Source organism: Stenotrophomonas beteli (assembly GCF_001431665.1).
Lineage (GTDB): Bacteria > Pseudomonadota > Gammaproteobacteria > Xanthomonadales > Xanthomonadaceae > Stenotrophomonas > Stenotrophomonas beteli.
Window position 1 is genome coordinate 1 of record NZ_LLXV01000053.1, and the last position, 57,671, is coordinate 57,671.

The window sequence follows — 57,671 nt, forward strand, 5'->3', positions numbered from 1 at the left end:
GGAGTTATCAACCTGGGGCATTCCGGCTGGGACATCGGGGGGTTGTTTAGTTGGGCGGGGCGGCGCCCGGCACCCGCAGAGGCCAGATCACAAGCAACTGGGGGTTTCTTGCGGGAGGGCGGGGTGGGTCCGGTGGGAGGGGACGCCGTGAACCCATCCCTGGGGGCTTGGTCGCCGCATCCATGCGGCTCACACCCCTGCCACCGGACCCACCCCGCCCTCGACAGACTTCCGCGATCTGCCGGAATCTGCTGCTGATGGTGGGTGCCGACCGTTGGTCGGCACGGACCCTGACCCCGGTTCTGCTCTGGTAGGTGTCGACCTTGGTCGACACGGTCCCTGCTGCCGATCAACCGCGCTGGCGCACAGCCTCGAACAGGCTGACGCCAGCGGCGACGGAGACATTCAGGCTCTCGATCTCGCCCGGCATCGGGATCTTGACCAGGCCATCGCAGTTCTCGCGGGTCAGGCGGCGCAGGCCATCGGCTTCGCCGCCCAGCACCAGCGCGATGTTGCCCTTCAGGTCCAGCTGGTACAGCGAGGCAGTGGCTTCACCGGCCAGGCCGTAGATCCACACGCCCTGCTTCTGCAGGTCCTTCAGGCAGCGCGAGAGGTTGGTCACCGCCACCACCGGGATGAGATCGGCGGCACCGGCCGAGGTCTTGCGCACGGTGGCATTGACCGTGGCCGACTTGTCCTTCGGAATGATCACCGCAGTGGCGCCGGCGGCGGCGGCCGACCGCAGGCAGGCACCCAGGTTGTGCGGATCCTGCACCTCGTCCAGCACCAGCAGCAGGGCCTTGCCCTCAGCGGCGGTGACCAGGCCTTTCAGCTCGTTCTCGCTGTAGGTGCGGGCGGCCGCATAACGCGCGGCCACGCCCTGGTGGCGCACCGAACCGCCCACGCCGTCCAGCGCCTGTGCGTTGACCTTGCGCACATCGATGCCCTTGCGGCGGGCATTTTCCTCGATCTCGGTCAGGCGCGGGTTCTTCGCACCGGCCTCGACCAGCACTTCGCGGACGTTCTCGGCGTCGTTCTCGATGGAGGAGGCGACGGCGTTGACGCCGACGATCCACTGGCTGTTCTTGCTCATGCGGGCGGGGACCGGAAAGGGGGTGGCTATGGTAGAGCATCGGCGGCGGCCGCGCTTCAAGGCAGCCGAGCATGGGCTCGGCTCTACACAAACCTCAACGGCTGCGCGGCGGCCAGTGCGGGGTGTCGTGGTCGGGGTGCTGGTGGGACACGATCGTGGCCAGGAAATCCAGCGCGGCGATGTCATCCTCGGTACGTCGCGCCGGCAGGCTGGCCAGGCTGTCGACGAACGGCAGCTTGCGCTCTACCCCGTACTGGATCGTCGGCGGCAGCCGCTCGGGCTGGTCGAAAGCGCCCGCCGCCACCGCCATGCCGTCCGGGGCTTCGTAGGTCAACGGCGTGCCGCAGTCGGCGCAGAAGCCACGGCGCACGACGTTGGACGACTGGAAATAGCGCGGCTGGCCGCGGGTCCAGCTGAACTGCACCCCGCGCACCGAGACCAGCGGTGCGTAATAGGCGCCGAACGCCTTCTGGCACATCCGGCAATGGCAGATCGAGCTGTCGGCCAGCTCGCCGCGCGCCTGGAAGCGGATCGCGCCGCACTGGCAGCCGCCGCTGTACTCGGGTTGGCCCTGCATCTGCGGTCCTCCGTAACGTCGTGCCAACCAAGGTTGGCACCTACCGGGTGAGGTTGGCACCTACCAGGCCAGGTGGGTGCCGACCGGGTGAGATGGGTGCCGGCCGTTGGTCGGCACACCTTTCAATACTGCTTCTTGGTGCGCTTGGCCGGCTTTCCACGCTCTGGCAGCGGCGGCAGGCCATCGCCGTCGTCCTCCCCCTTGTGTTCAACCAAGCGGAAGTCGATCTTGCGCTCTTCCATGCTGGCCTTCAGCACCAGGATGCGCACGCGGTCGCCGAGCCGGTAGCTGCCGCCGCGGCGTTCGCCGGTCAGCGTCTTGCGGGTGGCGTCGAACTTGTAATAGTCCTGCGGCAACTGGGTGACATGCACCAGGCCCTGCACCTTGGATTCGTCCAGTTCCACGAACAGGCCGAAGCTGGTCACGCCACTGATCACACCGTCGAACTGGCCGCCGACGTGCTTCTCCATCCACGCCGCGCGGTAACGCTCGTCGACCTCGCGCTCGGCCTCATCGGCACGGCGCTCACGCTCGGAACACTGCAGCGCCAGCGCAGCCATCTCGCGAGCGTTGTAGGTGAACGTATCCAGCGGCTTGCCAGACAACGCGTGCTTGATCGCGCGGTGCACCAGCAGATCGGGGTAACGGCGGATCGGCGAGGTGAAGTGCGCGTAGGCCTCCAGCGCCAGGCCGAAGTGGCCGTGATTTTCCGGGCTGTAGATCGCCAGGCTCTGGCTGCGCAGCAGCACCGATTCCAGCAGCGTGGCATCGGGGCGGTCTCGGATTTTCTTCAGCAGCTTGGTGTAATCGCCCGGGCGCACCTTCGACCATGGCGGCAGGCTCAGCTTGAACTCCTTGAGGAATTCGAGCAGGTCGGCGTACTTGGTTTCCGGCGGCTTCTCGTGGATGCGGTACGGGGCCGGCACATGGCGCGACAGCAGGTACTTCGCCGCCTCCACATTGGCCGCGATCATGCATTCCTCGATCAGCTTGTGCGCGTCGTTGCGCACCAGCATGCCGGCCTGGGTCACTTCACCGCGGTTGTCCAGCACGAAGCGCACTTCGCTGCTTTCGAACTCGATGGCGCCACGCTTGGCACGCGCCTTGGACAGCACCTTGTACAGCTGGTGCAGGCGCTGCACCTGCGGCAGCAGGTCACCCATCCAGGCCTTGGTATCGGCATCGTCCTCGCCCACCGCCTTCCACACCTGGGTGTAGGTCAGGCGCGCATGCGAGTTCATCACCGCTTCGTAGAAGCGCGAATGGGTGACCAGGCCGTCGCGGTCGATCTGCATGTCGCAGACGAAGCACATGCGGTCGACCTTCGGCATCAGCGAGCAGATGCCGTTGGAGAGCGTCTCCGGCAGCATCGGTACCACGAAACCCGGGAAATACACCGAGGTGGCGCGCTTCTGCGCCTCCTCGTCCAGCGGCGTGCCGGGGCGCACGTAATTGGAGACATCGGCGATCGCCACCACCAGGCGGAAGCCTTCGGCATTCGGCTCGCAGTACACCGCGTCGTCGAAGTCCTTGGCGTCCTCACCATCGATGGTGACCAGCGGCGTGCTGCGCAGGTCCACGCGGCCGCCAATCATCGCCGGCTCGACCACCAGCGGCACCGAGGCCGCTTCGTCCAGCACCTCCTGCGGGAACTCGAACGGCAGCTCGTGGCCATGAATGGCGGTCTCCACCACCAGCGAGGCGGTCAGCTTGTCGCCGAGCACGGCGATGATGCGGCCGATCGGCGGGCGGCGGCTGTCCGGGGCCTGGGTCAGTTCGCAGACCACCAGCTGGCCGTCGCGCGCGCCCCCGGTCTGGTCCGGCGGTACCTGCACGTTGCGCTGGATGCGCTTGTCGTCGGGCACCACGTAACTGATGCCCATCTCGACGCTGAAGCGACCGATCAGGCGGGTCATGCCGCGTTCGAGCACACGGGCGATGCTGCCTTCGCGACGGCCGCGATGGTCGATGCCGGTCACCCGGGCCAGCACCTTGTCACCGTGCAGGACCTTGCGCATTTCATACGGCGGCAGGAACAGATCGTCGCCGCCCTCGACCGGGCGCAGGAAGCCGAACCCTTCCGGGTTGGCGATCACCACGCCGGTGACCAGGTTCAAGGTCTGGATCGGGGCGAAGCCGCCGCGGCGGTTCTGCACCAGCTGGCCATCGCGGACCATGGCGCCGAGCCGGCGCGACAGCGCCTCGGCCCGGTCCGGGGCGGTCAGGCCCAGGCGCGCGCCCAGTTCTTCGGCGGTCTGCGGCCCTTCACAACGCTCCAGCAGGGCCAGGATGGCCTCGCGGCTGGCGATGGGCTGTTCGTACTTCTCGGCCTCGCGGGCGGCATAGGGATCGTTGATCACCTTGCCGGTGGGCGGCAGCTTGCGGCCCGGGGCCGGGCCCGGTGCGCTGGCCTCTGCACTGCGGACCTTGCGGCCACGTGGCGGCGCACCGCCTTCATTCAATTCGGGGAACCAGCCCGGCAGCGGCTTGCCCGGCTGGGGGGTGCGGGCTGCGCCCGCCTTGGCGCCCTTCTTCGGGGCCTGGCTGCGGGACGTGCGCCCGCCCTTGCTTGGTTTCTTGGTAGTCATCGCCCCACATGGTAGCCGCTGACGGCGTGCAGAACGGGTCAGTGGCCGTCTTGAAGGCCTTGCGTGAAAAATATTCGGGAAGTCGTTGACAGCCCCCGGATTCATCTTCACAATTGCGCCTCTGGAACGCCCAGGTGGCGGAATTGGTAGACGCACTAGTTTCAGGTACTAGCGGGTAAAACCGTGGAGGTTCGAGTCCTCTCCTGGGCACCAACGAAAAAACTCCTCGCTCCGGCGGGGATTTTTTTTGCCTGTCATCCGGCGGCAGGGTCGGATCCCTTTCCACAGGAAAGGGCCCTGACCCCGGAGCAGCAAAAAGTGTTGACACCCCCGTAACAACACCCCATAATCTCGCTCCTCGACGCCCAGGTGGCGGAATTGGTAGACGCACTAGTTTCAGGTACTAGCGGGTAAAACCGTGGAGGTTCGAGTCCTCTCCTGGGCACCACGTCGAGAATGAGAAAAACCCGCGAAAGCGGGTTTTTTCATGCCCGCAATCCGGGCCTTTGTAGAGTCGAGCCATGCTCGACTTCTGTGATGATCAGTCGAGCGTGGCTCGAGTCTGCAAAAGGCGACCGCGAACGCCATCAGAACAACGGCCGCAACATCAGCTCCAGCCCGAGCAGCAGCAGGAACCCGAGGAAACAAGCGCGGAACATGCGCGCACTGATGCGCTGCCGGATCACCTGCCCCAGCCACATGCCCAACAGCGCCGGCACCACCGCCACAGCGCTCAGACCCAGTTGCTGGATGCCGAACGCACCGTGCAGCACCAGCCCGGCGGTCAGCGCGATCGTCGACACGGTGAACGCCAGGCCCAGCGCCTGCACCAGCTCCTCGCGCTGCAGCCCCAGCGATTGCAGATACGGGACGGCCGGCATCACGAACACACCGGTGGCGCCGGTGACCACACCGGACAACGCGCCGACCAGCGGCCCCAGCCAGCGTTCGCGACGCTGCGGCACACGGAACACCGGCGCGATCAGCGCGTACAGCGCATACACCACCAGCGCCATGCCCAACGCTGCACGCGACCAGGTACGGTCCACCCGCACCAGCAGCGCGGCGGAGCCGAGCGTCACCACCACCACTGCCAGCATCATCGGCCACAGGCGCCGCACGATGTGGCCCAGCGACGGGCCGGACAACAGCTGCCACGCATTGGTGACAAAGGTGGGGATGAACAGCATCGAGGCTGCCGCCACCGGCGACAGCGCGCCACCGAGCAGCCCCATCGCCACTGTCGGCAGGCCCATGCCGGTCACACCCTTGACCACGCCGGCCAGTACGAACACCACCGCTACCAGCAGGTAGAAATACGTTGTATCACTCATGCCCTCATTGGATCGCGCAGGCCTTCGGCGCACAATGCGGTCTTCCCGGCCCTGCCTTCGGCTGGCCCGAAGGCACCGGTATTGCGATGAGGGCATCACATGCGGATGGATATCGCCGACCTGCGCCTGTTCCTGGCGATTGCCGAGGCGGGCAGCATTACCGCCGGCGCGGCGCAGGCCAACCTGGCACTGGGTTCGGCGAGTGAACGCCTGCGCATGATCGAAGCCGATGCCGGCACCCCGCTGTTGAACCGGCATCCGCGTGGCGTCAGCCTGACGGAAGCCGGCGCCGCCCTCGCGCACCATGCGCGCCTGATCCTGCAGCAGCAGGCGCAGCTGCGCGGCGAACTGCAGGCGTTCGCGCACGGTGCGCGCGGCACTTTGCATCTGTATGCCAACACCGCCGCACTGACCCACTACCTGCCCGCACGCCTCGCACCGTGGCTGGCAGAACGCCCGCGCCTGCATGTGGAGCTGCTGGAACGCACCAGCCCGGAGGTCGTGCGTGCGATCCGCGCTGGCCAGGCCGAAGCCGGCATCATCAGCGACGCGATCGATGCGGCGGGCCTGCAGCAGCACGTGGTCGCCGAAGACCCGCTGGTGATGCTGCTTCCGGCCGATCATCGTTTCGCTTCGCGCCGCAGCGTGCCCTTCACCGACGTTGCCGGCGAGACCTTCGTCGCCCTGGCCGATGGCAACGCGTTGCAGACCTACATCGAAGACCAGGCCCGCGCCATCGGCCACCGCCTGGACATGCGCATCCGCATGAAAACCTTCGAAGGCGTGTGCATCATGGTCGGCCACGGCATTGGTGTCGGCATCGTGCCGCGCACCGTTGCCCGCCTGCATCGGCGCAGCACGCACACCGTTGCGGTGCCGCTCGCCGATGCGTGGGCACAACGCCGCCTGTGCGCCTGTTTTGCGCAGTGGACGCAGCTGTCACCGGCGATGCGCAGCCTGCTGCTTCACCTGGGCGTGCAGCCGCAGAAAAATGTGTGAAATGTTGTTGACACACTCCCTGCCGTACCGCACAATTCATCTCCTGAGTCGCCCAGGTGGCGGAATTGGTAGACGCACTAGTTTCAGGTACTAGCGGGTAAAACCGTGGAGGTTCGAGTCCTCTCCTGGGCACCACGACTCAAGATGATCAAACCCGCGAAAGCGGGTTTTTTCGTTTCCGGAATTCGGGAAGTCACACGCCCCCGGGATCCATCCCATGCATCGCATGGATCTACCAGAAGAAAAACCCCGCCTTGCGGCGGGGTTTATGCGTTTCAACGGCAATGATCGATCAATGCCCACCTGCCGAAGCGGCACCGGCACCCGCCCCAAACGGCGGCTTGGCCAGCCACAGGAAGGTGATGATCGCCAGGAAGATCCAGCCCAGCAGGAAGAAGATGTCGTTGAAACCCATCTGCGATGCCTGGTGGTTGATCATGGTGTTCAGTACCGCCGCACCGTGTTGCAGGTCGCCCTGCCCCATCGCGGTGACCTGGTCCTGCATGCCCGGCTGGTAGGCCGAGATGTGTTCGGTCAGGTCGGCATGGTGCACCTGGGTGCGACGCGCCCACAGCCATGTCGTCAGCGATGCCGCGAAGCTGCCGCCCAGCGTGCGCAGGAACGTGGCCAGGCCCGAGCCCGCGGCGATCTCGCGCCCATCCAGATCCGACAGCAGGATCTGCAGCACCGGCATGAAGAACAGTGCCACGCCGATGCCCATGATCAGCTGTACGCCGGCCACGTGCTGGAAGTCCACCTGCAGGTTGAAACCGGAGCGCAGGAAGCTGGTCATCGACAGGAACACGAAGGCAATGGTCGCCAGCATGCGCATGTCGAACCGCGAGGCATACTTGCCCACGAACGGGGTCATGATCACCGGCAGTACGCCGATCGGCGCGGTCGCCAACCCTGCCCAGATCGCGGTATAGCCCATGTCACGCTGCAGCCACTGCGGAATCAGCAGTGCCACGCTGAAGAACGCCGCGTAGGCCACCACCATCGCCAGCGTACCGGCGCGGAAGTTGCGGTGCCGGAACAGCTTCAGGTCGACGATCGGATCCTTGTCGGTCAGTTCCCAGATCAGGAACACGGTCAGCGCCACCACCGCCACGCAGGCCAGCACCACGATCTTCATCGATGAGAACCAGTCCTCGTCGTTGCCCAGGTCGAGCACCAGCTGCAGCGCGCCGACGCCGATCACCAGGGTGACCAGGCCGACGTAGTCCATCTTCGGTTTCTCGATCTGCTCCGGGCGCCCCTTCAACTGGTTGCCCACCACCAGCGCGGCGAAGATGCCCAGCGGTACGTTGATCAGGAAGATCCATTCCCAACTGTAGTTGTCGGTGATCCAGCCACCGAGGATCGGGCCGCAGATCGGCGCCACCACCGTGATCATCGCCAGCAGCGCCAATGCCTGCCCGCGCTTCTCACGCGGGTAGATCGAGACCAGCAGCGACTGCGTGATCGGATACATCGGGCCGGCCACGAAACCCTGCAGCGCACGCGAAACGACCAGCATGCCCATGCTCTGCGCCAGGCCGCACAGCAGCGAGGTGATGACGAAGGCCAGCGTGGCCCAGACGAACAGCTTGCGTTCGCCGAAGCGGCGGCTGAGCCAGCCGGTCAGCGGCAGCGCGATGGCGGTGCTGACCGCGAACGAGGTGATGACCCAGGTCGCCTGCTGCGAACTGGCGCCGAGATTACCGGCGATGGTCGGCAGCGAGACGTTGGCAATGGTGGTGTCGAGCACCTGCATGAACGAGGCCATCGCCAGGCCCACGGTGCACAGGGCGACACTGGGCGGCAGGAACCCGGAGGCCGCACCCGGCGCCGCCGGTGCGCCCGGAGCGCCGGGTGCGGCTGGAGCTTGTGCGGACATGGCGACCTCAGCCCACCTTCGCCTGCTGCTGCGGCAGGTTGCCCTGGATGATCGTGTGGATCACCTCGTCGGCATCATGCAGCTGCTTGGCATACACGTCGGTGTCGAACACCGTGCCCTTGGCTGGCGCGCTCGGCAGCACTTCGCCCTTCTGGTCGCGCAGGCTCACTTCGGCCTTCATCGACAGGCCGATGCGCAGCGGGTGTTCGGCCAGCTGCTTGGCATCGATGGCGATGCGCACCGGCACGCGCTGCACGATCTTGATCCAGTTGCCGCTGGCGTTCTGCGCCGGCAGCAGCGAGAAGGCCGAGCCGGTGCCCAGGCCCAGGCTCTGGATGCGGCCCTTGTACTTCACGTCACCGGCATACAGGTCCGACTTCAGCTCCACTTCCTGGCCCAGGCGCATGTGGCGCAGCTGGGTTTCCTTGAAGTTGGCCTCGACCCACATCTGCTCGGTCGGCACCACGGCCATCAGGGCATTGCCCGGCTGCACGCGCTGGCCGACCTGCACCGAACGACGGGCAACGTAGCCGGTGACCGGCGCGACGATGCCGGCGCGGGCGTTGTTGAGGAAGGCCTGGCGCAGCTGCGCGGCGGCGGCCTGCACATCCGGCTGGGTGGCGATGACGGTGTCATCGACCAGCGCGCGGTTGCGCTCGACGGTCTCGCGCGAACCGGCCACGGCCGCTTCGGCGGCGGCCAGCTCGTCACGGGCGTGGGCCAGTTCTTCGTTGGAAATGGCGCCGGTGGCAGCCAGGTCCTTGCGGCGGGCGAAGTCTTCGCGCACGCGCTTCAGGGTCACCTGGCGGGCGTTCAGGTCCGCCTGCGCGCCTTCCACGCTGCGGTACAGGCCGCGGGTCTGGCGCACGGTCTTGGCCAGGTTGGCCTCGGCCTGCTGCAGCGCCACCGACGTGTCGGACGGGTCCAGCTGCACCAGCAGCTGGCCGCGCTCCACGCGCATGCCGTCATCGGCATTGATGGCGACCACGGTACCGGCCACCAGCGGGGTGATCTGCACCTGGTTGCCCTGCACGTAGGCATCGTCGGTTTCTTCGAACCAACGGCCGAACATGAAGTACCACAGCGCCAGTGCGGCCAGCAGCAGCACGACGATCACGAACAGGCCGCGCAGCAGGTGACCGCGGCGGTTGGGGGCGGCCGGGGCCGCGGTGTCTTGGGTCTGGCTCATGGCAGGGGTCTTCAGGAATGCGAGGAATCGGAATGGGAGGCGATCGGTGCGCGGTCGGCATCAGCGGGCTGGAAACCACCGCCCAGTGCCTTGCTCAGGCGCACCGAGGTCTGGACCTGCTGCGACTGCAGGCCGGCCAGCTGCTGCTGCGACTGCAGCAGGGTGGACTGCGCGGTCAGCACGTCCAGGTAGCTGCCGATGCCGGCGCGGTAGCGCTGCTGGGCCAGGTCGAAGGCCGAGCGTGCGGTATCCACCGCCTGCTGCTGCGAGTGCGCCTGCTGCGCCAGCGAACGCACCGCGTTGACCTGGTCGGCCACGTCGCGCAGTGCGTCGAGCACGGTCTGGTTGTAGTTGGCCACCGCCAGGTCGTACTGCGCATCGGTGCTGGCCAGGTTGGCGCGCAGCTTGCCGCCTTCGAAGATCGGCAGGCTCAGCGCCGGGCCGATGTAGGCGAAGGTGGAGCTGCTCTTCAGCAGGTCACCCAGGTTCGGGGCGACCACGCCGGCCAGCGCGGTCAGGTTGAAGCTCGGGTAGAACTTGGTCTTGGCGACCTTGATCTGCTTGTTGGCCGCTTCCACGCGCCAGCGCGCGGCCACGATATCCGGGCGACGGCCAAGCAGTTCGCTGGGCAGCACGCCCGGCAGCTGCAGCGCCATCGGGCTCAACGGTTGCGGGCGCTGGATCGACAGGCCACGGTCCGGGCCCTTGCCGACCAGTGCCGCCAGTGCGGTGCGGGCCGCGTCGATGCGCTGCTGCGCGGCCTGCACCTGCTGCTGCGCGGCCGGCACGCGCGCTTCGGCCTGGCGCACCTGCAGATCGCTGTCGATGCCGGCGCGGCGACGCTGGCGGGTCAGTTCCAGCGACTTCTGCGAGCGGCTCAGCTCTTCTTCGGCTACGTCGTTGAGCTGCCATGCGTAAGCAAGATCGGCATAGGCCTGGGCAATACCGGTGGACAGGCTCAGGCGTGCGGCCTGGGCTTCGACAGTGGCGGCATGCGCGCCATCCACCGCCGCTTCCCAGGCAGCGCGCTTGCCGCCCCACAGATCGACGCCATAGCTGAAATCGAAGGCAACCTGGCTGCTGCCGCCGTAACGTCCGCCCATTTCGCTGCCGACCATCGACTCCGGCAGGCGCAGGCCGGTGTAGCCACCGGACACCGACAGGCTCGGCAGTTCGTCGGCGCGCGCGGTACCGACCTGGGCCTGGGCCTGGCGCAGGCGCGCATCGGCGGCGTCCAGGCTCGGATGACCAGCCAGCCCTTCGGCGACCAGCGCGTCCAGCTGGGCATCGCCCAACGCCTTCCACCAGTCCTGCGCCGGGAAGCCGGTGGCGCTCAGGTCGGTGTCGGCCAGGGTGCGTTCGCTGTGCAGGCTGTCCACGTCAATCACGTGTCCCTGCGGGGTGAGGCCACGGCTGCTGGCGCAGGCGGCCAGAGCCAGGGCCAGCGCTGACACCAGCAGCGCGCGCCCGGACCGGCGGAGAGGAGAATGCGGGATCGGGTTCATGGGGTCGTCAGGGAATCGCGGATTCGGGTGAGGAGGGACAGCAGCAGCGTGCGCTCGTCGGCGGAAAGATCACGCAGCGCGTAATCCATCACCGCGTCGCCGCGCAGCTTCAGCCGCGCCCACAAGGCGCGGCCTTCATCGGTCAGCACGATCTGCAGGGCGCGACGGTCCTGGGCGTGCGGTTCGCGGCGGACGCAGCCGAGGGCTTCCAGCTTGTCCAGCAGGCGGGTCACCGCGCTGGGGACCTGGTCGATGGCCTGGGCCAGTTCGTTGGCGGTGCAGGGCGCCATATGGGAAAGCACCTTCAACCCGATGTAGTGGGTGAAGCCGATACCCAGATCTTCTTCGGCCATGGACGCGTCGAGTTGCCGGACCAGGCCGTCGCGCACCTGGCGCAGCAGCAGGCCAAAGCTGGGGGGAGTGGTTGCAGGACAGATCATGGGGGAGCATTCTCTTCCAAAAAAAATATTTCTCAATGGAAATATTCGATCTGGCATCGAATGCTGTGTTGCAGCAGTGGGCTGGATCGGTGAAGGCGCCTACCTTAATGATCTGCTCAGGTGGCCCGGTAGTACAATTCAGCCAATGGATGACAGTTTTCCGCCAGCGGACATGATGAACAAGGCAGAAATCCCCCCTCCCAAGCGGCTGTTGCGGGACGACGCGCTGGACTGGTTCGAGCGCAACGACGGCCCGCCGGTGGTCGGTTTCCGCTTCGACAGCCCGCAGGGGCTGGTGCGTGAGGTGGATTGGCACCACCACCAGCGTGCCCAGCTGATCTGCGTCGAACGCGGCCTGCTGACCACCCGTACCTCACACGGTACCTGGTCGCTGGCGCCGGGTTCGGCCGGGTGGATGCCGCCGCTGGAGCCGCATACGGTCACCCTCGACGGCCCACTGCGTGGCTGGGGCATGGCGCTGGCCGCGCCGGCCTGCGCCACCCTGCCCTCCGATCCCTGCGTGCTGGGCCTGTCCAAGCTGGCCCAGGCATTGGCCGACCGCATCTGCGAGTGGCCGCTGGGCTACGACACTACGCCCGAACGCCAGCACATCATCGACGTGCTGCTGGACGAGATCCGTACCGCGCCGCGCCAGCGCATGCACCTGCCGATGCCGCATGACCGGCGCCTGCTGAAGATCGCCTCGCAGCTGCTGGCCGACCCGTCAGACGAGCGCAGCCTGGCCGAATGGGCGCACTGGGCGGGGCTGTCGCCGCGCAGCCTGACCCGCCACTTCCGCGACGAGACCACGCTCAGCTTCGCCCAGTGGCGGCAGCAGGCGCGCCTGGCCGAGGCTCTGCGCCAGCTGACCGATGGTCGCAGCGTGGCCGACATCGCCCACGCGCTGGGCTTCAGCAGCGCCAGCGCCTTCGTTACCGTGTTCCGCCGCCACTTCGGGCTGCCGCCCGGGCGCTACTTGGCGCGGGCCGGGCACGGGCTGGAAACCGGACTGGATCCGGCGCGTGGCTTGGCATCCCCGGCCGCATCCGGATAATCACAGGATTGCGAGCGGCGACCGCCGTCGCCGCCTCCCGACATAGGTAACAACGCCGCATGACCGAACTTGCCCGCCCCGTGTTCCACGGATTCGAACAACTGCCGCTGCGCGAGTACGCCGAACGCGCGTACCTGGACTACTCGATGTACGTGGTCCTGGACCGTGCCCTGCCGTTCCTCGGCGACGGCCTGAAGCCGGTGCAGCGCCGCATCATCTATTCGATGAGCGAGCTGGGCCTGAATGCCGCGTCCAAGCCGAAGAAGTCCGCGCGCACCGTCGGTGACGTCATCGGCAAGTACCACCCGCACGGCGACAGCGCGTGCTACGAGGCGCTGGTGCTGATGGCACAGCCGTTCTCGTACCGCTACCCGCTGATCGAGGGCCAGGGCAACTTCGGCTCCAGCGACGACCCGAAGTCGTTCGCGGCGATGCGTTACACCGAATCCAAGCTGACCCCGATCGCCGAAGTGCTGCTGGGCGAGCTGGGCCAGGGCACCACCGACTGGGCACCGAACTTCGACGGCACCCTGCAGGAACCGACCTGGATGCCGGCGCGGCTGCCGCACCTGCTGCTCAACGGCACCACCGGCATCGCCGTGGGCATGGCCACCGACGTGCCGCCGCACAATCTCAACGAGATCGTCAGCGCGCTGCTGCACCTGCTGGACAACCCCGATGCCAGCGTACGCGACCTGTGCGAGCACGTGCAGGGCCCGGACTACCCCTCCAGCGCCGAGATCATCACCGCCGCCAACGATCTGCGGACCATGTACGAGACCGGCAACGGCAGCGTGCGTGCGCGTGCGACCTTCACCAAGGAAGCCAACAACATCGTGATCACGGCGCTGCCGTTCCAGGTGTCGCCGTCGAAGGTGATCGAGCAGATCGCCGCGCAGATGCGCGCCAAGAAGCTGCCGTGGCTGGAAGACATCCGCGATGAATCCGACCACGCCAACCCGGTGCGCGTGGTGCTGGTACCGCGTTCCAACCGCGTTGATGCCGAGCAGCTGATGGGCCACCTGTTCGCGACCACGGACCTGGAGCGCAGCTACCGCGTCAACCTCAACGTGATCGGGCTGGACGGCCGTCCGCAGGTGAAGAACCTGAAGATGCTGCTCAGCGAATGGCTGACCTTCCGCAGCAACACCGTCACCCGTCGCCTGCAGCACCGCCTGCAGAAGGTCGAGCGCCGCCTGCACCTGTTGGAAGGCCTGCTGGTCGCCTTCCTCAACCTGGACGAGGTGATCCACATCATCCGTACCGAGGACGAACCGAAGGCCGCGCTGATGGCGCGCTTCGGCCTGTCCGAGGAACAGGCCGAGTACATCCTGGAAACCAAGCTGAAGCAGCTGGCCCGCCTGGAGGAGATGAAGATCCGCGGCGAGCAGGACGAGCTGGCCAAGGAACGCGAGAAGATCCTCGGCATCCTCGACAGCAAGGCCAAGCTGAAGAAGCTGATCCGCGACGAACTGACCGCCGACGCCAAGAAGTTCGGCGACGCACGCCGTTCGCCGCTGGTGCAGCGCCAGGCCGCGCAGGCGATCGACGAGACGGAGCTGGTGCCGAGCGAGCCGATGACCGTGGTGCTGTCGGAAAAGGGCTGGATCCGTGCCGCCAAGGGCCATGACGTCGACGCGTCCGCGCTGTCCTACCGCGATGGCGACGCACTGCAGGGGTCGGTGCGCGCACGCAGCACCCAGCAGGTCGCGTTCCTCGACAGCGAAGGCCGCGCCTACTCGACGCCGGTGCACACCCTGCCCTCCGCGCGTGGCAATGGCGAACCGCTGACCGGCCGCTTCTCGCCGGCACCGGGCACCAGCTTCGTGACCCTGGCCAGCGCCGAGCCGGACACCCGCTTCGTGCTGGCCTCCAGCCATGGTTACGGCTTCGTCACCCGCTTCGAGAACCTGATCGGCCGCAACAAGGCCGGCAAGGCGATGCTGAACCTGTCGGCCGGCTCCTCGGTGCTGACCCCGTCGGTGGTCGCCAACGTCGCCACCGACCGCATCGTGGCGGTGACCAGTTCGGGCAACCTGCTGGCGATTGCCGCCAACGACCTGCCGGAGCTGGACAAGGGCAAGGGCAACAAGATCATCGAGATCCCGAAGGCCAAGCTCGCCACCGAACGCGTGGTCGCCATCGTGGCGATCAGCCCGGGGCAGACCCTGCAGGTACGCAGCGGCCAGCGCACCATGGGCCTGAAGTTCAACGAGCTCGACGCCTATCTCGGCGCCCGCGCCACCCGCGGCCACCTGCTGCCGCGCGGCTGGCAGAAGGTGGAAGGGCTGTCGGTGGAGTAAGAGGTACGGGGGTCGGATCCCTTTCCATGGGAAAGGGCTCTGACCCCAGGCACGAAAAAGCCGGGGCATTCCCCGGCTTTTTCGTTGTCGGCTGGCGGGCAGTGGAGCGGCTGGCTGGCGAAGGCTGGCTGGCGGTGCTCCGGTGCTGGCGGGCGACAGAACTTTTGTAGAGTCGAGCCGGGCTCGACTCGGATCCAACAGCAGCCGAGCATGGCTCGGCTCTACATGAAGCGAGGCAGCCGAGCATGGCTCGGCTCTACATGAAGCGAGGCAGCCGAGCATGGCTCGGCTCTGCAGAGAGCGGTGCCGGCTCAGTGCGCCGGGGCGCCGCTGCCGTCGATCTTGCTCAGCTGGTACAGCTCCAGGCCGATGCGCTTGATCAGGCCCAGCTGCTGCTCCAACCACCAGGCGTGGTCTTCCTCGGTGTCCTTCAGCTGGGCCAGCAGGATGTCGCGGCTCACGTAGTCGCCCTTCTCCTCGCACAGCTTCATGCCGGCGGCGAGATTGTTCCGAACGGCGTATTCAGTATCGAGATCCTTCTGCAGCATCTCCTCCACGGTCTTGCCGGGCTCGGTGGCATGCGGGCGCATGTCCGGGTCGCCGCCCAGGAACAGGATCCGGCGCAGCAGCGCATCGGCGTGCTGGGTTTCCTCTTCCATCTCGTGGTTCAGGCGTTCGTACAGCGCGAACAGGCCCTGGTCCTCGTAGCGGCGGGAATGGATGAAGTACTGGTCGCGGGCAGCAAGCTCGCCGCGCAGCAGTTCCTTCAGGCAGGCGATGACGTCCGGGTTGCCTTTCATGGGGGGCTCCTGTGAATCGATGCGGCATAGGGTGACGCATTTCCGGCGACGGTGATCTAATCGGAATCAGTCGCAGTTGCGCCTGCGGCTACAATCGACCCTCGAGCGTGGAAAGGACGTGCGATGCGACGTACATGGCGTTGGGTGCTGGGCGTGTTGATCGCCCTCGTGCTGATCACCGCACTGGTCCTGTGGCTGCTGCTGCGCGGCAGCCTGGCCGACCTGGACGGCGAGCATGCGCTGCCGGGGCTGGCCAGGCCGGTCACCATCGAGCGCGACGCGCTGGGCGTGGTCACCATCACCGCCGGCAGCCAGGCCGACGCGATGCGTGCACTGGGCCGCGTGCATGCGCAGGAACGCTATTTCGAGATGGACCTGATGCGCCGCAGTGCCGCCGGCGAACTGTCGGCGCTGTTCGGCCCGAAGGCCATCGACGCCGACAAGCGGATGCGCGTGCATCGGCTGCGTGCACGCACCGAGGCACACATGGACGCTGCATTGGGCGACAACGGCGATGCCGTGCGCGCCTACGTGGAAGGCGTCAACGAAGGCCTTGCCGATCTCTCCGTGCGCCCGTGGGCCTATCTGCTGCTGCGGCAGTCACCGCAGCCCTGGCAGGCCAGCGACAGCGTGCTGGCCGGGCTGGCCATGTATGCCGACCTGCAGGACCCCGGCAACCAGACCGAGCTTGCACTGAGCCGCATCCGCGCGGTGGTGCCGCCGGCGCTGTACGCATTGATCGCCCACGACGGCACCGAATGGGATGCACCGCTGTTCGGCGAACCGACCGGCAACGCCGCCCTGCCCGATGCCAGCCAGCTCGACCTGCGCACATTGAAGGGAAAATCCGGCACCGCGCAGGAAGAGGTGGACGCCGTCGGCAGCAACAACTTCGCGGTGGCCGGTGCGCTTACCGCCGACGGCCGCGCCATTGTTGCCGACGACATGCACCTGGGCCTGCGCGCACCCGGCCTGTGGTTCCGCGTGCGCTTGCGCTACCCCGACCCACAGGCCGCTGGCGGCCAGGTCGACGTCACCGGCTTCTCGCTGCCGGGCCTGCCGGCAGTGATCGTCGGCAGCAACGGCCATGTTGCCTGGGGCTTCACCAACAGCTACATCGATACGGCCGACTACCGCACTGAACCGGCCAATGCCGCAGTGACCGTGCATGAGGAACGGATTGCGGTGGCCGGCCAGGCCGACGTGCGGTTCCCGGTGCGCGAAACCGCCTGGGGGCCTATCCTGCACACCCATGGCGATGGCAGCGGCGACGCGCTGCGCTGGGTCGCCCAGCTGCCCGGCGCGGTGCGCCTGGACTTCGCTGACCTGGCCCGCGCTGGCGATCTGGACGCTGCCCTGCAGTTCGCCGACCACGCCGGCATTCCCGCACAGAACCTGGTGGTCGGCGACCGCAACGGACGCATCGCCTGGCGCCTGATCGGCGCCCGCCCGGATCGCGGTCCGGGCTGCGCACCGGCCGGCTTCACCGCCGCCCACAACCAGGACTGCGCCCCCTGGCCGATCCGCAGCGATGCCTCGCCGGCATTGATCGACCCACCCAACCATCGCCTGTGGACCGCCAACGGCCGCGTCCTCGACGGCGAGGCACTGGCCCATGCCGGCAACGGTGGCTATGACCTTGGCGCACGCGCGCGGCAGATCCGCGACCTGCTGGCGATCCAGGCGCGCTTCGACGAACACGACCTGCTGGCGATCCAGCTCGACGATCGCGCGGTGTTCCTGCAGCGCTGGTGGGCCCTGCTGCACGACGTCATCGAACGCAGTGACGACCCTGCACTGAAGCGCTTGAAGGAGGCCAGCCATCAATGGGGCGGCCGTGCATCGGCCAGCTCGGTCAGCTACCGGGTGGTGCGTGAATTCCGTACGCAGGTGATGACGACACTGTCCGATGCACTGCTGGCACCAGCCAACGCGCAGCTGGGCGATGACTACCTGGAGCCGCGGCTGGCGCAGCTGGAAGGCGTGGCCTGGCCGATGCTGCAACAGCGTCCGGCCAATCTGCTGCCACCGGCCTTCGACAGCTGGGATGCGCTGCTGATCGACGCCGCGCGCCGCACCGAGAGTGAACTGGGCAAGCAGGGCCCGCTGGCCAAGCGCACCTGGGGCGAACGCAATACGGCGGCGATCTGCCATCCCATCGCACGGGCGCTGCCGGAGGTCGCAAAGCACTGGTTGTGCATGCCCGCCGACCAGCTACCCGGCGACCGTGACATGCCGCGCGTGCAGACGCCGAACTTCGGCGCTTCCGAGCGCATGGTGGTTTCGCCGGGCCACGAGGCCGATGGCATTGTGCATATGCCCGGCGGCCAGAGTGGCCATCCACTGTCGCCCTACTGGGGTGCCGGCCACGAAGACTGGGTGCATGGCCGGCCGACCCCATTCCTGCCCGGCAAGGCGCAGCACACCATGACGCTGGTGCCAGCGCGCTGACGGTGGCGCCCGCATGCCCCAGGGTGCGCTGCACGCTGTAGTGCCGAGCCCACGCTCGGCTCCGCGACAGACGCAGCCGAGCATGGGCTCGGCTCTACAGAATGCCCGTGCGGCGCTACCGGTCAGCCCTTGCGTCGCTCGATCAGGTTCAGCAGTGGTCCGGTCATCGCCGTGGTCACCAGCGCCATGATCACCAGCACCGCGAACAGGCGGTCGCCGAGCAGGCCCAGCTCGTAACCCAGGTTGAGCACGATCAGTTCCATCAGGCCGCGGGTGTTCATCAGCGCACCCAACCTCCAGGCTTCACGCGCTGGCATGCCGGCACTGCGCGCCGCACTGAAGGTGCCCAGCAGTTTGCCGGCGGTAGCCACTGCGATCACCACCACGCAGAGCACGATGTCGCTGGCCTGCAGCGCATCGGCGCGCATGCGCAGCCCGGTCATGGCGAAGAACAACGGCAGCAGCAGCGTCACCGCGAAGGGTTCGACGCGGGCCATCAGCAGCTCACGCAGCTGCACGTTGGACGAGACTGCGACGCCGGCAGCGAATGCACCAAACAGGGCATGGATGCCCAGCATTTCGGTCACCAGCGCGCTGGCCAGCGACAGCAGCAGGATGCCCAGCAGCCACCGTCCTTCGCGGCCCGCTGCGATCTGCTGACGGGCAAACCAGGGTTTCACCAGCCCCAGCATCAGCGCCACGAACACCACCACGCCCAGCAGGTTGAGGCTGGCCGACAACCAGCCGCTGACCTGGGCGGCGGCGACGATCAATGCCAACAGGCACCAGGCGGTGGCATCGCCCAAAGCGGCACAGGCGATGGCGGTCTGGCCCAGCGCTGTCCGGGTAATACCGCGGTCGGCGAGGATGCGCAGCAGCACCGGGAACGCGGTGATGCTCATCGAGATGCCGACAAACAGCGCGAATGCGGTGAACCCCACCCCGTGCGGGCCATGCTGCGGGTACAGCCAGATCGCCAGTGCGACGCCCAGCACGAACGGAACCGCGATGCCGGCATGACTGACGGTGAAGGCAAAACGGCGGCGGCCACGCAGCGCCGCCAGGTCCAGCTCGGCACCGGCGACCAGCAGGAACATCAGCACACCCAGCTGGCTGAGCATGCCCAGCGGCCCCAGCGAACTGGCCGGGAACAGCGCCCCGTGCAACTGAGGCAGCGCACTGCCGAGTACCAGCGGGCCCATCATCAGGCCGGCCGCCATTTCCCCGATCACCGCCGGTTGGCCCCATCGCTTCAGCAGTGCGCCGGCGCCCTTGGCCACCAGCAGCAGCACCAGCAGCTGCAGCAGGAACAGGCCCAGCGGCGACGCCAGGTGCTGCGCCCAGCCACCCTCAGCGGCAACCGTGGCAGGGGCAGCCGCCTGCGGCGTTCCGGGCCCGGCGTAACAGGCCAGCAGCACGCCAGCCAACAGTGGCACGCCGGCCCAGGCCAGGTAGCGCCATCCCCATTTCGTGGGCGACACGTCGCCGCCTGCCTGTACGTCCATGAACATTCCCCAATGTGCAGGGGGCGATGATACAAAAAGGGGACGGAGGGGATTAAGGCGCTAATGGCACAAACGACTTAATCCCCTCCGTCCCCTTTTTGGGGTGCTTAGGCCAGTGCCTGCTCGTGCACGCCGGCGATCGCGCGACCCGACGGATCCGCCGCCGCGGCGAAACTGGCGTCCCAGGCGATGGCTGCGGGCGACGAGCAGGCGATGGACTTGCCCCCCGGCACGGTCTCGGCCGCTGCCCGGCTCGGGAAGAACTGCTCGAACAGGTGGCGGTAGTAGTACGCCTCCTTGGTCTGCGGCGGGTTGTGCGGGAAGCGCTTGTCGGCGGCCGCCAGTACACGGTCGCTCACCTGCGCCTCGGCATGTGCCTTCAGCCCATCGATCCAGCCATAGCCGACGCCATCGCTGAACTGTTCCTTCTGCCGCCACAGGATGCTGTCCGGCAGGTAGCCGTCGAACGCCTCGCGCAGCACGGCCTTCTCGATGCGGCGGCCACCAAAACCGGCACCGACCATCTTGTGCGCGGCATCGAAGCGCATCGCCACATCAAGGAACTCGCGGTCGAGGAACGGCACGCGCGGTTCCACGCCCCAGGCCATCATCGACTTGTTGGCACGCAGGCAATCGTAGTTGTGCAGGGCGTCGAGCTTGCGTACCAGCTCATCGTGGAACTCACGCGCGTCCGGCGCCTTGTGGAAGTACAGGTAGCCTCCGAAGATCTCGTCGCTGCCCTCGCCGGAGAGCACCATCTTCACCCCCATCGCCTTGATCCGCCTTGCCAGCAGGAACATCGGCGTCGATGCGCGGATGGTGGTGACGTCGTAGGATTCGATGTGCCGGATCACTTCCGGCAGTGCATCCAGGCCCTCCTCGAAGGTGTATTCGAAACCGTGGTGCACGGTGCCCAGCGCTTCGGCGGCGACCGCAGCAGCAGCCAGATCGGGGGAACCCTTCAGGCCGATCGCGAACGAGTGCAGGCGCGGCCACCAGGCTTCGGTCTGCCCGCCGTCCTCGATGCGACGGCGTGCGTAGCGCGCGGCCACCGCCGCCACCAGCGATGAATCGAGGCCACCGGACAGCAGCACGCCGTACGGCACATCGCTCATCAGCTGGCGTTCCACCGCGTGCTCGAACGCCCGGCGCAGCTCGGCCAGATCGGCCTGGCGGCCCTGTACGTCGGCATAGTCGCGCCACGGTTGCTGGTAGTAGCGCACCAGCTCACCGCTGGCACTGTCGAAGTAGTGGCCCGGCGGGAACTGCGCGACGTCGGCACAGGTATCGACCAGTGCTTTCATTTCCGAGGCCACGCGCAGGCGCCCCTGGCCGTCGTGGCCCCAGTACAGCGGCACCACGCCAACCGGGTCGCGCGCCACCAGCACGCGGCCGCTGTCACGGTCCCACAACGCGAAGGCGAAGATGCCGTTGAGCTGCTCCAGCCACTGCGCCGGTGATCCACCCTGGCGGTACAGCGCGTTGATCACTTCGCAGTCCGAGCCGGTCTGGAAGTCGTAGGCGGTGGCCAGCGCGGCCTTCAGTTGCTGGTGGTTGTAGATCTCGCCGTTCACCGCCAGCGCCAGCTGGCCGTCGGCTGACAGCAGCGGCTGCGAACCACCGGCCGGATCGACGATGGCCAACCGCTCGTGGACCAGCAGCGCGCCTTCGTCCAGGTACACGCCGCTCCAGTCCGGGCCCCGGTGGCGCTGGCGCTGCGACAGCTCCAGCGCGTGACGGCGCAGGGCGGGAAGATCGTCACCGGCCTGCAGGCCGAAGATTCCAAAGATCGAACACATGGCGGAGCTCCTGTTGGGGGATTTCACGAGGGGAAGGTGTTCGACCGGCCATCCAGGCCCGGGAAGGACTGCGCCCGGGCACAAAAAAACCCGCATCGGCCGATGCGGGTTTTCTGGTGTCCGGGCGTGTGTTGCTGTCTATCTACCCAGGGCGCAGTCCCGCATCGGCCGCGCACGATTATTCGCGCGCAGATTATTGCGGTTGTTGTTATTGACGGCGGTGGCCAGGCGGATCGACATGGGACCGACCCTACCCCGGTTTCCGGCGCGGTGCAACAGTTGCGTCGGCAACCACGCGTGCCGCGCATAATGGCCCGCCCCGCAATATGTAATGGAAATGCAACACCGCACTGGACGCAACACGGCACTGGCCGCCCTGCTCTGCCTGGGCCTGGCGGCCTGCCAGACCCTGCCCCCGCCTTCGACCCTGCCACCGGCCCAGCTGCAGGCGCTGGAGCGGCGCGGCAGCGACGGTAGTTTCGAAGGTGCCTGGGACACCGCGCAGACCTTCGAACGATTCAACGATCCGCGTGCGGTCGCCTACTACGAGCGTGCCGCAGCGATCACCCCCCGGACCTTCCAATGCCAAGGCGGAAGAAGCACTGGGCCGGATCTGGAGCTCCGGCACGTTGCGGCATGCCGACAGCCCACGCATCGACCCTGCGCCGGTGCTGCGTGCTTCGTGGCGACGCGGCGAACGCGCCTACCTGGCCGCGGCAAACCACGGCAATCCCTACGCGTTCTTCGAACTGGCCAATGCCTACCGCCAGCGCGGCGATGCGCAGCAGGCACTGCGCTGGGACCTGCGCGCGATGATCTACCAGCGCTCTCCGAGCCGCTCCTCGCAACTGCCGGATGCCCTGGCGCCACAAGGCGATGCGGTGCACCCGCTGATCGCCCGCATCCAGCATCATGCGGATCGCGGCGACGCCGAGGCGCAGGTGGATCTGGGCGCGCTGCTGGAACGAGGCGTGGGCCTGCCGCGCGATCCGGCGGCGGCACTGCTGCTGTACCAGCACGCCGGCGAGCAGGGCAACGTGTTCGGCCAGTACTTCGCCGGGCTGCTGCTGGGCCGGAGTGCGCCAGGGGTGGAGAAGGACACCGAAGCAGCGGCGCGCTGGTTTGCCATGGCCGAGGCGCAGCACTTCTACATGGCCGCGCCGAGTTACTGGAAGAAGGCGGTCGAACCGCCGTTCTTCCTTTTTTCGGAATAGTGAAGCCGGGCCATGCTCGGGCGCTTCTTCCGGTAGACATCAGCCGAGCAAGGCTCGGCTCTACAGGAAAGCAGTGCCGGCGAAAGACGTACCGACCCACGGCCGGCCCCACCCGCCTCACGCCAGCAGCCGTTCCACCAGCCGCTGGTACAGCCCTGGCAATGCTTCCAACTCATCCACGCGCACGTTCTCGTCCACCTGGTGGATGCTGGCGTTGACCGGACCCACTTCGATGCACTGCGCACCCAATGGCGCGATGAAGCGCGCATCGGACGTGCCGCCACCGGTGCTTTCCTCCGGTGCACGGCCGATGTGCTCGGCCAGCACCGCACGCGCGGTGGCGCGCAGCGTGCCTTCCGGCGTATAGAACGGCTCGCCGCTGCGATGCCACTTCAGCGTGTACTGCAGGCCATGCCGGTCCAGCAGCGCGCTGATCTCCGCTTCCAGCTTCGGCGCATCCCAATGCGGGTTGTAGCGGACGTTGAAGTCCACCTCCAGCTCGCCGGGGATCACGTTGTTGGCGCCGGTACCGGCATGGATGTTGGAGATCTGCAGGCTGGTCGGCGGGAAACTTTCGTAGCCGTCATCCCAGCGCCGTGCACTCAGCTCGGCCAGGGCCGGCGCCGCCTGGTGGATCGGGTTGCGTGCCTTCTCCGGATACGCCACATGGCCCTGCACGCCCTGCACGCGCAGCTTGGCCGACAGGCTGCCACGGCGACCTACGCGCAGCAGGTCACCCAGCGTCGCAGTCGACGACGGCTCGCCGGTGATGCACCAGTCGATGCGCTGGCCGCGCTCGGCGAACAGCCGTGCGACGTGGCGCACGCCATCGATGGCATCGCCCTCCTCGTCGCTGGTCAGCAGCACCGCCAGCGTGCCGGGATGATCGGGATGTGCGGCAACGAACTGCTCGGCGGCCACCACGAACGCCGCCACGCTGCCCTTCATGTCGGCGGCGCCACGGCCGTACAGCACCCCGTCACGGATCTGCGGAACGAACGGGTCGCTGGCCCAGGCCTCGCGCGGGCCGGTTGGCACCACGTCGGTGTGGCCGAGCAGGACCAGTACCGGCGCCCCGCTGCCGTGGGTCGCCCACAGGTTGTCGACCTCGCCCAGGCGCAGGTGATCGCAGTGGAACCCGGCCTGCTTCAGGCGTGCGGCCAGCAGCGCCTGGCAACCGGCATCATCGGGCGTCACCGAGGGCCGCGCGATCAGCTCGCAGGTCAGGTCGAGAACGGCACTCATGCGCCGCCCACGCCGAAGCGTGCCTTGAAGCCATTGTCACTGAAGCCCTGGCTGACCGTGCCATCGGCGGTGACCACCAGCGGGCGCTTGATCAGCTGCGGGTACTCGCGCAGCAGCAGCTTCCATTCGGCGTCGGATTCGGCCGCCTTGCGGTTGTCAGGCAGCTGGCGCCAGGTGGTGGAGGACCTGTTGACCATCGCCGCCAGCCCACCCAGCTGCGCGGCCCACTCCAGCAACGTCTCCGGACTCGGCTTGTTGTCGCGGTAGTCGACGAAGGTGTACGGCACGCCGAAGCGGTCCAGCCACTTGGTCGCCTTCTTGCAGGTATCGCAGTTCTTCAAACCGTAGACAGTGGTGCTCATGGCCATCTGTGATGCTGGAAAACAGAGGGCCAGAATCTCACAACAGGCGCTCGGACACGACCCGGAACGGCACCCTTGGCAACCGGAAGGCCATCCCCTCGTGCAGCGCGACGCCCATTGCCTGCAGGCGCGGGCACTGCAGCCCACCCGCCAGGCGCAGGGGCTGCAGGGTGTCGACGGGCACCGGCAGGTCAATGCGGGTGCTGGCCCAGCGCTGGTCACAGGTGCGGGCGATGGCCTCATCCTGGCAGGTCAGGAAGCGCAGCAGGCCTCCCTGGCCACCTAAGGCGGCCGACCACCCGGCCAGGTTCCACTCTGCGGCAGCCTGCCAGTGCAGATGCAGCGCCGGCGCACTGCCCTGCCCGCTCTCGATCAACGTGTGGCCTGCGCCATCGGCGTCCAGCACATGCTCGAAGCGCGCGGACAGGTGGGGCTGCATGGCGTCGCTGAACGCGCGCGCGCCGGCGACGAAGGCCAGCTGGTCCATCACGTTGCGGTCGAACAGTACCACCGGCGTCCCGTCCGGATCATCATCACGGCGCAGGTACCAGCGCCAGTTGCTCTGCCGCGGCGACGGCATCAGCGCGCGCAGCGAGCCGGCCAGGCCGGGCCCGAAATGGCCGTGGCGATAGCTGAGGATGGTGTACGGCGTGCGGCCGGCATGGACCACGTAGTGATGGCCCGGCGGTGGCGGCGGTGCATGGTCCAGGTCCACCCACCAGCTCACGTAGACCACGTCGCGCACGTCGCTGACCAGCGCCGGCATCGGCCAGCGCCGCGACAGTGCGCGGCGCAGCCGGGTCCATGGTGCCGCGTGCAGCAGGCGCGGCAGCACCCGCCCGAACAGGCTGTCGGACGGGTGCCGGTAGATCGCAGACAGCGCCAGGTCCTGTGGCGCGGTCACCTTCAGTCGGCCAGGCCGCGCAGCAGGTCGTTGACGCTGGTCTTGCCGCGGGTCCTGGCATCGACCTGCTTGACGATCACCGCACAGTACAGTGAGTGGGTACCGTCCTTGCTTGGCAGCGAGCCGGACACCACCACGCTGTACGGCGGGATGTAGCCGTAGGTGATCTCGCCGGTGGCACGGTTGTAGATGCGGGTGCTCTGGCTGAGGAACACGCCCATGCCGATCACGCTGTGGTGGCCCACCACCACGCCTTCCACCACTTCCGAACGCGCGCCGATGAAGCAATGGTCTTCGATGATGGTCGGGCTGGCCTGCAGCGGCTCCAGCACGCCGCCGATGCCGGCACCGCCGGACAGGTGGCAGTGCTGGCCGATCTGCGCGCAGGAGCCGACGGTGGCCCAGGTGTCGACCATGGTGCCTTCGCCGACATGCGCGCCGATGTTGGTGAAGCTCGGCATCAGCACCACGTCCTTGCCGAAGTACGTGCCGCGGCGGGCGATCGCCCCCGGCACCACGCGCACGCCGGCGCGTCGGAACTTCGCTTCGTCATAGCCGGCAAAGCGCGATTCCACCTTGTCCCAGAACGGCGCCGGACGCGCGTCGACCACGGCCATGTCGTTGACACGGAAGTACAGCAGCACCGCCTTCTTCAGCCACTCATTGACCTTCCAGCCGCCGTGGCCGTCCGGCTCGGCCACGCGGAATTCACCGGTTTCCAGGCCGTCGATCACCCGGTTGACCAGCGGACGGGTGGAGCCTTCCAGCTCGTGCAGGGTCAACGTCGCGCGGCGCTCGAAGGCGCTCTCGATGCCGAACTTCAGTTCTTCCACGCCCGGCACCGGCGGCTTGCGCAGCGACTTGCGGGCGATGGTTTCGGCGCGTGCGGCTTCGGCGCTCTTGGCCGGGGCCTTCTTCGGCGCAGCCACCTTCTTCGCCGGTCCCTTCACCGCCGCGGTCTTCTTCGGCGCAGCGGCCTTCTTCGCGGCCGGCGCGGCGGCAGTTCTCTTGCCCGCTGCACTCTTGGCGGTGGCAGCAGTCTTCTTAACAGGCTTGGTGGCCATCAGGCGGGGTCTCCGGCGTTTCGATCAGGGTCCAGGCAGGCCAGCATCGCGTCATGCAGCTGCTGCCGGGCAGGTTCAGTCAGGGGGAGGTCGTGTTCGTCACTGATCACGAAGGTGTCTTCGGCGCGTTCGCCGAATGTGGCAATGCGCGCGTCGTGCACGCGCAGGCCCTGGTTGCGCAGCACGAATGCCACGTCGGCGAGCAGGCCGGGACGGTCGGGCGCGACCAGGGCAAAGCGGGTCGCGCCGGGCTCATCGCGGAACTCGATGCGCGGGGCGAAACGGAAGTGGCGCAGCTGGCGTGGCACGACCCGGCGTGACGGCCGCAGGCGGGCCAGATCGCCGCCGAGGGCTTCGCGCAGGGCGGCTTCCAGATTGGCGCTGCTGCCATCGGCAAACGTGTCGGCCGGGCTCACTTCAAACGTATCGAAAATGGTGTCGGCCGGGCCATCGAGCACGCGCGCGCGGTGGATGCCGTAGCCCTTGCGGTCCAGCGTCATCACGATGGCCGCGAACAGTCCATCGCGGTCTGGCGAATGCACGAAGACTTCCAGCGCCGGATCGTCGACGCTGATCCGGCGCACCTTCACCAGGGCCTGGCCCTGCTTCACCGGTACCAGCGCGGCAGCCTGCCAGGCCAGCTGTTCCGGGCGCAGGCGGATGAAGCCTTCGTCGGGCATCACCGCGAACTGGCGGTCGATGGTGGCATCGTCGTAGCCCTGCTCGCGCACCAGTGCGCGTACGCTGTCCCGGGCCTCGGCCACGCGCTCGGCGGCCGGTACCGGATGCTCCAGTCCCTCGCGCAATGCGCGCCGCGCCGCGAAATACAGATCGGCCAGCAGCCGGTCTTTCCAGGCGTTCCACAGCTTCGGGCTGGTGCCGGCGATGTCGGCGCAGGTCAGCAGGTACAGGTAGTCCAGGCGGTCGCGGCTGCCGACCAGGGTGGCGAAACGATGGATCACCTCCGGATCGGCGATGTCCTGCTTCTGCGCGGTCACCGACATGCGCAGGTGCTGTTCGACCAGCCATGCCACCAGCTCGGTATCGGTGCCACTCAGCGCATGCGCCTGGCAGAATGCACGCGCGTCCACCGCGCCCAGCTCGGAATGGTCGCCGCCACGGCCCTTGGCGATGTCATGGAACAGCCCGGCCAGCAGCAGCAGTTCCGGCTTGCGCAGGCGCGGCCACACTTCGTGCGCGATCGAGAAGCGCTCGTCGGCACGGCTGCTGGCGAACAGGCCGATGTTGCGCAGGACCATCAGCGTGTGCTGATCCACGGTGTAGACATGGAACAGGTCGAACTGCATGCGCCCACTGACCTGGGCGAACGCGGGAATCCACTGGCCAAGCACGCCCAGCCGCGCCATGCGCGAAAGCGTATCGACCGGGCGCTGGCCACGCAGCAGGGTCATGAACTGCTCGCGCGCATCCGTGTCGGCCTGGTCGTAGGCCGGCAGCAGCGGCAGCGCTTCGGCCAGCGCGCGCGCGGTCAGCGAATGCAGGCCGCGCACCTGCGGATTGTTGGCCCAGCTGGCAAACAGCGCGAACACCTGGCCGATATCGCCGCGCGGCCAGTCGGCCTCATTGGCCGCCAGGTAGCCACGGCGCAGGGAGAAGCCCACGGTCAGCGGCTCCGGCTGCGCCTCGCCATCGAACTGCTCCTCGAAGCGCTGCAGCAGGCGGTCGCTGATCCGGCGCACCACCAATGCAGCGCGGTAGAAGCCCTGCATCATTTTTTCAACACCAAGATTCTCGGCGTCGTCTTCGAAGCCCAGGCGCGCGGCCAGGGTCTTCTGGTAGTCGAAGCGCAGGCGCTCTTCCGGGCGGCGCGCCACCAGGTGCAGGCCGAAGCGCAACCGTGCCAGCACCGCGCGCTCGCGCTTCAATGCGGCTGCTTCGTCGGCGCCCAGATGGCCCAGCCCGACCAGCGCCTCCAGATCGCGTACGCCGAACGCGCGCAGCGCCATCCAGCCCAGCGTGTTGAGGTCGCGCAGGCCACCCGGGCCGTCCTTCAGGTCCGGCTCCAGGTTGTCGGCGGTATCACCGAAACGCTGGTGCCGGTTGCGCAGTTCTTCCAGCTTGGCCAGGAAGAAGGTCCGCGCCGGCCACAGCTCGCCATCGTTGATCGCTTCGCGCAACGCTCGGCGGGCCGCGTCGTCGGCCAGGATCGGACGCGCCTCGATCAGCGCGGTGAGCACGGTCTGGTCGGCGGCGGCCTCGCGGCACTGCACGGCCGAGCGCACGGCATGGCTGACCGGCAGTCCGCAGTCCCACAGCAGCGCGAAGAGGCGTGCCAATGCGGGCTCATGAGCGAGCTGTGCCTGCGGGTCAGCGAACACCAGCAGGTCGATGTCCGACCGCGGGAACAGCTCGCCGCGCCCATAGCCGCCCACCGCGAACAGCGACAGGCCACTGCCGCCCGGCAGGCAGCGCTGCCAGGCCAGGCGGATCAGATGGTCGGCGGCACGCGCACGCAGCGCCAGCAGGCGCTCGATGTTGTCACCCTGGTCGAAGCGGCGGTACAGGCGCGCATCGGCCTGCTGCAGCGCCTGCCGTGCGGCAGACGCCCATTCGGGATCGTCAAGCGAATCGGCCGGCGCGTCCAGCAGTGAACCCGCCGGCAGCATGCTCAGCAGACCTGCGATTCGCCGGGCGACAGGGTCAGCACGTCCACGCCGGTCTCGGTGACCGCGATCATGTGCTCCCACTGCGCCGACAGCTTGCGGTCCTTGGTCACCACGGTCCAGCCATCCGGCAGCACCTTGTTGTAGCGGGTGCCCTCGTTGATCATCGGTTCGATGGTGAAGGTCATGCCCGGCTGCAGCACCAGGCCCTGGCCCGGGCGGCCGTAATGCACCACCTGCGGCTCGTCGTGGTAGACCTTGCCGATGCCGTGGCCGCAGTACTCGCGCACCACGCTGAAACGCTCGCCTTCGGCATAGCTCTGGATGGCATGACCGATGTCGCCCAGGGTCGCCCCCGGGCGCACCGCACGGATGCCACGCCACATGGCTTCGTAGGTGGCTTCCACCAGCCGGCGCGCCATCACCGACGGCGTGCCGACGAAGTACATGCGGCTGGTATCGCCGTGCCAGCCATCCTTGATGACGGTGACGTCGATGTTGATGATGTCGCCATCCTTGAGCACCTTCCCTTCGCTGGGAATGCCGTGGCAGATGACGTTGTTGACCGAAGTGCACACGGTCTTGGGGAAGCCGCGGTAGCCGACGTTGGCCGGAATGGCGCCCTGCACGTTCACGATGTGGTCGTGGCAGATGCGGTCCAGTTCCTCGGTAGTGACACCGGGCTTGACGTGGGGGGTGACGATGTCGAGCACTTCGCTGGCCAGGCGGCCGGCGACGCGCATCATCTCGATTTCCTGCGGGGTTTTCAGATTCACGCTCATGGCGCCCATTATCGCCGATCCGGCCGCAATCTGAACGAACGTCACCCAACTGGCGTTGCGGGCCGTGCACGGTTCCGGCAAGGAAAGTGAAAGCGTGATGAGATTCGCCCTTTCGAATCCCTATTTATCACGGATTACAGACACTTAGCCGCACAAGCTGGCGCCGACCGTCGTCAAAGCGGCCTGAACCTGCCGCCTTCGCCTTGTTCAACGGACCTTCGGGTCAGGGAGGTTGTCCATGCGATCCCCGCTTCGTTCCCCGCTTGCCTGGGCCCTGGGCGCGCTCCTGCTGAACGGTCCGGCGCTGGCTGCCGACACCACCACCTTCAATGTCACTCTGGTGGTCACCAAGGCCTGCACCATCACCGCCGCAGCGGCCACCAACGTTGACTTCGGCACCGCCGCCTCGACCACCGCCACCCCCACCCTGGGCCAGGGTACGGTGACCGCGCAGTGCTCGGCACTGACGCCCTACTCGATTGCGCTGAATGCGGGCGCCAACGCCGGCACTGCCAACGACGTCACCACCCGCCGCATGAAGAACACCAATGCGGCCGTGACCGCCAACAACTTCGTTGGCTACCAGCTCTACCAGGACGCCGCACACACCCTGGTCTGGGGCGCCACCACCGGCACCAACACCCAGGCCGGCATCGGTACCGGCCTGGCGGTGCCCTACATCGTCTACGGCCAGATCCTGAACCTGAGCACCAACAACCCGGCCACCGGCAACTACCTGGATACGGTCACCGCCACGATCACCTATTGATGGAGCACGCCCGCATGGCCGGACCCCGCCCGTGGCGCGCCACCGGCGTGGCGCTGCTCGCCCTGAGCCTGCTGCTCGCCCTGAGCCTGCTGCTCGCCACCGCCGCCGGCGCCACCAGCCTGCAGGTCGCCCCCACCAGCCTGCAGCTCGAAGCCCGCCAACGCGCAGGCGAACTGTGGCTGACCAACAGTGGCACCTCGCCGGTCAGGCTGCAGGTACGCGTATTCCGCTGGGTGCAGCAGGACGGGCAGGAACAGCTGCTGCCCACCGACGAGCTGCTGGCCACCCCGCCGATGCAGGAACTGGCCGCCGGCCAGCAACAGCTGGTGCGGGTGTTGCGCCCGCTCAACCAGCCGCCGGAGGCCCAGCGCTACTACCGGCTGATCGTCGACGAAGTGGCCGACCTGGCGACCCGCGCCAACGGCATGCAGTTCGTGCTGCGCTATTCGATCCCGGTGTTCGTGCAGCCCTCCGGCGGCAAGCTCGCGCCACAGCTGGCCGCGCGCCTGGTCCGGCTGGAGGACGGCCGCAACGGAGTGGAAGTGGCCAACACCGGCAACAGCTATGCGCAGATCGCCGACCTCGCGCTGGGCAGCACGCAGCGCCCGCGCATCGTGCACCCGGGGCTGCTGGGCTACGTGCTGCCCGGGCAGGTGATGCGCTGGCCGATCGAGCGCACCGCGATCGACCGCGACAACGACCAGATCACGGCCAAGCTCAATGGCGAATCGGAACAGACGCCCCTCTCGCCAGCACCGGCTCGCTGAGGCGTTGATGGGCGCGCTGCTGGCTGCGCTGGCTCCTGCGGCGACCGAGGCCGCCGATGTGCCCAGCATCGCGGCCGCCGGGGCTGCAGATGCCTCGGGCGTGTCGGCCGATGCGATCCTGCCACCGCCAACACCGCTGACCGCCGGCCAGACGCTGTACCTGGACGTGTCGCTCAACAGCACGCCGCGCGGCCTGCTGCCGTTCACCGAGAACCGCGGCCGCCTGCAGGCCAGCCCCGAGGTGCTGCGCCAGCTCGGCTTCAATGCCAGCGGTGATGCCCCGGTCTACCTGGACCAGATCAGCGGCGCGGTAGTGCGTTACGACGCGCACATGCAGACCCTGGCGCTGGACGTGCCACTGGACCAGCTGACCCTGCCAACCACCGTGCTCAGCCGCCCACAGACCCGCGCACTGGCCGGCACGGCCTCGCCGGGCCTGCTGCTCAACTACGACGTGTATGGCAGCCGCGTGGATACGCTCGGCAATCTCAGCCTCAGCTCGGAACTGCGCCTGTTCGGCATCGGCAACGGCACCTTCGAGAACACCGCGGTCAGCCGTCGCTACCAGCAGCCGGGTGATCGTCGCTGGCGCGGCGAGAGCGTACGCCTGGACACCCGCTGGAGCCTGGACTTCCCCGACCAGGCACTGACCCTGGACGTCGGCGACTTCTACAGCGGCTTTGTCGACTGGACCCGCCCGGTGCGCCTGGGCGGCCTGCAGATCGGCCGCAACTACGGCCTGCAGCCCTATCGCGTGTTGACGCCAACGCCGAGCTTCCTCGGCCAGGCGGTGGTGCCGTCCACGGTCGAGCTGTACGTCGATGGCCTGCGCCAGTACAGCGGCCAGGTACCGGTCGGCCCGTTCCAGCTGGGCGCCCAGCCCGGTATCAGCGGAACCGGCACCGCGCAGGTGGTGGTGACCGACGCGTTCGGCCGCATGCAGACTCTGGATTTCAGCTTCTACGGCACCCAGCAATTGCTGGCCAAGGGCCTGTCGGACTGGTCGGCCGGCATTGGCCGCCTGCGCGAGGATTTCGGCCAACGCTCGTTCGCCTACGATGATCGCACCGTGGCCAGTGCCAGCTGGCGCGGCGGCGTCAGCGACGCCTTCACCGGCGAGGCGCATGCCGAAGGCGGCGGTGGCCTGGCCCAGGCCGGCCTCGGCGGCTGGTGGCTGCTCGGCGGCGCGGGAGTGTTCAATGCCGGCTACGCGCGCAGCGGCTACCACGGCCTGCAGGGCGGGCAATGGGCGCTGGGCTACAGCTGGAACAACCGTCGCTTCAACGTCAACCTGCGCAGCGTGCGCAGCCATGGCGACTATCGCGACCTGGGCGCACTGCAGGGCAACCTGCCACCGGACATCAGCGACCAGGCCACGGTCGGCGCCGCCCTGCTGCAGCTGGGCACGCTCAGCGCCAGCTACCTGCGCCTGCGCTATCCCGACGGCGAGGACAACCGTTACGCCAGCCTGTTCTGGTCGCGCACCTGGAGCCAGCGCTGGTCGGCCTACCTGTCGCTGAACCAGAACCTGGACAACAGCGATGATCGCAGCCTCTATCTGTCAGTCACCGCCAGCCTGGGCAACAACCGCCAGGCCAGCCTGTCCAGCCAACGCAACGGCGACAGCCAGAGCTGGGTGGCCGATGTCACCCAGCCGGTGCCCGGCGATGGCAGCGCTGGCGGCGTCGGCTGGCGCGCCCAGGTGCGCCATGGCGAGGCGGGCAGCGGCGGCCTGGCCGAAGTCGGCATCCTCAACGGGGTCGGCCGCTATTCGCTGGGCGCCTCGCGCCAGGGCGGCCTGAACCATGCCTACGCCAGCGCCAGCGGCAGCCTGGTGTGGATGGGCGGGAATGCCTTCGCGACCCGCGAGGTCTCCGACGCGTTCGCGGTGATCAGTACCAACGGCGTGGGCGGCGTGCCGGTACGGCTGGAAAACCGGCTGATCGGCGTCACCGATGATCGCGGCCTGCTGCTGGTCAGTCCACTGCTGTCCTGGCAGCGCAACCGGGTCTCGATCGACACCCTGGACCTGCCCGAGGACATGCGCGCCGACCGCATCGAAGACTGGGTGACCCCGCGCCAGCGCGCGGGCACCCGGGTGAGCTTCGAACTGCGCTCGCGGCCCGCGCTGAGCCTGACCCTGCACGGCATGGACGGGCAGCCACTGGAGGTGGGCAGCGAAGTGCAACTGCCCGACGGGCGGCAGGCGCTGGTGGGCTACGACGGCCTGCTGTACCTGGAAGACGTGGCCGCTGGCAGCGTGCTGTACATCACTACCAGCCGCGGCCAATGCCGGGTGAAGGTACCCGACCTGCCCAAGGTGGTGGCGTCCGGCGCGCGGCCGAAGCCGGCACCGCTGGCGTGCATCCCGGAGGTGGCGCCATGAGGACGCTGCTGCTGGGCCTGCTGCTGCTCGCTGGCCTGCTGGCGGCGGCGCCGGCGCGCGCCACCGCGGTATGCACCGCGATCGCCGACCCGACGCTGCCGTTCGGCAACGTCAACAGCAACGCCCCCGGCGCGACCACCGGCACGCTCAACATCACGGTGACCTGCACCACCGCTGCGCTGAGCCTGCTGGCCACCACCGGCGTGCGGGTCTGCGTGGGCATCGGCGCCGGCAGCGGCGGCGGCAGCAGTTCCACCTGGCGCACCCTGCAGACCAGCACCAGCGACAGCATGAACTTCCAGCTCTACAACACCTCCAACTTCAGCCAGGTGACCGGGCTGACGCCGCGCGGCACGCCGCCGGCGCAGGAACTGACCATGACCTACAACGTGCCGTTGCTGACCGGCGGCAGCGGCGCGCAGGCCACCCAGCTGTTCGCGCAGATCCCGGCCAACCAGGTGCTGGCCTCCGGCGCCTACAGCAGCACCTTCAGTGGGGCGAACGTGGTGCTGACCTGGGCCTGGAACGAAGTGCTGCTCGGCACCGCCACCGTGCCGGCCACCTGCAATGGCGGTGCCACCGGCACCAACAGTGCCAGCGCGGCCTTCAGCTTCACCGCCACCGCCAATGTGCTGCCGCAGTGCGGCAGCTACGTCACCACCACCATGAACTTCGGCAATGTCACCGGCGGCATTGCCGCCAACATCGACCGGACCGCCACGCTGACCCTGACCTGCCTGAAGAACACCGCCTACCAGGTCAGCCTCAACAACGGACAGAACAACCCCACGGCCACCAGCACACGGCGCATGGCCACCATCATCGGCGGCAGCACCTACTACCTCACCTACGAGCTGTACCGCGATTCCACGCGCACCCAGCGCTGGGGCAACACCCTGGCCGTGGATACCGCCAGCGGCACCGGAACCGGCAGCGCGCAGCAGCTGACCATCTATGGCCGGGTGCCGCCGGTCACCGGCCAGCCACCGGCGGGCACCTACAACGACGTGGTGCAGGTGACGATCACCTACTGACCTGCCTGCCGACCAACGGTCTGCACCCACCCGGCCGCCTCCTGGCAGGTGGATGCTGGCATGAAGCAATCGAGCAAGCTCTACAGTTCCAGCCGATCCAGCCGATACCGCGCAGCGAGTCCTGACGCAGGGTGGTTGGCTGGTGATTCGCGCACTTCTGATCGGGGCGATACTGTTCGCCAGCACGCCCGCATGGGCTGAACCCGGCACCACGCCACTGCAGATCCGGCTCACCGTGGTGGAAGCATGCAGCGGCGAAGCCGGCAGCAGCCGTTGCCCGGTCCCGCAGCAACGCAGCGACGCACCGCAGCTGCCCGCCCAGGTCCGCGATCTGGCACCACCACCCGCCAACGAAGAACCGGTGCCTGCCGTGACCGTCATCTACTGATGCGTACGGCGCTGATCCTGCTGGCGTCGCTGCTGGCGATGCCCGCCGCTGCACTGGACCTGTCCCCCACTACCCTGCAGCTGCCCGTCGAAGGCGGCCGCACCGAGCTGTGGCTGTACAACCCCGGCCCCGGCCACTGGCGGGGCCAGGTGCGGGTGCTGGCCTGGGAACAACAGGTGGATGCCGAACGGCTGCGGCCGACCAGGCAGATCCTGGCCAGCCCGGTCCAGCTGGATCTTGCCGCGGGCGCTCGGCAGCGCGTCTGGCTGCTGCCCGGCCGGCCCGAGGCAGCCTCGGTTGAACAGGCCTACCGGATCGTGCTGGAGCCCAGCCAGGCCGGCCTGCCACGCTACTCGCTGCCCCTGTTCCGCGGCCAGGCCGCACCGCAGGCGCAACCACGCGTGCAGGCCCGGATCGACTCCGGCGCGTCGCAGCCTTACCTGCGATTGAGCAACATCGGCCCGTTGCACGCCCGGCTGCACGACCTGGTGTTCGTTGCCGATGACGGCCAGCGCACCCTGCTGCTGCCGGGGCTGGCCGGCTATCTGCTGGCCGGGCACGAGCGCCGCTGGGCGCTGCCGGCCCGGCCGGACGGCTACCATGGCGGGCGCTTCCACGCCCGGTTGCAGGATGGCCGCCAGGTCGACCTGACCGCGCCGGACCCCACAATTGCAACGAGCGCACCAAGCGGGCTATAATCGACCGGATTCCTGCCGCCAGCGTGCGCTGGACCCCGTCCACACCGGACGTCACCGGTGAATCCACACCTGCTGCCCCCATCCGTGCCGGGGTGCTCCGCGAGGAGTTCGGCCACGGAGGCAACAGGGAAGCCCAACCCCGGAACCGATCGCGCTTCCATGCGCCCGCATACCCAATCCCGCGGGCGGAATCGCTGGTTCCCCATCAGGAGTATTGCAATGCCCCAGGTCACCATGCGTCAGATGCTGGAAGCCGGCGTCCACTTCGGCCACCAGACCCGCTACTGGAACCCCAAGATGGCTCCGTACATCTTCGGCGCCCGCGGCAAGATCCACATCATCAACCTGGAAAAGACCGTCCCGCTGTTCAACGACGCGATGAACTTCATCTCGTCGGTGGCCCAGAAGCGCGGCACCGTCCTGTTCCTGGGCACCAAGCGCAGCGCCCGCGAAACCATCCGTGAAGAAGCCGAGCGTTGCGGCATGCCGTTCATGAACCAGCGTTGGCTGGGCGGCACCCTGACCAACTTCCGTACCGTCAAGCAGTCGGTTGCCCGCCTGAAGGAACTGGAAGCCGGTGAAACCGACGGCACCTTCGAGAAGCTGGTCAAGCACGAAGTGCTGGGCCTGCGTCGCGAGCGCGACAAGCTGGAAGCTTCGCTGGGCGGCATCAAGGACATGAACCGCCTGCCGGACGCCATCTTCGTGATCGACATCGGCCACGAAGACATCGCGATCAAGGAAGCCAAGAAGCTGGGCATCCCGGTCATCGCCGTGGTCGACACCAACTACAACCCGGAACTGGTTGATTACGCCATCCCGGGCAACGACGACGCCATCCGCGCTGTGCAGCTGTACGCTCGCGCCGCTGCCGACGCCGTGCTGGAAGGCAAGGCTGCTGCACCGCACGCCGCTTCGGTTCGCGAAGAAGAGTTCGCTGAAGCCGCCGCTGAAGGCGAAGACAAGCCGGCCCGCCGCGCGCCGGCCAAGAAGGCTGCCAAGAAGGGCGACGACGCCCAGGCCTGATCCAGGCCCCGGGGTGGATGCCCGGCGTCCACCCTCCCTGCATGCCGCCCTTGGCGCGTGACAGGACCGTGTCACACGGGCCGGCCACCATGCCGGCCCAACCCCTTTCTTTCGTGAGGTAATCCCGTGGAAATCACTGCTTCCCTGGTCAAGGAACTGCGCGAGCGCACCGGCGCCGGCATGATGGAATGCAAGAAGGCGCTCACTGAAGCCAACGGCGACATCAACGCTGCTGCTGAAGCCATGCGCAAGTCCGGCGCCGCCAAGGCCGACAAGAAGGCTGACCGCGTGGCCGCCGAAGGCCGTCTGGGCCTGGCCCAGGACGGCGGCAAGGCCGTGCTGGTCGAAGTCAACTCGGAAACCGACTTCGTCGCCAACGATGACAACTTCAAGTCCTTCGTCAACGCCGTGGCCGCCGCTGCCCTGGCCTCCGACGCCAACGACGTCGAAGCCGTGAAGGCCGCCACGCTGGCCGATGGCCGCACCGTTGAAGAAGCCCGCGCCACCGCCGTGCAGACCCTGGGCGAGAACATCCAGATCCGCCGCCTGGTGAAGGTGGACGGCAACAACACCGTCGGCGCCTACGTCCACACCAACGGCAAGGTCGGCGTGCTGGTCGACCTGGTCGGCGGCGACGTCGAGCTGGCCCGTGGCCTGGCCATGCATGTGGCCGCGCTGAAGCCGCCGCACAACAAGGCTTCGGACGTTCCGGCCGACTTCGTCGAGAAGGAAAAGGAAATCGAGCTGGCCAAGATGTCCGAGAAGGACAAGGCCAAGCCGGCCGACATCCTGGAAAAGATCATCAGCGGCAAGATCAACAAGATCGTCAGCGACGTGACCCTGTACGGCCAGACCTACGTGCTGGGCGACACCACCGTCGAGCAGGTGGTCAAGGCCGCCGGCGCCGATGTGGCGGGCTTCAAGCTGCTGGTCGTCGGCGAAGGCATCGAGAAGGTGGTGGAAGACTACGCCGCCGAAGTTGCCAAGGCGATGCAGGTCTGATTCCAGCCCTCCGGCTGTGAAGCAACCAGAAGGAGCCGCGGGAAACCGCGGCTCTTTTTTTGTGCCCGGGACAATGGGAGGCCCATGCTCCAACCGTGGGTGGGCACCGTGGGGGCGCACACCGCCGCCGCACACCGGTACCTTTGCGTTACGCACCAATCAAGCCGATACTCGGCGCAGGGAATCGACAGTCACATAGCAGGAACGAAAATCGCGGACTGTGATGCATTCCTAGGTATTCTTGTCCTAATGGAATTGAACGACCCGACATGCCTCCCGAGCTGACAGCTGCCCTGGCGCTCTGCCGCAACCTGCCTTCGCCGCCCGGTATTGCCCTGCGCATCATCGAACTGGCGCAGGACCCGGAAGCGGACATCGCCACCGCCGCCGACATCATCGCCATCGATATGGCGCTGAGCGCTCGCATGCTGCGCATCGCCAATTCACCGCTGTACGCCAGCCGCCGCCGGATCGAGAACCTCGGCCAGGCGCTGACCATGCTCGGCCTGAATGCCACGATCAGCCTCGCCCTCGGCTTCACCGTCACCCAGGGCCTGACCGGTGGCAGCGGTGCCGACCACGACCTGCGCCAGCGCGCGTGGAAGCGCAGCATCCTCAGTGCACTGGCTGCCAGCCAGCTGGGCCAGGCGCGCGGGCTGCGCCGGCTGGAGGAGCTGATGCTGGCCGGACTGCTGCAGGACCTGGGCGTGCTGTGCCTGGCCCAGGCCGAATCGGAGCGCTATCTGCCGCTGCTGCGCGATGCGCGCGACAACATCGACCTGGTCTCGCGTGAACGCGACGCGCTGGGCTGCAGCCACGCCGACGTCGGCGCCTGGGTCGCCGAGCAGTGGGGCCTGCCGCGCTACCTGGTGGAGAGCATCAGCCACAGCGAAGACCAGGACGCCGCGGCATCGGCGTTCCAGGCCTGCGTCCAGCTGTCCGGCGCCGTGGCCGACATCTGGCTCGATGACGACGCCGATGCCGCGCGCGAGCGTGCCCTGCAGCAGGTGCATGATCGCCTGGAGCTGGACAGCGCGCGTTTTGACCAGGTGCTGGTGCGCATCAGCGAAGCCCTGCCGGACATCGCCAGCCTGTTCGAGGCCGGCCTGAGCTCGCCGATGCGGGTGCGCGAGCTGATCGACCACGCCCAGGAACTGGCCACCCTGCGCAACCTGCGTGAACTGCAGGATGCCGAACAGGCGCGCCGCCGCGCCGACGAATTCGAGGCCCGCGCCAAGCGCCTGGCCGACCAGGCCCATCGCGATGCCCTGACCGGCGTACTCAACCGCCGCCAGCTCGAGGCCGTGCTCGAACAGGAATTCCTGCGCGCCGGGCGCCAGGGCTGGCCGCTGTCGGTGGCCTTCATCGACCTGGACGACTTCAAGAAGATCAATGACGCCCACGGCCACCTGACCGGCGACGAAGTGCTGCGCGCCTTCGCCGGCAAGCTGCAGGGCCAGCTGCGCAACAGCGACACCGTCGCCCGCTTCGGCGGCGAGGAGTTCGTCGCGCTGCTGCCCAACACCAGCGAAACCGTGGCACTGGACGTGATCCGCCGGGTCCTGGCCAACATCGTCGCCACGCCGATGGCCGAGCTGGAAGGCGGCCCACTGTTCGTCACCTTCTCGGCCGGCGTGGCCACCCAGGGCGGTTACGAGCGCTTCGCCGATGTGCAGGACCTGCTGCGCGCCGCCGACGACGTGCTGTACCGCTCCAAGAACCTGGGCCGCAACCGGGTGATCGCGCGCTCCCCCGGCGCGCTGGGCCACGACGAGCTGTCGGCGACGGCCGGCGCCGAGCTGGGCTGAACAGGAAGCCCCGCGCCATCGGGGCGAATCGCCGGATTTTGCGCCGCAGTGCACAAAACACTATGGCCCGACGCCGCATGCGCGTAGAATCGCCCGCGATTTCCACGCACCCGAGGTCCCCATGTCCAAGCTCGCCTATCGCCGCATCCTTCTGAAACTGTCCGGGGAGGCGCTGATGGGAGATGAGGACTACGGCATCGACCCGAAGATCATCAACCGCCTGGCCCGCGAGGTCATCGAAGCCCAGCAGGCCGGTGCCGAAGTGGCGCTGGTGATCGGCGGCGGCAACATCTTCCGCGGCGCCGGCCTGGCCGCCGGCGGCATGGACCGGGTCACCGGCGACCAGATGGGCATGCTGGCCACGGTCATCAACGCCCTGGCCATGCAGGACGCGCTGGAGAAGCTCGGCGCCAAGGCCCGCGTGATGAGCGCGATCAAGATCAACGACGTGTGCGAGGACTACATCCGCCGCCGCGCCATCCGCCACCTCGAAAAGGGCCGCCTGGTGATCTTCGCCGCCGGCGTCGGCAGCCCGTTCTTCACCACCGATTCCGGCGCCGCCCTGCGTGCGATCGAGATCGGTGCCGACCTGCTGCTGAAGGCCACCAAGGTCGATGGCGTATACGACAAGGACCCGAACAAGCACAGCGATGCGGTCCGCTTCGACACCCTCAGCTACGACGAAGTGATCCGCCGCGGCCTGGAAGTGATGGATACCGCCGCCTTCGCGCTGGCGCGCGACAGCGATCTGCCGATGCGTGTGTTCGACATGGGCCAGCCGGGCGAACTGCTGAAGATCCTCAGCGGCGAGAACATCGGCACCCTGGTCCAGGGCCGCGATCCGGCCTGAGCCTGAGCGGGCGGCGACAGCCGGGTCGATCCAGGCCCGGCAGCGTCCCGTATTCGCCTATAATCGCCCGATTCCAGATACATCCAGGACCGGGCGATGCTCAACGACATCAAGAACAACGCGCAGACGCGCATGGCCAAGAGCATCGACGCTCTGAAGCACACCCTTACCTCCATCCGGACCGGGCGTGCCACGCCGGCCCTGCTGGACCGTGTGACGGTCAATGCCTACGGCAATGCCAGCACCCCGCTGAACCAGGTTGCCTCGATCTCCAACGCCGACGCCCACTCGCTGCTGGTCACCCCGTTCGACAAGGGCATGATCAAGGAGATCGAGAAGGGGCTCTACAACGCCGAGTTCACCCCGAACACCCTGGGGACGGCGATCCGCATCAACATGCCGCCGCCGACCGAAGAGCGCCGCAAGGAGCTGGTCAAGCAGGTGCAGAAGGAAGGCGAAGGCGCCAAGATCGCGATCCGCAACATCCGTCAGGACGCGAACAAGGAAATCGCCAAGCTGGTCAAGGACAAGGCGATCAGCGAAGACGAGAAGAAGCGCGGCGAAGACGACATCCAGAAGTTGACCGACGCCAACATCAAGGACGTCGACAAGGTCGTTGCCGACAAGGAAAAAGAACTGTTGTCGGTCTGAAGTCGATGCCTTCAGTCCCGCCCCCGTTGCCGGCTGCCCTGCCCCGCCACGTTGCCATCATCATGGATGGCAACGGCCGCTGGGCGCAGCAGCGGCGCCGCCCGCGCGTGATCGGCCACCGTGCCGGCGCGCGTGCCGTCAACCGCACCATCGAGCGCTGCCTTGAGCTGGGTATCCCGGCGCTGACCCTGTTCGCGTTTTCCAGCGAGAACTGGGGCAGGCCGCAGGACGAAGTGGATGCGTTGATGAAGCTGTTCCTCGGCGCGCTCGACCGCGAAGTGGACGAGCTGCATCGGCGCGGCGTGCGCGTGCGCTTCATCGGCGAACGCGAACGCTTCGGTGCAGGGCTGGTCAGCCGCATGCAGCTGGCCGAGCAGCGCACCGCCGACAACACCGCGCTTACCCTGTCGATCGCCGCCAGCTACGGCGGCCGCCAGGATATCGCGCGTGCCGCGCGCGCCCTTGCCGCTGAAGTCGCGGCCGGCCGCCTGCTGCCCGAGCAGATCGACGAGTCGCTGCTGGGCCGCCAGGTCGCTCTGGCCGACCTGCCGCCGCCGGACCTGTTCATCCGCACCGGCGGCGACACCCGCATCAGCAACTTCCTGCTGTGGCAACTGGCCTATACCGAGCTGTGGTTCACCGAGGCGCTGTGGCCCGATTTCGATGCCGACCAGCTGCAGCAGGCGCTTGATGCCTATGCCGGCCGCGAGCGTCGATTCGGCCTGACCAGCGCCCAGATCGCCGCCCTGGCCACCGAGACCTCCAGCCCATGACCAAGACCCGAGTCCTCGCCGCGCTGATCATGGCGCCGCTGGCCATCGCTGCGATCCTGCTGCTGCCGACGCAGTGGCTGGCCGCCGCCGCCGCCGCCGTGCTGCTGATCGGCCTGTGGGAATGGCTGAAGCTGTCCGGCATCGAAGACACCCTGGCGCGCACCGTGCTGCTGGTGCTGAACCTGCTGCTGATGGTGCTGCTGGTCTGGGCCGACGGCAGCACCCTGGTGCTGTTCCAGATCACCACGCTGGCCGGCGTGGCCTGGTGGCTGGCGGCGCTGGTCTGGCTGCGCTTCTTCAACTTCGGCGCACAGCCGACGGCCCCTGCGCGGATCGTGAAGATGCTGGCCGGTACCCTGGCCATCGTCCCGGCCTGGGCGGCGCTGGTGCTGATCCATGCCGGCGGCGATCCGCCGGGCCAGCAGGGCCACCTGTGGCTGCTGGCCGCGCTGGCCCTGGTCTGGGCGGCCGATTCGGGCGCCTATTTTGTCGGCAGACAATTCGGCAAGCACAAGCTGGCCCCGCGCATCAGCCCCAACAAGACCTGGGAAGGCCTGTTCGGTGGGCTGATCGCCGGCGTCGCCGTCGCCCTGGGCCTGGGCTGGTTGGCCGGCATCGATGCCGCCCACCTGCCGGGGCTGCTGATCACCTCGGTGGTGGCGGTGTTCGCCTCGGTGCTGGGCGATCTGTTCGAAAGCCTGATCAAGCGCCATGCCGGCGCCAAGGACTCAGGCCACCTGATTCCGGGCCACGGTGGCGTTCTGGACCGGGTCGATGGCGTGCTGGCGGCCGTGCCCGTGTTCGCGCTGGGCAAGGAAATCTTCGGATTCTGACCATGAATGCTGCTGCAGACCTGCGCCGGGTCGCCGTATTTGGCGCCACCGGCTCGATCGGCGCCTCCACGCTGGACGTGATCGCCCGCCACCCGCAGCGCTACCAGGCCACCGTGCTGGCGGCGGGCCGCCAGGTGCAGGCGCTGCTGGCCCTGTGCCGGCAGCACGCGCCGGCCCATGCGGTGATTGCCGACGAATCGCTGTATGCGACGCTGCGCGACGGCCTGCGCGAGGCCGGCCTGGCCACCGAGGCCCATGCCGGCCACGCTGCACTGGACCAGCTGGCGGCAAGCGACGCCTGTGACACCGTCGTGGCCGCCATCGTCGGCGCTGCCGGCCTGTCCTCGACCCTGGCCGCCGCTGCTGCGGGCAAGCGCATCCTGCTGGCCAACAAGGAATCGCTGGTGCTGGCCGGCGAACTGCTGACCCGCACCGCCGAGCGCGCCGGCGCCGAGATCATCCCGATCGACAGCGAGCACAGCGCGATCTTCCAGTGCCTGCGCTCGCGCGATGCCAGTGCCGACGGCGCCGGTGTGCGTCGCATCCTGCTCACCGCCTCCGGTGGCCCATTCCGTGGCCGCACCCGGGCCGAACTGGCCCAGGTCACCCCGGCGCAGGCCGTTGCCCACCCGAAATGGTCGATGGGCCCGAAGATCTCGGTCGATTCGGCGACGTTGATGAACAAGGGTCTGGAAGTGATCGAGGCCCATCACCTGTTCGCGGTGCCCGGCGAACGCATCGAGGTACTGGTGCATCCGCAGAGCCTGGTGCATTCGCTGGTCGAGTTCGTCGACGGCTCGACCCTGGCCCAGATGGGCCTGCCGGACATGCGCACCACCCTGGCCGTCGGCCTGGGCTGGCCGCACCGCATCGAATCTGGCGTGGCCGGGCTGGACCTGCTGGCGCAGGGCCGGCTCGATTTCGAAGCCCCCGACACTGGCGCGTTCCCCTGCCTGGCGCTGGCCTGGCAGGCGATGCAGGCCGGCGGTACTGCCCCGGCAGTGCTGAACGCTGCCAACGAAGAGGCGGTTTCAGCGTTTCTTCAGGGCCGGATCGGTTTCCTGACCATCCCGGACCTGGTTGCTAACGCTCTTTCAACACTGCCGACCGAACCAGCCGATACACTGGAGGTCCTGTTGTCCGCCGACCAGCGGGCACGCCAGCTGACCCTGAACGCCATCGCCGCCGCCTGAACGACCGCCTCGCCCAGCATGACGACGCCGCCCCTGCCCGCCACTGTGAGCCTGCATGACTGATTTCATCGGATCGGTCTGGTGGATGATCGTCAGCCTCGGGCTGCTGGTCACCTTCCACGAATTCGGGCATTACTGGGTCGGCCGCCTGTGCGGCGTCAAGGTGCTGCGCTTCTCGGTCGGCTTCGGCCGGCCGCTGTGGTCGCGCCGCGACCGCCATGGCACCGAGTTCGCCATCGCCGCCATCCCGCTCGGCGGCTATGTGAAATTCCTCGACGAGCGCGAGGTCGAGGTCCACCCGCACGAACGCGGCCAGGCCTTCAACCACAAGACCGTGTGGCAGCGCATCGCCATCGTCGCCGCCGGCCCCCTCGCCAACCTGCTGCTGTGCATCCTGCTGCTGTGGGCGATGTTCGTGATCGGCAAGCAGGACTATTCCCCCACCATCGGCCGCACCAGCGGCATTGCCGCCACGGCCGGCCTGTCCGGCGGCGATCGCGTGCTGCGCGTGGACGACCGCCAGGTGGTCACCCTGGGCGAGGCCAGCATGGCGCTGACCGCTGCGGCGATGGACCGCCGCGATGTGAAACTGGAAGTGCTCGATCCCGCCGACCAGGTGCGCGTGCGCACGCTGCCGCTGTCGCAGCTGCCGGCAGGCTTCGATGAACGGCGGGTGCCGATCCTGGCCGGCCTGTACTGGCAATCGTGGCTGCAGCCGGCCCGGGTCGATTCGCTCACGCCCGATTCGGTGGTGACCGGGCTGCTGCAGCCCGGTGACCTGATCGTGGCGATCGACGGCCAGCGCATCGACAGCGTCGACCAGGTGATCGGCGAGATCCAGGCCCTCGGCCGCGCCGGCGGCCCGGGCATGATCGAAGTCCTGCGTGGCGGCGAGCGGCTGGCGCTGGAGGTCACCCCGCGCCAGGGCAAGGACGGCAAGGGCAACCCGGTCTGGCAGATCGGCGTCGGCTTCCCTACCTCCTACAGCCCGGCCTACGACACCCTGCTGCGCTATGGCCCGCTGGACGCGGTCACCGTGGCCGTGCGCGAAACCGGCCGCCTGGCCGCCGACTCGCTCGGCATGATGGGCCGCATCATCACCGGCAAGGCCTCGCTGCAGAACGTTTCCGGGCCGGTCACCATCGCCCGGGTGGCCAATGTGTCGGCCAAGCGCGGCCTCGACTGGTTCCTGCAGTTCCTGGCCCTGCTGTCGCTCAGCCTGTGCATCATCAACCTGCTGCCGATCCCGATCTTGGACGGCGGCCACCTGCTGTATTACCTTATCGAGTTGGTCAAGGGCAGCCCGCTGAGCGAGCGTGCCATCGCCGCCGGCCAGTACATCGGCCTGGCGTTGCTGGCCGGGCTGATGGGGTTGGCGTTCTACAACGACATCCTCGGCCTGGTCCCGCGATGAACTTTTCCACGTTGTTGCCGTCTACAGCGTCGGCATCCCGCACCAATGAAATCGACCTTCCTACCGGACGTGACATGACGCGACTCCCCAATCGCCGCCTGCTGGCCCTCGCCCTCGCCGCCGTCACCGGCGCCCCCGCCCTGGCCCAGGCAGCCGAGCCCTTCACTGTCAGCGACATCCGCGTCGATGGCCTGCAGCGCATCAGCTCGGGCACGGTGTTCACCTACCTGCCGGTGGAACGTGGCGAGACGGTCACCGACAGCAAGGTCGGCGAGACCATCCGCGCCCTGTACAAGACCGGCTTCTTCGAAGACGTGCAGCTGGACCGCCAGGGCACCATCCTGGTGGTGACCGTCAAGGAACGCCCGGCGATCAACAAGCTGACCGTGACCGGCAACAAGGACATCAAGTCCGACCAGCTGCTCAAGGGCCTGTCCGACATCGGCCTGACCGAAGGCGGCACGTTCGATCGCCTGAGCCTGGACCGCGTGACCCAGGAACTGCGCCGCCAGTACAACGACCGCGGCAAGTACAACGTCGAGATCACCCCGACGGTGAGCCCGCTGGACCGCAACCGCGTGGACATCGCCATCGCCATCAAGGAAGGCAAGGCGGCCAAGATCCGCCATGTCAACCTGGTCGGCACCGAGAAGTACGAGAGCAAGGACATCCTGGAGACCTGGGAATCGAAGGAGCACAACTGGGCCTCGTGGTACCGCCGCGATGACCAGTACTCCAAGGAAAAGCTGTCCGGCGACCTGGAAAAGCTCAACTCCTGGTACCTGGATCGCGGCTATGTCGACTTCAGCATCGATTCGACCCAGGTCTCGATCAGCCCCGACAAGCGCGACATGTTCCTGACCGCCGGCGTGACCGAGGGTGCGCAGTACAAGATCTCCGAGATCAAGGTCAGCGGCGACACCATCCTCCCGCAGGAGGATGTCGAGCGCATGGTGATCCAGAAGTCCGGCGACACGTTCTCGCGTGCGCTGCTGGAGTTCAGCTCGGACACCATCACCAATTCGCTGTCCAACATCGGCTACGCGTTCGCCAAGGTGAACCCGATCCCGACCACCAACCGCGCCGAACAGACGGTGGCCATCAACATGCAGGTCGTGCCCGGCCCGCGCGTGTCGGTGCGCCGCATCCTGTTCCGTGGCAACACCCGCACCTCCGACGAAGTGATGCGTCGCGAAATGCGCCAGTTCGAGAACAGCTGGTACTCGCAGGCCGCGATCGACCGTTCCAAGATCCGCCTGCAGCGCCTGGGCTACTTCGAGTCGGTCGAGGTCGAGACCCCGGCGGTCAGCGGCAGCAACGACCAGGTCGACGTCGTCTACAACGTCAAGGAAACCACCTCCGGCAGCTTCGTGTTCGGCCTGGGCTACTCGCAGTCCTACGGCATGACCACCTCGGTGCAGCTGTCGCAGAACAACTTCCTCGGCGGCGGCAACCGCGTGTCGGTTGAAGCCTCGCGCAGCAGTTACCTGCAGCGTTACGGCTTCAGCTACACCAACCCGTACTTCACCGACGACGGCGTCTCGCTGGGCTACAACCTGTCCTGGCGCGAACTGGACTACTCCGACTTCAACACCGCGCAGTACAACAGCACCAATGGTTCGGCGCAGGTGGTGTTCGGCGTGCCGCTGACCGAGACCGATACCGTCTCGCTGATGTTCGGCATCGACAGCAACCAGATCACCACGTACGAAGGCTCGACGCCGCAGTCGATCATCGACTACATCAATGCGGTCGGTAAGCGTACCTTCCATGCCTGGCGCACCGAACTGGGCTGGGCGCGCGACTCGCGCAACGACTACTTCATGCCGACCCGCGGCACCTACCAGCGCGTGGGCCTGGAAACCACGCTGCCGGGCTCGACCATCGAGTACTACAAGCTGAACTACCAGATCAGCAAGTACTGGCCGATCATGCCGTCGCTGGTGATCAACACCCGCGCCGAAATCGGCTACGGCGATGCCTACGGCAAGGACTACACCCGTACGCTGACCAATCCGGATGGCACCACCCGCACCGTCACCGCCAGCGGCCTGCCGTTCTTCGAGAACTTCTACGCCGGTGGCACCAACTCGGTGCGCGGCTTCGAGGACAACACCCTCGGCCCGCGCGAAGTCACCCGTGGCTACCCCGAGGGCCAGCCGCTGGGTGGTTCGCTGAAGACCGTCGGTTCGGTGGAAGCCTACTTCCCGCGCCTGTTCGACAGCCCGTCGGCGCGCGTGTCGGCCTTCGTCGACTTCGGCAACGTGTATACCGGCGTGGACAACTTCAAGGCCAACGAGCTGCGCGTGTCCACCGGTGTGGCCCTGCTGTGGCGCGCCCCGGTCGGCCCGATCTCGATCAGCTACGCCTTCCCGTTGAAGAAGGAAGACGATGACAAGATCGAGCGGCTGCAATTCACGTTCGGCGGCCAGTTCTAAGAACTGACCACCGAAGGTGCGCCGCGGCTTGCTGCGCAAGCAGCGGGTCCCGACCTACCTCCTATCCCCCGCGCCATTGGCGCGCCCCCCTTAACAGAAGGGGGGCTCTCCACCAGACGGGGCGCGAAGCGCCGGGCATTGCCCGGCGTTTTCGTTTTACTTGCTCACCACCGTTACTTCCCGCGCTCGCGTGAAATCATCTGGTGATGGCGCAGGGGGCTGACCAGGACCGTTGGCGCCATGGATGGCGCCATCGAGCCCCCAGGGATGGGTCTACGGCGTGTCCTGGGCAGCCCCCTGCGCCATCACCCCGGGACATCAGGCAGGCGCCGCTTTTGACCCCGCATGACCGCAATGGCGTCACACGTTAAACTCCCGCCGTGAATACTCCCACCTACACCGCCCAGCAACTCGCCGAGCAGTTCGGCCTGCAGGTCCATGGCGACCCCGCCACCGCCATCCATGGCGTGGCCACCCTCGCCCATGCCGGTCCTGGCCAGCTGACCTTCCTCGCCAATCCACGCTACCGCGCCCAGCTGGCCGGCAGCCAGGCCTCGCTGGTGGTCCTGCGTGCCGACGACGCCGAGGCCGCCCCCGGCGCCGCGCTCGTGGCCAAGGACCCCTACACCACCTTTGCCAAGATCGCCGCGCTGTTCGACATCGCGCCGACGCGGCCGCCGGGCATCCACCCCAGCGCCGTCATCGATCCCAGCGCCCAGGTCGCCGCCAGCGCCCACATCGGCCCGTTCGTCTCCATCGGCGCACGCAGCGTCGTGGGCGACAACTGCATCATCGGCGCCGGCAGCGTGATCGGCGAAGACTGCCGCCTGGACACGGGGTGTGAACTGATCGCGCGGGTCACCCTGGTCACCCGGGTCACGCTGGGCAAGCGCGTGCGCGTGCATCCCGGTGCCGTGCTCGGCGCCGACGGTTTCGGCCTGGCGATGGACGCTGGCAAGTGGATCAAGGTGCCGCAGCTCGGCGGCGTCCGCATCGGCGACGACTGCGAGATCGGTGCCAATACCTGCGTCGACCGTGGCGCGCTGGAAGACACCGTGCTGGACGAGGATGTGCGCCTGGACAACCTGGTGCAGATCGCCCACAACGTGCAGATCGGCGCGCACTCGGCCATCGCTGGCTGCACCGGCATCGCCGGCAGCGCCAGGATCGGCCGCTACTGCCTGCTCGGCGGCCACGTCGGCGTGGTCGGCCATCTTGAGATCTGCGACAAGGTCGTGATCACTGGCAAGTCAGTGGTGCGCAATTCCATCCATGAGCCGGGCGAGTACTCGTCCGGCACCCCGTTGACCGACAACCGCACGTGGCGCAAGAACGCCGCGCGCTTCAAGCAGCTGGACGCATTGGCTCGCCGCGTCCTGGCTGCTGGCAAGGAGAAAGAATGAACGACACGCTGCAGCTTCCGATCGACGTCAGCCAGATCCAGGAACTGCTTCCGCACCGCTACCCGTTCCTGCTGGTGGACCGGGTGCTCGAGCTCGACATCGAGGCCAAGCGCATCCTCGCGCAGAAGAACGTCAGCATCAACGAGCCGTTCTTCCAGGGCCACTTCCCGGGCCGCCCGATCATGCCCGGCGTGCTGATCATCGAGGCGCTGGCGCAGGCCGGTGGCGTGATGACCCAGCTCACGCTTGGCCGCGACTCGCAGTCCAAGCTGTTCTACATGGTCAAGGTGGAAAACGCCCGCTTCAACAAGCAGGTCGTGCCCGGCGATGTGCTGATGCTGGATGTGCAGATGAAGCGCCTGATCCGCAACATGGGCTGGTACTACGGCGAAGCCAAGGTCAACGGCGAAGTGGTCGCCTCGGCCGAGGTCATGTGCGCGGGCGCCAAGGGCTGATCCACGGGAGGCAGCAATGACTGACAACGCACCACGGATCCATCCCACCGCCGTCATCGATCCGGCCGCACGGCTGGCCGACGACGTCCAGGTGGGTGCCTTCACGCTGATCGGCGCCGATGTTGAAATCGGTGCCGGCACGGTGGTCGGCCCCCATTGCAGCATCCACGGTCCGACCCGGATCGGCCGCGACAACCGCTTCGTCGGCCACGCGGCCATCGGTGGCGAGCCGCAGGACAAGAAGTTCGGCGGCGAGCGTACCGAACTGGTGATCGGCGACCGCAACGTGTTCCGCGAGTTCGTCACCCTCAACCGTGGCACCGGCGGCGGCGGTGGCATCACCACCATCGGCAACGACAACTGGATGCTGGCCTACACGCACGTGGCGCACGACTGCCATGTGGGCAACTTCTGCGTGTTCTCCAACAACACCACGCTGGCCGGCCACGTGACCGTGGGCGACTACGTGATCATCAGTGGCTTTGCCGGCGCCCACCAGTTCTGCCGCATCGGCGCGCACGCCTTCCTCGGCATGGGCGCGCTGACCAATGGCGACGTGCCACCGTTCACCATGGTCGGCACCGACTCGCTCGGCCGCCCGCGTGGGATCAACAGCGAGGGCCTGAAGCGCCGTGGCTTCGATGCCGAGCGCATCTCGGCCATCAAGCGCGCTTACCGCACGCTGTATGTGGCCGGACTGCCGCTGGCCGAGGCCAAGGTGCAGCTGACCGAACAGGCGCGTGACAGCGATGACGTGAAGGCCATGCTGGACTTCATCGAGCACGCCGAGAGGCCCTTGCTGCGATGAGCAGCACGCCCGGCCAGGCGCCGGCCGGCGCCGCCGTGATCCCGCTGGCCTCGATGGCCGGCAGTGTCCCCGCGCAGCGGGTGCTCAGCGAGCGCCCGTTGCGGATCGCGCTGGTGGCCGGTGAAGCCTCCGGCGATCTGCTCGGTGCGGGCCTGGTACGCGAGCTGAAGGCCCGCTTCCCGAATGCCGAATTCGCCGGCATCGGCGGCGATGCCATGCGCAGCGCCGGCTGCCAGACCTGGCACGATGCGAGCGAGCTGGCCGTGATGGGCCTGACCGAGGTACTGCGCCATCTGCCGCGCCTGCTGAAGCTGCGCTCGGCCTTCCGCCAGCGTGCGTTGGAATGGCAGCCCGACGTGTTCATCGGCATCGATGCGCCCGACTTCAACCTGGGCATCGAGCGTTGGTTGAAGCAGCGTGGCGTACGCACCGTGCATTACGTCAGTCCATCGGTGTGGGCCTGGCGCGAAAAGCGCGCCGAGAAGATCGGCAGCAGCGCCGACCTGGTGCTGTGCCTGTTCCCGATGGAACCGCCGATCTATGCCAGGCACGGCATCGACGCGCGCTTCGTCGGTCATCCGATGGCCGACGACATTCCCCTGCAGGGCGACCGCGAAGCCGCACGTGCCACGCTTGGCCTGCCGGCCTCGGCCAAGGTGCTGGCGGTGTTGCCGGGCAGCCGCCTGGGCGAGATCTCGCGCCTGGGCGAGCCCTTCTTCGAAGCCGCCTGGCAGGTCTCCGAGCGCATTCCCGGGCTGCATGTGGTGGTGCCCGCTGCCAACGCGGCCTGCCGACGGCTGATCGAAGAACAGCTGTCGCGCTCGGCGCTGCCGGTGGCCTATTCGCATGTGCTCGACGGCCAGGCGCGCGATGCGATGATCGCCGCCGACGTGGTGGTGCTGGCGTCCGGTACCGCCACCCTGGAGGCCATGCTGGTGAAGCGCCCGATGGTGGTCGGCTACCGCGTCAACGAACTGACCTACCGCCTGGTCAAGGCACTGGGCCTGATCAAGGTCGACCGCTTCGCCCTGCCCAACATCCTGGCCGGCCAGGACCTGGCCCCGGAACTGATGCAGCATGACTGCACGCCGGACAAGCTGGCTGCGGCCATCCAGCAGTGGTTCGACCACCCGCAGCGGGTGAGCGACCTGCAGGACACCTACGCGCGCCTGCACGAACGCCTGCGCCGCAACGCCTCGGCACGTGCCGCCGACGCCGTGGGCGAGCTGCTGGTGCGCAACCAGGCCCAGGCATGAGCCGCCGCCACGCCGCTGCGGCCAGCCTGGCCCTGTTCGATGCCGCCGCGGTGGTCGAGCCGGAGCGCCTGGTCGCCGGCGTCGACGAGGCCGGCCGTGGCCCGCTGGCTGGGCCGGTGGCGGTGGCGGCGGTGGTGTTCGATCCGTCCCGGCCGCGGATCAACGGCCTGGATGACTCCAAGCAGCTGACCGCGGCCCGCCGCGAGCAGTTGCATGACCGCATCATCGAGCGCGCCCTGGCCTGGCGCGTGGTGCTGGTGGACGTGGACACCATCGACCGCCTGAACATCTACCAGGCTACCCTGCAGGGCATGCGCGACGTCGTTGCAGCGGTCGCCCATGTGGCCGGCTTCGCCCGCATCGATGGCAACGTGGTGCCCAAGGGCCTGGCGCTGCCGGCGCAGGCGCTGGTCGGCGGCGACGGCATCGACCGCGCGATCATGGCCGCCTCGATCCTGGCCAAGGTCTCGCGCGACCGTTACATGCTGGACGTGCACAGCCGCCACCCGCAGTACGGCTTCGAGCAGCACAAGGGCTACGGAACCCCGGCCCACCTGGCCGCCCTGCGTGAACATGGTCCCTGCGCGGAGCATCGGCGCAGCTTCGCCCCGGTGCGTGAGTGCCTGGACCTGACGCAGGCGGCGGCCATCGCCTGAGCCTGCTGGAGTTGTAGAGCCGAGCCCATGCTCGGCTGCTGTGGACAGCCGAGCATGGGCTCGGCTCTACAGAAGGCGGCCTCCCGCACGCCTGAATCCGGCGCCACGCCGTGCCCCTGTCAAGCCTTGTGGCAACCCCCTGCCCTCGCTACCCTGACCGGGCATTCCAGCGCTTCCCGACCCCGGCGACGAACCTCCGTCAGCACCCGGGGCCCGCGCGCTCCAACCTGGTCCGGCATGTCCAACTCCCGCTTCGTACATCTCCACGTCCACACCGAGTTCTCGCTGGCGGACTCGACCATCCGTGTGCCGGCCAAACCCGATCAGGCCGACCCGAAGAAGGCCAAGCAGGCCAACCTGCTGTCACGCTCGGTGGAACTCGGCCTGCCCGCGCTGGCGGTGACCGATCTCAACAACCTGTTCGCCCTGGTCAAGTTCTACAAGGCGGCCGAAGGCGTGGGCATCAAGCCGATCGCCGGCGCCGATGTGCTGATCGCCGAGGAAGGCCAGGACCCGTGGCGGATGACCCTGCTGTGCCGCGATCGCGAGGGTTACCTGAGCCTGTCGCGGCTGCTGACCCGCGCCTGGATGGAAGGCCATCGCCCCGAAGGCGGCGTGGCCATCCATCCGGACTGGCTGAAGGCCGGCAACGCCAACCTGTTCGCGCTGGCCGGGCGGCAGAGCCTGGCCGGGCGCCTGGCGCTGGACGGCAAGCATGAGCTGGCCGAGCAGCAGCTGGCCGACTGGCAGCGCGTGTTCGGCGATGGCCTGCACCTGGAGCTGACCCGCACCGGCCGCGAGGGCGAGGAAACCTTCAACCAGTTCGCGCTGATGGCCGCTGGCCAGCGCGGCCTGCCGGTGGTGGCCAGCAATGACGTGCGCTTCCTGTCGCCGTCGGATTTCAGCGCGCACGAAGCGCGCGTGTGCATCTCCACTGGCCGCGTGCTGGACGACCCCAAGCGCCCGCGCGAATACAGCGACCAGCAGTACCTGAAGTCGGCCGAGGAAATGTGCGCGCTGTTCGCCGACATTCCCGATGCGATCGACAATACGCTGGCACTGGCCGAGCGCTGCAACATCGAGATGCGGCTGGGCACCTACTTCCTGCCCAACTACCCGGTACCCGACGACGAGACCCTGGACACCTGGATCCAGAAGATGTCGCGCGACGGCCTGGAAGAGCGCCTGGAGAAGAATCCGCTGGCGCCGGGCAAGACCCGCGAAGAGTACTTCGAGCGCCTGGAATTCGAGCTCAACACCATCATCAAGATGGGTTTCCCGGGCTACTTCCTGATCGTGGCCGACTTCATCCAGTGGGGCAAGAACCAGGGCATCCCGATCGGCCCCGGCCGTGGTTCCGGTGCCGGTTCGCTGGTGGCGTGGGCACTGAAGATCACCGATCTGGACCCGCTGCCGTACAACCTGCTGTTCGAGCGCTTCCTGAACCCGGAACGCGTGTCGATGCCCGACTTCGACATCGACTTCTGCATGGACCGCCGCGACGAGGTGATCGACTACGTCGCGCGCAAGTACGGGCGCGAGCGCGTCAGCCAGATCATCACCTACGGCACCATGGCCGCCAAGGCGGTGGTGCGCGACTCCGGCCGCGTGCTCGGCTTCCCGTATGGCCTGGTCGACGGTGTTTCCAAGTTGATTCCCAACATCCTGGGCATCCACCTGAAGGATGCGCTGGGCAAGGGCAAGGAAGGCCCCGGCTCGGAAATGGCGTCGCCGGAACTGATCCAGCGCTATGAGACCGAGGACGATGTCCGCGACCTGATCGACCTGGCGCTGCAGCTGGAAGACCTGACCCGCAACGCCGGCAAGCATGCCGGCGGCGTGGTGATCGGGCCCGAGCCGCTGAGCGAGTTCTGCCCGCTGTACGCCGAACACGACGAGAACGGCCTGGGCAAGAACCCGGTCACCCAGTTCGACAAGAACGACGTGGAAGAAGTGGGCCTGGTGAAGTTCGACTTCCTCGGCCTGCGCACGCTGACCATCATCGACTGGGCAGTGAAGGCGATCAACAAGCGCCACGAACGCGCGGGCATCCCGCCGGTCGACATCGCCGCGATCCCGCTCGACGATGCGCCCACCTACAAGGACATCTTCGCCAACGGCAACACCGGCGCGGTGTTCCAGTTCGAATCCTCGGGCATGCGCCGCCTGCTGAAGGATGCGCGCCCCGACCGTTTCGAAGACCTGATCGCGCTGGTGTCGCTGTACCGCCCCGGCCCGATGGACCTGATTCCCTCCTTCAACGCGCGCAAGCACGGCCAGGAAGAGATCATCTATCCCGATCCGCGCACCGAAGCCATCCTGAAAGACACCTACGGCATCATGGTGTACCAGGAGCAGGTGATGCAGATGGCGCAGATCGTCGGCGGCTACTCGCTGGGCGGCGCCGACCTGCTGCGCCGCGCGATGGGCAAGAAGGTGCCGGCGGAAATGGCCAAGCACCGCGAGATCTTCCGCGAAGGTGCCGCCAAGGGCGGCGTCGATGGCCCCAAGGCCGACGAAATCTTCGACCTGATGGAGAAGTTCGCCGGCTACGGCTTCAACAAGTCGCACGCTGCAGCCTATGCACTGGTCAGCTATCAGACCGCGTGGCTCAAGCGCCACTACCCGGCCGAGTTCATGGCGGCCACGCTGTCCTCGGACCTGGACAACACCGACAAAGTGGTCGGCTTCCTGGACGAAGTGCGCAACCTCGGCCTGACCGTGCTGCCGCCGAAGGTGAACCAGTCGGCTTTCATGTTCGAAGCGGTGACCCCGGACACCATCCAGTACGGCCTTGGCGCGATCAAGGGCGTCGGCCAGGGCGCCTGCGAGGCGGTGGTCGAGGAGCGGTTGAAGGGCGGCGAGTTCAAGGACCTGCTCGACTTCTGCACCCGCGTCGGTTCAGCCAAGCTCAACCGGCGCACGCTGGAAGCGATGATCAACTGCGGTGCGCTGGACGAGCTCGGCCGCAACCGTGCCTCGCTGATGCTGCAGCTGCCGGAAGTGATCAAGGCCACCGACCAGATGGCGCGCGAACGCGCCTCCGGGCAGAACTCGCTGTTCGGCGGGCCCGACCCGAGCGCCGTGTCGATCCAGCTGGACCTGCCCGAGGCCGAAGAATGGCCGCTGCTGCAGCGCCTGAACGGCGAGCGCGATACGCTGGGCTTCTATCTCAGCGGCCATCCGTTCGACCCGTGGCGCGACGATGTACGCGACCTGGTCGGCAACGATCTGGGCGCGGTGGAGAAGATCTGGAGCGCCAACAGCGGTGGCGGCGGCGGCGAGAAGCGCTGGCGGCCGGAAGTGCAGACCGTGCTGGCCGGCCAGGTGGTCGGCGTGCGCCGCAAGGGCGAAAGCCAGATCTTCATCCAGCTGGAAGATGGTCGCGGCCGCGTCGAATGCAGTGCGTTCTCCGATGCGATGGCCGAGTTCGGCCACTTGATGACCAAGGACCGCATCCTGGTGGTCAAGGGCGGCCTGCGCGAGGACGAATTCAATGGTGGCTACGCACTGCGCATCCGCCAGTGCTGGGACTTCGATGAGGTCTGCGCCAACTACGCCACGCGGCTGTCGCTGCGCCTGGACCTGCGCCAGCAGCGCCCGGTCTGGGAACGCATCAATGCCCTGCTCGACCGCCATCGCCCGGGCCGCACGCCACTGCGCCTGGACCTGCTGCTGAAGGGCCCGCAGGGCGGCGTCGCCGGCATGCTCGATGTATCCGGGCAGAGCGCGGTACGCATCGACTCGAAGCTGATGGAGGCGCTGCGCGCCGACCCGGCCGTGCGCACGCTGAAGGTTCGCTACAGCCCGCCATGGGCCAGCTGACGTTGGCTCCGTGGTTTTGTCGCCCCCCCCTGTTTTCCCGTTTCCTGTATCAAGGACGATTGCCGATGAAGACCCTGCTGTTCCCGTTCGCTGCCGCTCTGGCCCTGGCCGCCTGCTCGCCCTCGAAGGTCGAGTTCCAGATCGACAATCCGACCGACACGCCGCTGGCCCTGAGCATCGATGGCAAGGACCTGCCGGTCGCCGCGCAGGGCTCGCGCCCGGTTTCGCTGGCTGTGGGCGAGCATCGCCTGCACACCGACAAGCTCGGCGACGTGCGCTTCATCGTCTACGTCGATGGCCGCGGCGGCCTGATCAACCCGACCCTGAGCGAGTACGTGATCGCTCGCGAGGTCTATGTCACCGACGAGAGCAAGCTGAAGAACTTCGGCACCGGCAAGGCCGGCATCGAGCTGGGCGGCGTCGACTTCGAGGGCCCGTTCGAGAAGAGCCACGAACTGTTCATCGACAAGGCTTGGACCTACGGCGTGCGCGAACCCTTCCCGAAGGAAAAAGTGGTGGCCCACGTCGACGCCAGCGGCGGCCAGATCGTGGCCAAGGTGTTCACCGCGCCGGACTTCATCGCTTACGTGGAAGAAGGCATGGGCGAGCCCGGCGCGTTCAAGCGCGAGCAGCCGGCCGGCTACGTGGCCCCGGCGTTCAGCCTGGAACCGGCCCCGGCCAGCCTGCCGGCGCTGGTGCCGGCCTTCGAGGCGCATGCCGCGCCGCTGCGTGAGGTCTATGCGCGCTGGCTGAAGGCCACCACCGCCGATGAACAGAAGGCCCTGCGCAAGCAGGACTTCGCCGCGCAGATGGCCTTCACCTCGGCCACCGCCAGCCTGGGCAGCGGGCTGGGCCGTGAGGCCAACGAGGCCTACAACGACTTCGTTTCCCAGCGCAGCCAGTTGATGGGCCGCAGCGCCCTGGTGGTGCCCTGAGCTGACTGGCGCGCCCTGCCCGGCTGCGCTACCGTCGCCTTCCAGACGAAGGCGTACGGGTGGTTTGCACGCATTCGGCTAGAATTCCCCCCTTCTTTACACGACGGCTTCCGATGAATCCGAACTACCTCGACTTCGAGCAACCCATCGCCGACCTGGAAGCCAAGATCCAGGAGCTGCGCAACGCCAGCGCCGGGCCGGCGGTCAATGTCGAGGCGGAAGTGCACGCGCTGCAGGACAAGCTGCGCGTGCGCACCGCACAGATCTTCCGCAACCTGACCTCCTGGCAGGTACTGCAGCTGGCCCGTCACCCGTCGCGCCCGTATACCGCCGACTACATCCGCATCATCTGCGATGAGTTCCAGGAGCTGGCCGGCGACCGCGCCTTCGCCGACGACAAGGCCATCATGGGCGGCCTGGCCCGCATCAACGGCCGCGCGGTGATGGTGATCGGCCACCAGAAGGGCCGTGACACCAAGGAAAAGATCAAGCGCAACTTCGGCATGCCCAAGCCAGAGGGCTACCGCAAGGCCCTGCGCCTGATGAAGATGGCCGAGCGCTTCGGCCTGCCGGTGCTGACCCTGATCGACAC

The 57,671-nt window shown here is 67.6% G+C and carries 45 protein-coding genes, 3 tRNA genes and 1 pseudogene (1 of these 49 running past the window's edge); 32 read left to right on the top strand and 17 right to left on the bottom strand.

Annotated features, from left to right (window positions below; translation table 11 throughout):
* Positions 1-349 precede the first annotated feature (349 nt).
* The 3 genes from rlmB to rnr all read right to left on the bottom strand — a co-directional run bounded on the left by rlmB (position 350) and on the right by rnr (position 4,258).
* Positions 350-1,093 carry a 23S rRNA (guanosine(2251)-2'-O)-methyltransferase RlmB gene (gene rlmB, locus ARC23_RS13500; protein WP_057497671.1) on the bottom strand — a complete coding sequence of 248 codons (744 nt, stop codon included), beginning with the start codon at positions 1,091-1,093 and terminating at the stop codon, positions 350-352.
* Between the two features lie 94 nt (positions 1,094-1,187).
* The gene (locus ARC23_RS13505) at positions 1,188-1,670 is read right to left on the bottom strand and encodes a GFA family protein (protein ID WP_057497672.1); all 483 of its coding nucleotides are present in this window, start codon (positions 1,668-1,670) and stop codon (positions 1,188-1,190) included.
* A 122-nt stretch (positions 1,671-1,792) separates the two neighbouring features.
* Positions 1,793-4,258: a ribonuclease R gene (rnr, locus tag ARC23_RS13510; protein WP_057497673.1), complete on the bottom strand. Its 2,466-nt coding sequence runs from the start codon at positions 4,256-4,258 to the stop codon at positions 1,793-1,795.
* A gap of 128 nt (positions 4,259-4,386) precedes the next feature.
* Between rnr and ARC23_RS13515 the strand changes: the two genes are divergently transcribed.
* A tRNA-Leu gene (locus ARC23_RS13515) sits at positions 4,387-4,471 on the top strand.
* A gap of 150 nt (positions 4,472-4,621) precedes the next feature.
* Positions 4,622-4,706 (top strand) — tRNA-Leu (locus ARC23_RS13520).
* A gap of 139 nt (positions 4,707-4,845) precedes the next feature.
* Here the strand turns inward: ARC23_RS13520 and ARC23_RS13525 are convergent.
* The gene (locus ARC23_RS13525; protein WP_057497674.1) at positions 4,846-5,592 is read right to left on the bottom strand and encodes a sulfite exporter TauE/SafE family protein; all 747 of its coding nucleotides are present in this window, start codon (positions 5,590-5,592) and stop codon (positions 4,846-4,848) included.
* Between the two features lie 99 nt (positions 5,593-5,691).
* Here ARC23_RS13525 and ARC23_RS13530 point away from each other — a divergent pair, with 99 nt between their 5' ends.
* Together ARC23_RS13530 and ARC23_RS13535 are read left to right on the top strand one after the other, a co-directional pair.
* Positions 5,692-6,591 (top strand): LysR family transcriptional regulator, encoded by a 900-nt coding sequence (locus ARC23_RS13530; RefSeq protein ID WP_057497675.1) that lies wholly within the window; start codon positions 5,692-5,694, stop codon positions 6,589-6,591.
* 50 nt (positions 6,592-6,641) lie between these two features.
* Positions 6,642-6,726, top strand: a tRNA-Leu gene (locus tag ARC23_RS13535).
* Between the two features lie 157 nt (positions 6,727-6,883).
* Here ARC23_RS13535 and emrB read toward each other — a convergent pair.
* Genes emrB through emrR form a run of 4 tightly spaced genes read right to left on the bottom strand, consistent with a single transcriptional unit; the run spans position 6,884 to position 11,604 of the window.
* Positions 6,884-8,470 (bottom strand): multidrug efflux MFS transporter permease subunit EmrB, encoded by a 1,587-nt coding sequence (gene emrB / locus ARC23_RS13540; RefSeq protein ID WP_057497676.1) that lies wholly within the window; start codon positions 8,468-8,470, stop codon positions 6,884-6,886.
* A 7-nt stretch (positions 8,471-8,477) separates the two neighbouring features.
* Entirely contained in the window at positions 8,478-9,659 is a 1,182-nt protein-coding gene (gene emrA, locus ARC23_RS13545) for a multidrug efflux MFS transporter periplasmic adaptor subunit EmrA (RefSeq protein WP_057497677.1), read from the bottom strand.
* An 11-nt stretch (positions 9,660-9,670) separates the two neighbouring features.
* Positions 9,671-11,164 carry a multidrug efflux transporter outer membrane subunit EmrC gene (gene emrC / locus ARC23_RS13550; protein ID WP_057497678.1) on the bottom strand — a complete coding sequence of 498 codons (1,494 nt, stop codon included), beginning with the start codon at positions 11,162-11,164 and terminating at the stop codon, positions 9,671-9,673.
* Positions 11,161-11,604 (bottom strand): multidrug efflux system transcriptional regulator EmrR, encoded by a 444-nt coding sequence (emrR, locus tag ARC23_RS13555; protein WP_005408766.1) that lies wholly within the window; start codon positions 11,602-11,604, stop codon positions 11,161-11,163. The genes emrC and emrR overlap by 4 nt, the downstream gene beginning before the upstream one ends.
* A 172-nt stretch (positions 11,605-11,776) precedes the next feature.
* Here emrR and ARC23_RS13560 point away from each other — a divergent pair, with 172 nt between their 5' ends.
* Positions 11,777-12,658 (top strand): helix-turn-helix domain-containing protein, encoded by an 882-nt coding sequence (locus tag ARC23_RS13560; RefSeq protein ID WP_203226363.1) that lies wholly within the window; start codon positions 11,777-11,779, stop codon positions 12,656-12,658.
* 59 nt (positions 12,659-12,717) lie between these two features.
* The gene (gene parC / locus ARC23_RS13565) at positions 12,718-14,961 is read left to right on the top strand and encodes a DNA topoisomerase IV subunit A (protein ID WP_057497680.1); all 2,244 of its coding nucleotides are present in this window, start codon (positions 12,718-12,720) and stop codon (positions 14,959-14,961) included.
* Between the two features lie 311 nt (positions 14,962-15,272).
* On the opposite strand, the gene bfr is transcribed toward parC, so the two are convergent.
* Complete coding sequence (bfr, locus tag ARC23_RS13570; RefSeq protein WP_005415872.1) at positions 15,273-15,761, bottom strand: bacterioferritin; 489 nt, start codon at positions 15,759-15,761, stop codon at positions 15,273-15,275.
* 123 nt (positions 15,762-15,884) lie between these two features.
* Between bfr and ARC23_RS13575 the strand changes: the two genes are divergently transcribed.
* Positions 15,885-18,212 (top strand): penicillin acylase family protein, encoded by a 2,328-nt coding sequence (locus ARC23_RS13575; RefSeq protein ID WP_057497681.1) that lies wholly within the window; start codon positions 15,885-15,887, stop codon positions 18,210-18,212.
* Between the two features lie 122 nt (positions 18,213-18,334).
* Here ARC23_RS13575 and ARC23_RS13580 read toward each other — a convergent pair whose 3' ends face one another.
* Positions 18,335-19,723: a cation:proton antiporter domain-containing protein gene (locus ARC23_RS13580; RefSeq protein ID WP_057497682.1), complete on the bottom strand. Its 1,389-nt coding sequence runs from the start codon at positions 19,721-19,723 to the stop codon at positions 18,335-18,337.
* Positions 19,724-19,824: 101 nt separating this feature from the next.
* Positions 19,825-21,516 carry an asparagine synthase B gene (gene asnB, locus ARC23_RS13585; protein ID WP_057497683.1) on the bottom strand — a complete coding sequence of 564 codons (1,692 nt, stop codon included), beginning with the start codon at positions 21,514-21,516 and terminating at the stop codon, positions 19,825-19,827.
* A 337-nt stretch (positions 21,517-21,853) separates the two neighbouring features.
* On the opposite strand from asnB, the pseudogene ARC23_RS13590 reads away from it, so the two are divergent.
* Positions 21,854-22,730: pseudogene (locus ARC23_RS13590) on the top strand (tetratricopeptide repeat protein).
* Positions 22,731-22,847: 117 nt separating this feature from the next.
* Here ARC23_RS13590 and dapE read toward each other — a convergent pair.
* Genes dapE through map form a run of 6 tightly spaced genes read right to left on the bottom strand, consistent with a single transcriptional unit; the run spans position 22,848 to position 29,720 of the window.
* Positions 22,848-23,975: a succinyl-diaminopimelate desuccinylase gene (dapE, locus tag ARC23_RS13595; protein WP_057497684.1), complete on the bottom strand. Its 1,128-nt coding sequence runs from the start codon at positions 23,973-23,975 to the stop codon at positions 22,848-22,850.
* Positions 23,972-24,343 (bottom strand): arsenate reductase, encoded by a 372-nt coding sequence (locus ARC23_RS13600; RefSeq protein ID WP_203226364.1) that lies wholly within the window; start codon positions 24,341-24,343, stop codon positions 23,972-23,974. The genes dapE and ARC23_RS13600 overlap by 4 nt, the downstream gene beginning before the upstream one ends.
* A 31-nt stretch (positions 24,344-24,374) precedes the next feature.
* Positions 24,375-25,241: a hypothetical protein gene (locus ARC23_RS13605; RefSeq protein ID WP_057497685.1), complete on the bottom strand. Its 867-nt coding sequence runs from the start codon at positions 25,239-25,241 to the stop codon at positions 24,375-24,377.
* Between the two features lie 2 nt (positions 25,242-25,243).
* Positions 25,244-26,305 carry a 2,3,4,5-tetrahydropyridine-2,6-dicarboxylate N-succinyltransferase gene (gene dapD / locus ARC23_RS13610; RefSeq protein WP_057497686.1) on the bottom strand — a complete coding sequence of 354 codons (1,062 nt, stop codon included), beginning with the start codon at positions 26,303-26,305 and terminating at the stop codon, positions 25,244-25,246.
* A complete protein-coding gene (locus tag ARC23_RS13615) occupies positions 26,305-28,932 on the bottom strand; it encodes a [protein-PII] uridylyltransferase (RefSeq protein ID WP_057497687.1) in 2,628 nt (875 codons plus the stop codon). Before ARC23_RS13615 ends, dapD begins: the two co-directional genes overlap by 1 nt.
* 2 nt (positions 28,933-28,934) lie before the next feature.
* Positions 28,935-29,720 (bottom strand): type I methionyl aminopeptidase, encoded by a 786-nt coding sequence (gene map / locus ARC23_RS13620; protein WP_057497688.1) that lies wholly within the window; start codon positions 29,718-29,720, stop codon positions 28,935-28,937.
* Between the two features lie 229 nt (positions 29,721-29,949).
* Between map and ARC23_RS13625 the strand changes: the two genes are divergently transcribed.
* The 24 genes from ARC23_RS13625 to ARC23_RS13740 form a co-directional block, all read left to right on the top strand.
* The gene (locus ARC23_RS13625; protein ID WP_057497689.1) at positions 29,950-30,480 is read left to right on the top strand and encodes a Csu type fimbrial protein; all 531 of its coding nucleotides are present in this window, start codon (positions 29,950-29,952) and stop codon (positions 30,478-30,480) included.
* A complete protein-coding gene (locus ARC23_RS13630; protein WP_057497690.1) occupies positions 30,480-31,247 on the top strand; it encodes a fimbrial biogenesis chaperone in 768 nt (255 codons plus the stop codon). Before ARC23_RS13625 ends, ARC23_RS13630 begins: the two co-directional genes overlap by 1 nt.
* Before the next feature lie 7 nt (positions 31,248-31,254).
* Positions 31,255-33,633: a fimbria/pilus outer membrane usher protein gene (locus ARC23_RS13635; protein ID WP_057497691.1), complete on the top strand. Its 2,379-nt coding sequence runs from the start codon at positions 31,255-31,257 to the stop codon at positions 33,631-33,633.
* Positions 33,630-34,667, top strand: coding sequence for a Csu type fimbrial protein (locus tag ARC23_RS13640; protein ID WP_057497692.1), 1,038 nt, complete (start codon positions 33,630-33,632; stop codon positions 34,665-34,667). Before ARC23_RS13635 ends, ARC23_RS13640 begins: the two co-directional genes overlap by 4 nt.
* Before the next feature lie 142 nt (positions 34,668-34,809).
* A complete protein-coding gene (locus tag ARC23_RS13645; protein WP_057497693.1) occupies positions 34,810-35,055 on the top strand; it encodes a Csu type fimbrial protein in 246 nt (81 codons plus the stop codon).
* Positions 35,055-35,753 (top strand): fimbrial biogenesis chaperone, encoded by a 699-nt coding sequence (locus tag ARC23_RS13650; RefSeq protein ID WP_057497694.1) that lies wholly within the window; start codon positions 35,055-35,057, stop codon positions 35,751-35,753. The genes ARC23_RS13645 and ARC23_RS13650 overlap by 1 nt, the downstream gene beginning before the upstream one ends.
* 219 nt (positions 35,754-35,972) lie before the next feature.
* Positions 35,973-36,779 carry a 30S ribosomal protein S2 gene (gene rpsB / locus ARC23_RS13655; RefSeq protein ID WP_057497695.1) on the top strand — a complete coding sequence of 269 codons (807 nt, stop codon included), beginning with the start codon at positions 35,973-35,975 and terminating at the stop codon, positions 36,777-36,779.
* Positions 36,780-36,905: 126 nt separating this feature from the next.
* Positions 36,906-37,781: a translation elongation factor Ts gene (tsf, locus tag ARC23_RS13660; protein ID WP_057497696.1), complete on the top strand. Its 876-nt coding sequence runs from the start codon at positions 36,906-36,908 to the stop codon at positions 37,779-37,781.
* Positions 37,782-38,050: 269 nt separating this feature from the next.
* A complete protein-coding gene (locus ARC23_RS13665) occupies positions 38,051-39,589 on the top strand; it encodes a sensor domain-containing diguanylate cyclase (RefSeq protein WP_057497697.1) in 1,539 nt (512 codons plus the stop codon).
* A gap of 121 nt (positions 39,590-39,710) precedes the next feature.
* The gene (gene pyrH / locus ARC23_RS13670) at positions 39,711-40,439 is read left to right on the top strand and encodes a UMP kinase (protein WP_057497698.1); all 729 of its coding nucleotides are present in this window, start codon (positions 39,711-39,713) and stop codon (positions 40,437-40,439) included.
* Positions 40,440-40,535: 96 nt separating this feature from the next.
* Positions 40,536-41,090 carry a ribosome recycling factor gene (gene frr / locus ARC23_RS13675; RefSeq protein ID WP_057497699.1) on the top strand — a complete coding sequence of 185 codons (555 nt, stop codon included), beginning with the start codon at positions 40,536-40,538 and terminating at the stop codon, positions 41,088-41,090.
* 5 nt (positions 41,091-41,095) lie between these two features.
* Positions 41,096-41,863, top strand: a complete 768-nt coding sequence (gene uppS, locus ARC23_RS13680) for a polyprenyl diphosphate synthase (protein WP_057497700.1) — start codon at positions 41,096-41,098, stop codon at positions 41,861-41,863.
* A complete protein-coding gene (locus ARC23_RS13685) occupies positions 41,860-42,696 on the top strand; it encodes a phosphatidate cytidylyltransferase (RefSeq protein WP_057497701.1) in 837 nt (278 codons plus the stop codon). The genes uppS and ARC23_RS13685 overlap by 4 nt, the downstream gene beginning before the upstream one ends.
* A 2-nt stretch (positions 42,697-42,698) precedes the next feature.
* Positions 42,699-43,889, top strand: a complete 1,191-nt coding sequence (locus ARC23_RS13690; protein ID WP_057497702.1) for a 1-deoxy-D-xylulose-5-phosphate reductoisomerase — start codon at positions 42,699-42,701, stop codon at positions 43,887-43,889.
* Positions 43,890-43,944: 55 nt separating this feature from the next.
* Positions 43,945-45,303: an RIP metalloprotease RseP gene (rseP, locus tag ARC23_RS13695; protein ID WP_057497703.1), complete on the top strand. Its 1,359-nt coding sequence runs from the start codon at positions 43,945-43,947 to the stop codon at positions 45,301-45,303.
* Positions 45,304-45,377: 74 nt separating this feature from the next.
* Entirely contained in the window at positions 45,378-47,741 is a 2,364-nt protein-coding gene (gene bamA / locus ARC23_RS13700) for an outer membrane protein assembly factor BamA (RefSeq protein ID WP_057497704.1), read from the top strand.
* Between the two features lie 380 nt (positions 47,742-48,121).
* Positions 48,122-49,144 carry a UDP-3-O-(3-hydroxymyristoyl)glucosamine N-acyltransferase gene (lpxD, locus tag ARC23_RS13705; RefSeq protein ID WP_057497705.1) on the top strand — a complete coding sequence of 341 codons (1,023 nt, stop codon included), beginning with the start codon at positions 48,122-48,124 and terminating at the stop codon, positions 49,142-49,144.
* On the top strand, positions 49,141-49,599 hold the full coding sequence (gene fabZ / locus ARC23_RS13710) for a 3-hydroxyacyl-ACP dehydratase FabZ (protein WP_057497706.1): 459 nt from the start codon (positions 49,141-49,143) through the stop codon (positions 49,597-49,599). The genes lpxD and fabZ overlap by 4 nt, the downstream gene beginning before the upstream one ends.
* 16 nt (positions 49,600-49,615) lie before the next feature.
* Complete coding sequence (gene lpxA / locus ARC23_RS13715) at positions 49,616-50,407, top strand: acyl-ACP--UDP-N-acetylglucosamine O-acyltransferase (RefSeq protein WP_057497707.1); 792 nt, start codon at positions 49,616-49,618, stop codon at positions 50,405-50,407.
* Between the two features lie 53 nt (positions 50,408-50,460).
* Positions 50,461-51,663: a lipid-A-disaccharide synthase gene (lpxB, locus tag ARC23_RS13720; RefSeq protein WP_238985246.1), complete on the top strand. Its 1,203-nt coding sequence runs from the start codon at positions 50,461-50,463 to the stop codon at positions 51,661-51,663.
* Positions 51,660-52,319: a ribonuclease HII gene (locus ARC23_RS13725; protein ID WP_057497709.1), complete on the top strand. Its 660-nt coding sequence runs from the start codon at positions 51,660-51,662 to the stop codon at positions 52,317-52,319. Before lpxB ends, ARC23_RS13725 begins: the two co-directional genes overlap by 4 nt.
* A gap of 237 nt (positions 52,320-52,556) precedes the next feature.
* The gene (gene dnaE, locus ARC23_RS13730; RefSeq protein ID WP_057497710.1) at positions 52,557-56,144 is read left to right on the top strand and encodes a DNA polymerase III subunit alpha; all 3,588 of its coding nucleotides are present in this window, start codon (positions 52,557-52,559) and stop codon (positions 56,142-56,144) included.
* Between the two features lie 65 nt (positions 56,145-56,209).
* On the top strand, positions 56,210-57,079 hold the full coding sequence (locus ARC23_RS13735; protein ID WP_057497711.1) for a hypothetical protein: 870 nt from the start codon (positions 56,210-56,212) through the stop codon (positions 57,077-57,079).
* A gap of 113 nt (positions 57,080-57,192) precedes the next feature.
* Positions 57,193-57,671, top strand: partial view of an acetyl-CoA carboxylase carboxyltransferase subunit alpha gene (locus ARC23_RS13740; protein WP_057497712.1) — the 5' end (the start) only. The gene runs 481 nt beyond the window's last position; the window shows 479 of its 960 coding nt (coding positions 1-479); its start codon is at positions 57,193-57,195; its stop codon lies beyond the right edge, outside the window.

Bases quoted from the DNA above. Each gene is read 5' to 3' on its own strand.
- ARC23_RS13580 (WP_057497682.1), bottom strand. From the start codon at position 19,723: ATGTTCATGGACGTACAGGCAGGCGGCGACGTGTCGCCCACGAAATGG.
- ARC23_RS13735 (WP_057497711.1), top strand. From the start codon at position 56,210: ATGAAGACCCTGCTGTTCCCGTTCGCTGCCGCTCTGGCCCTGGCCGCC.
- ARC23_RS13600 (WP_203226364.1), bottom strand. From the start codon at position 24,343: ATGGCCATGAGCACCACTGTCTACGGTTTGAAGAACTGCGATACCTGC.
- emrA (WP_057497677.1), bottom strand. From the start codon at position 9,659: ATGAGCCAGACCCAAGACACCGCGGCCCCGGCCGCCCCCAACCGCCGC.
- emrC (WP_057497678.1), bottom strand. From the start codon at position 11,164: ATGAACCCGATCCCGCATTCTCCTCTCCGCCGGTCCGGGCGCGCGCTG.
- pyrH (WP_057497698.1), top strand. From the start codon at position 39,711: ATGTCCAAGCTCGCCTATCGCCGCATCCTTCTGAAACTGTCCGGGGAG.
- dnaE (WP_057497710.1), top strand. From the start codon at position 52,557: ATGTCCAACTCCCGCTTCGTACATCTCCACGTCCACACCGAGTTCTCG.
- rnr (WP_057497673.1), bottom strand. From the start codon at position 4,258: ATGACTACCAAGAAACCAAGCAAGGGCGGGCGCACGTCCCGCAGCCAG.
- emrR (WP_005408766.1), bottom strand. From the start codon at position 11,604: ATGATCTGTCCTGCAACCACTCCCCCCAGCTTTGGCCTGCTGCTGCGC.
- lpxB (WP_238985246.1), top strand. From the start codon at position 50,461: ATGGCCGGCAGTGTCCCCGCGCAGCGGGTGCTCAGCGAGCGCCCGTTG.
- ARC23_RS13560 (WP_203226363.1), top strand. From the start codon at position 11,777: ATGATGAACAAGGCAGAAATCCCCCCTCCCAAGCGGCTGTTGCGGGAC.
- ARC23_RS13635 (WP_057497691.1), top strand. From the start codon at position 31,255: ATGGGCGCGCTGCTGGCTGCGCTGGCTCCTGCGGCGACCGAGGCCGCC.
- rpsB (WP_057497695.1), top strand. From the start codon at position 35,973: ATGCCCCAGGTCACCATGCGTCAGATGCTGGAAGCCGGCGTCCACTTC.
- ARC23_RS13530 (WP_057497675.1), top strand. From the start codon at position 5,692: ATGCGGATGGATATCGCCGACCTGCGCCTGTTCCTGGCGATTGCCGAG.
- parC (WP_057497680.1), top strand. From the start codon at position 12,718: ATGACCGAACTTGCCCGCCCCGTGTTCCACGGATTCGAACAACTGCCG.
- rlmB (WP_057497671.1), bottom strand. From the start codon at position 1,093: ATGAGCAAGAACAGCCAGTGGATCGTCGGCGTCAACGCCGTCGCCTCC.
- ARC23_RS13650 (WP_057497694.1), top strand. From the start codon at position 35,055: ATGCGTACGGCGCTGATCCTGCTGGCGTCGCTGCTGGCGATGCCCGCC.
- ARC23_RS13525 (WP_057497674.1), bottom strand. From the start codon at position 5,592: ATGAGTGATACAACGTATTTCTACCTGCTGGTAGCGGTGGTGTTCGTA.
- asnB (WP_057497683.1), bottom strand. From the start codon at position 21,516: ATGTGTTCGATCTTTGGAATCTTCGGCCTGCAGGCCGGTGACGATCTT.
- ARC23_RS13725 (WP_057497709.1), top strand. From the start codon at position 51,660: ATGAGCCGCCGCCACGCCGCTGCGGCCAGCCTGGCCCTGTTCGATGCC.
- ARC23_RS13690 (WP_057497702.1), top strand. From the start codon at position 42,699: ATGAATGCTGCTGCAGACCTGCGCCGGGTCGCCGTATTTGGCGCCACC.
- ARC23_RS13505 (WP_057497672.1), bottom strand. From the start codon at position 1,670: ATGCAGGGCCAACCCGAGTACAGCGGCGGCTGCCAGTGCGGCGCGATC.
- bamA (WP_057497704.1), top strand. From the start codon at position 45,378: ATGACGCGACTCCCCAATCGCCGCCTGCTGGCCCTCGCCCTCGCCGCC.
- ARC23_RS13575 (WP_057497681.1), top strand. From the start codon at position 15,885: ATGCGACGTACATGGCGTTGGGTGCTGGGCGTGTTGATCGCCCTCGTG.
- rseP (WP_057497703.1), top strand. From the start codon at position 43,945: ATGACTGATTTCATCGGATCGGTCTGGTGGATGATCGTCAGCCTCGGG.
- dapE (WP_057497684.1), bottom strand. From the start codon at position 23,975: ATGAGTGCCGTTCTCGACCTGACCTGCGAGCTGATCGCGCGGCCCTCG.
- ARC23_RS13615 (WP_057497687.1), bottom strand. From the start codon at position 28,932: ATGCTGCCGGCGGGTTCACTGCTGGACGCGCCGGCCGATTCGCTTGAC.
- ARC23_RS13640 (WP_057497692.1), top strand. From the start codon at position 33,630: ATGAGGACGCTGCTGCTGGGCCTGCTGCTGCTCGCTGGCCTGCTGGCG.
- ARC23_RS13665 (WP_057497697.1), top strand. From the start codon at position 38,051: ATGCCTCCCGAGCTGACAGCTGCCCTGGCGCTCTGCCGCAACCTGCCT.
- dapD (WP_057497686.1), bottom strand. From the start codon at position 26,305: ATGGCCACCAAGCCTGTTAAGAAGACTGCTGCCACCGCCAAGAGTGCA.
- frr (WP_057497699.1), top strand. From the start codon at position 40,536: ATGCTCAACGACATCAAGAACAACGCGCAGACGCGCATGGCCAAGAGC.
- uppS (WP_057497700.1), top strand. From the start codon at position 41,096: ATGCCTTCAGTCCCGCCCCCGTTGCCGGCTGCCCTGCCCCGCCACGTT.
- map (WP_057497688.1), bottom strand. From the start codon at position 29,720: ATGGGCGCCATGAGCGTGAATCTGAAAACCCCGCAGGAAATCGAGATG.
- ARC23_RS13625 (WP_057497689.1), top strand. From the start codon at position 29,950: ATGCGATCCCCGCTTCGTTCCCCGCTTGCCTGGGCCCTGGGCGCGCTC.
- bfr (WP_005415872.1), bottom strand. From the start codon at position 15,761: ATGAAAGGCAACCCGGACGTCATCGCCTGCCTGAAGGAACTGCTGCGC.
- emrB (WP_057497676.1), bottom strand. From the start codon at position 8,470: ATGTCCGCACAAGCTCCAGCCGCACCCGGCGCTCCGGGCGCACCGGCG.
- ARC23_RS13685 (WP_057497701.1), top strand. From the start codon at position 41,860: ATGACCAAGACCCGAGTCCTCGCCGCGCTGATCATGGCGCCGCTGGCC.
- lpxA (WP_057497707.1), top strand. From the start codon at position 49,616: ATGACTGACAACGCACCACGGATCCATCCCACCGCCGTCATCGATCCG.
- ARC23_RS13630 (WP_057497690.1), top strand. From the start codon at position 30,480: ATGGAGCACGCCCGCATGGCCGGACCCCGCCCGTGGCGCGCCACCGGC.
- fabZ (WP_057497706.1), top strand. From the start codon at position 49,141: ATGAACGACACGCTGCAGCTTCCGATCGACGTCAGCCAGATCCAGGAA.